The sequence below is a fragment of the Mitsuokella sp. AF21-1AC genome (genome assembly GCF_003458855.1).
In the GTDB taxonomy this organism is placed as follows: domain Bacteria; phylum Bacillota; class Negativicutes; order Selenomonadales; family Selenomonadaceae; genus Mitsuokella.
The window spans coordinates 1-57329 of sequence record NZ_QRVW01000001.1; the positions used below are offsets into that span (position 1 = coordinate 1).

Below are 57329 nucleotides of genomic sequence, written 5' to 3' on the forward strand. Positions count from 1 at the left end.
TTGTCTGGAGACGGACTGGGAGGATAGGAAATTGCCGGTTTCATGGCGGCTTTGGTGAAGCGGTTAACACACTGGATTGTGGCTCCAGCATGCGTGGGTTCGATCCCCACAAGTCGCCCCATTTTTATATTAGGGGTATAGCTCAATTGGTAGAGCAACGGTCTCCAAAACCGTAGGTTGTGAGTTCAAGTCTTACTGCCCCTGCCATTTATGGAGTGGTACTCAAGAGGCTGAAGAGGACGGTTTGCTAAATCGTTAGGCTGGGTAACTGGTGCGGAGGTTCGAATCCTCTCCACTCCGCCACTTCAAAAAGATGCTCTGACATTCGTCAGAGCTTTTTTGTTGTCCAGTCCTTTCTGTCCGTCTGGACTGGATTGACAGTATCTTGTTTTTCTGATATTCTTAGTGCGTTATTTCTTGTATAAGCCCATGGATAAGGTGTGGGCGTTTCTACAGGCAACCGTAAATTGTCACAGGCTACAGGAATGAGGCGTGGAGTCTCCCTTTTACTGTGCCTTGTCTTTTGCGGTGCTATCAAAAGAGGAGGCTTTATTTTTATGCAAGCGCAAACAAGCAAGGAATCCTTCCTGGAACGGTTCTTCGGACTGCGTGAGAAGAATACGACCGTGCGGACAGAAATCCTGGCTGGCTTTACGACGTTCATCGCGTTGGCCTATATCATTTTTGTCAATCCGAATATCCTGTCTGAGGCAGGTATCCCGAAAGAAGCGGCCATTGCTTCGACCATCTGGATCGCGGCACTTTCAACCATGGTCATGGGTGTGGTGGCGAATTATCCGGTGGCCCTGGCTCCGGGCATGGGACTCAATGCCTTTTTTGCTTACTACGTCTGTGGTACGCTGGGGCTCCATTGGACCGTCGCTCTCGGTGCCGTCTTCTTCTCGGGTATCCTTTTCCTTCTGCTGACGGTCAGCCACGTGCGTCAGGCCATCATCAACGCGGTGCCGCAGAATCTGCGCGTGGCCATTGGTGTCGGCATCGGACTCTTCATCGCATTCATCGGCCTCAAGGGAACGGGACTCATCATCCCCGACAAGGCGACCTTTATCGGGCTGGGCCATGTGACGCAGCCGACGACGCTGCTGTCGCTCTTCGGTCTTGTCCTCACGGGCGCACTGATGGCCCGCAAGGTGCAGGGGGCCATCCTCATCGGCATCATCAGCACGACACTGCTCTCCATGATCCTCGGGTATTCTCCGGTACCGCACGGTATTTCTGACATCATCAGCATGAGCCTGCCGCATATGGGCGAGACGTTTGGCAAGCTTGACATCGTCGGTGCCTGGAATTACGGCATCGTCTCGATCATCTTCACCTTTACGGTCGTCGAGCTTTTCGATAACATGGGCACGCTGATCGGCCTGACTTCCAAAGCGAAGCTCGTCAAGCCAAATGGGGAGATTGAGAACCTTGACCGCGCGCTGACGACGGATGCCGTCGGCACGATCTGCTCGTCTATCTTCGGTACGTCCACGGTCACGAGCTATATCGAAAGTGCGGCAGGTATTGCAGCCGGCGGCAAGACGGGACTCACGGCTGTCACAGTTTCCATCTGCTTCTTCATCGCACTGCTTTTCGCGCCGCTCGTCGGACTCGTCCCGGGATTTGCCACGGCTCCGCCGCTCATCCTGGTCGGTGCGCTGATGATGAGCGAGGTCGGCAAGATCAACTTCCAGGATTTTTCAGATGGACTGCCGGCTTTTCTGACCATCATCATGATGCCGCTGACAGGCTCCATCGCCAATGGCTTTGCCTTCGGCTTTGTCAGCTATGCGTTCATGAAGACGGCCGTGGGCAAGTATAAGGAAGTCAGCTGGATCATGTGGCTGGTTTCCCTGGCATTCGTCGTCAATCTCGTCATGCGTTCGTAAAAATCTTTTTTCTTGACATCAGGTTGACGCTATGCTATGATTTTTAACTGTAGACGCTGAAAGTGCGTCTTTCCCCAACCGCACAGTGAGGTTTGTCAAAACGAGCAATCGTACCGTAACTGGCGAGTAATCTTTTAGGGAGGTGTTTTCATGTACGCAATTATCAAAACGGGCGGCAAGCAGTACAAGGTTGCTGAGGGCGATGTCATCACGATCGAGAAGCTGGCTGCCAATGAGGGCGAGGCTGTCGTATTCGACCAGGTCCTGACGGTTGTCAACGATGCAGACGTCAAGGTCGGCAAGCCCCTCGTTGAAGGTGCCAAGGTAACGGGCAAAGTCGAGGCTCAGGGCAAAGATAAGAAGATCCTTGTTTTCAAGTACAAGGCAAAATCCAATTATCGCAAACGTCAGGGTCATCGTCAGCCGTTCACGAAGGTTGTCATCGAGAAGATCGAAGCTTAATTTTCCATGATTAAGGTCAAGATCTTTTATCAGGACGATGGGAAAATCACCGGTTTCGATGTCGCTGGTCACAGCGGCACGGCAGTGGCAGGCGAGGATATTGTCTGCGCCGGTGTCTCATCGCTTACGGATTCGGCATTCCTTGGGATAACAGAGTATCTGCATCGAACAGTCAGCTACGAAGACTCGAGTGGAAAGCTCAAAATGCAGCTCAAGGATCGTCCTGATGACAGGACGGAAGCAATCCTGAACACGATGCTTTTGGGGCTTACGGCAATCGCCGAAGCGTATCCCAAGGCTGTACGGATTCTGAAATAGTGGAGGTGAATTCCATGTTTAAGTTTGAACTTCAGCGTTTCGCACATAAAAAGGGCGTCAGCTCCACGCGTAACGGCCGCGACAGTGAGTCCAAGCGCCTCGGCGTCAAGGAACATGCTGGCACGATCGTAACGGCTGGCAGCATCCTCGTTCGTCAGCGCGGCACGCATTTCCATCCGGGCCACAACGTTGGTATCGGCAAGGATGACACGTTGTTCGCAAAGGTTGCCGGCAAGGTTGCCATTGAGCGCAAAGGCCGCTACAACCGTCAGATCAGCGTATACACAGCTGAAGAAGCTATGTAATCAAAGGATACCTGCGCTTCTCCTTCGGAGAGCGCAGGTATTGTTATATGGAATATAAACGGCGTTAGGTTGCGTTGTGATGGATAAAAAGCCGGTATTGGGTATCACAATGCCGGCTTTTTATGCATTACAACTACGAATGCAGCGCAGAGACACGTTCTGGATATGATGAATAACAGACTGACTATATTTTTTAAAGGAGGCTATCATGCAGTTTATTGACAGGACCCGCGTTATCGTCAAGGCGGGTGACGGCGGCCATGGCAAGTCCGCGTTCCGCCGCGAGAAATTCGTGCCGAACGGCGGCCCCTCTGGCGGCGACGGCGGTCGTGGCGGCGATATCATTTTCGTCGTCGATCAGAATATGAACACACTGCTGGACTTCCGCTATCACCGCAAATTCAAGGCGGAGAATGGTGAAAACGGCGATATCAAGAACCAGTACGGCCACAACGCACCGCCCTGCTACGTCAAGGTGCCGGCCGGTACAATCGTCAAGGACGAGGACACGGGTGCCGTGCTCGCGGACCTCACGGAAATCGGCCAGGAAGCCGTTATCTGCAAGGGCGGACGCGGTGGACGCGGCAATGCCAAATTTGCCAATGCTGCCAACCGTGCCCCGACGTTTGCCGAATTCGGCGAACCGGGCGAGAGCCGCAATCTCGTTCTCGAACTCAAACTGCTTGCGGATGTCGGCCTCGTCGGCTATCCGTCGGTCGGCAAATCGAGCCTGGTGGCCAGCGTCAGCGCTGCGCGCCCGGAGATTGCAGAATACCACTTTACGACCATCACGCCTGTCCTCGGCGTCGTCAAGACGGACTATGAGAAGAGCTTTGTCATGGCGGATATCCCGGGCCTCATTGAAGGCGCAGCGGATGGTGTCGGACTGGGGCATGATTTCCTGCGCCATGTGGAACGCACGAAACTGATCCTGCACATCGTCGACGCTTCGGGTCTTGAGGGACGCGACCCGGTCGAGGATTATTACAAGATCAATGCAGAACTCAAGAAGTACAGCGAAAAGATTGCCCGCCGCACACAGATCCTCGTGGCCAACAAAATCGATCTGCCGAGCGCACAGGAGAATCTGCCGCGTCTGCAGGCACTGGCTGAAAAGGAAGGGCATAAGTTCTTCGCAATCTCGGCCGTCACGCGTCAGGGACTCAAGGAACTCATTTCCTATGTGGGCGAGTGGCTCGACAACTATGTCGAGGAACCCGAGAAAGAGGATGAGGTCAAGGTCTACGATGAGACGGCGGAGGACCCTGAGAAGGTGACAATCAGCCGCAACGATGCCGGTGATTTCATTGTCCACGGCAAGGCCATCGAGAAACTCGTCATAATGACGAATTTCAACAATGATGAAGCAGTGCGCCGTTTCCAGTACATCTGGCGCATCAAGGGCATTGATGAGAAGCTCCGGGAGCGCGGCATCAAGGACGGCCAGACCGTCCGCATCGGCGAGATGGAATTTGAATACCGCGACTGAGTGGTTCGCGGCTACAGCATGGATTTTTTTAGGAGGAATACCGTTGATCCGTAATTCACTTACAGGCAAGCAGAAGAGCGTCCTGCGCTCCATGGGCATGAAGCTCGAGCCCGTCGTGCAGATCGGCAAGGAGGGCGTGACGCCTGCTGTCGTACAGGCGGCCCGAGAGGCCATCAAGAAGCGTGAGCTCATCAAGGTGCGCGTGCTGCAGAACTGCATGGAGCTGCCGGCCGATGCCATCACGATGCTGGCGGAACGTGCCGATGCAAACCTCGTACAGCTCATCGGCCGCAATGGCCTGCTCTTCAAGCGCAATTTCGAGAAACCGAAAATCGAACTGCCATAACTCATCTGCATCTTTGGAGGGATTCCTATGTTAGCACGGGAACGTTTGCGGGAAGCGAAGCGCATCGTCGTCAAGGTCGGGACGAGCACGCTGGCTCACGATACGGGCAAGCTGGATCTGTATCGGATTGACCATCTGATCCGGGAACTGGCGGACCTCATGAATCAGGGAAGAGAGATTGTCCTGGTTTCTTCCGGCGCCATTGCCGCTGGCCTCAGCAAGCTGGGGCTGCCGGAGCGGCCCGCCTCCATTCCGGAAAAGCAGGCCGTGGCGGCCATCGGTCAGGGCGTGCTCATGCATATCTATGAGAAGTTCTTTGCGGAGTATGGCAAGACCATCGGCCAGGTGCTGCTGACGAAGGAGAATGCCGTGCGCCATAACCAGTACCGCCATTCCCGTGATGCCCTTCTGGCCTTGCTGGATATGGGGGTCATTCCCGTCATCAATGAGAACGATGCCGTGGCTGTCGATGAAATCAAGATTGGCGACAACGACAATCTCTCGGCCATGGTGGCGACGCTGGTCGATGCCGATGCCCTGGTCATCCTTTCCGACATCGAGGGGCTTTACACGGCGAACCCGGCGACACATCCCGATGCGCAGCTCATCCATGAGATTCCCGAGATTACGCCGGCTGTCATCGAGATGGCCGGCGGGGCCGGCTCAAAGCTCGGTACGGGTGGCATGGCCACGAAGCTCCAGGCCGCCCAGATTGCGATGAGCACTGGGGTGACCATGGTCATCGCCGCGGGGCAGCAGGAGGGCATCCTGCGCCGCATCCTGTCAGGTGAGACCGTCGGTACCGTATTCCCGGCCCGCGAGTCCCATCTGAAGGTGCGCAAGAGCTGGCTGGCCTTCGGCAAGCGCCTGCAGGGAGAACTCACGGTCGACGCCGGCTGTGTCGAGGCCCTGGAGCATGGTTCCAGCCTGCTGGCGGCCGGCATCGTCGATGCCGATGGGGATTTTACTGCCGGCAGCACGGTGCGCGTGCTCGCAGAGGACAATCGCGAGATTGCCCGCGGCATTGTCAATTACAATGCGCAAGATCTTCGTCAGATCCTTGGTCATCGTACGGAGGATTTTGCAGACCTCGTTCATGGTCCCATCCATGAGGAGGTCATTCATCGGGATAATATGGTCCTGATGGTCTGAGTGTGGGGGAGGAATCCTGGATGGATATTCAAGCAGAAATGAAACAGAAAGCCGAAGCGGCGCGCGCTGCTTCCCGCAAGCTCGCGGTGCTGTCTACAGGGGTTAAGAATGCCGCGCTGATGGCCATGGCTGACGCGCTCGAGAAGCGCAGTGAGCTCATCCTGAAGGCCAACGAACTCGACCTCGAGGAAGCGCGTCAGAAGAAGGTCAGACGTTCTTATCTGGACCGTCTGATGCTCGATGAAGGGCGCATTGCTTCGATGGCGGAAGGCCTGCGCCAGACGGCTTTGCTGCAGGATCCCGTCGGTCAGGGGGATTATTCGACCGTGTGTCCGAACGGCCTTGAGATCCGCCGCGTGCGCGTGCCGCTCGGCGTCATCGGCATTATTTACGAGGCGCGCCCCAATGTGACGGCTGATGCAGCCGGCCTCTGCCTCAAATCGGGCAATGCCGTGATCCTGCGCGGCGGCTCGGAGGCCATCCGCTCGAATACGGCCATCAGCTCTCTTTTGGCCAAGGCGGCCTATGGCGCCGGCATCCCGGAAGGAGCGCTGCAGTTTGTGGACTTCACGGACCGTGAGGCTGTGGATGTCATGATGCATTTGCGCGGCTCCATCGATGTCATCATCCCGCGCGGCGGCGCCGGACTCATCCGTCATGTTACGGAAAACAGCAGCGTACCGGTCATCGAGACCGGCACGGGCGTCTGCCATACCTACGTCGATGCTTCGGCGGACTTTGACATGGCCACGGCTATTGCCGTGAATGCCAAGGTCAGCCGCTGCTCGGTCTGCAATGCGATGGAGACGCTACTCGTCGATGCGGCCATCGCGGAGGAGTTCCTGCCGCAGCTCGCGGCAGCCATGCGGGAGAAGCACGTGGAGCTACGCGGCTGCGAACGCACCCGGGCCATTTGCCCGGATATGGTGCCGGCGACGGAAGAGGACTGGAGCACGGAATACGGCGACCTGATTTTGTCGGTCCGCGTCGTCGATGGCATTGATGCGGCCATCGCACATATCAACCGCTATAACACGGGCCATTCCGAGACAATCGTGACGAATGACCTCGCGCATGCGCACCAATTCCAGCGTGAGGTGGACGCGGCAGCCGTTTACGTCAATGCGTCGACGCGCTTTACGGATGGCTTTGAATTCGGCTTCGGGGCTGAGATTGGCATCAGCACGCAGAAGCTCCATGCCCGCGGTCCCATGGGCCTCCGTGAGCTCACGAGCATGAAGTATCTGATTTACGGCGAGGGGCAGATCCGGAAATGATCGGTTATCTGCGGACCCTGCGTCAGTACCTGAAGACACCGAAGGGGGCCTTCGATGCCAGAGATTATCTGCGGGCCGTGCTGCTCATGCTGCTTTCGATGGCAGCGGCTGCCTGCCTCATGAGCTGGATTCTGGAGGGGTGATTTCTTGATGGAGCATCGGATCGGCATCATGGGCGGCACGTTTGATCCCATTCATCACGGCCATCTGTTGACGGCCGAGTATGTGCGGGATGCCTGCGGCCTCACGAAGATCCTGTTCATTCCGGCTGCCAATTCGCCGTTCAAGCTGGAAAAGAAGGTGGCACCGGCGTCCGACCGGCTGGCCATGACACGCCTGGCCATCGCAGACAATCCGTATTTTGAAGCTTCGGATATCGAGATGTGCCGTCAGGGCGTTTCCTATACATCGGATACGATTGACGAATTGCATCGTCTGCTCGGGCAGCAGGCGGAATTCTTCTTCATCACAGGTGCGGATGCCATCAATGATCTGCCGTCGTGGCATGAAGCAGAGCATCTGCTCGCATCCTGCCACTTCATTGCCGCCACGCGCCAGGGCACGAAGCTCGACATGGCGCATCTGCGGAAGGCATTCGGTGCTCTTTGCGAGTGCCATATCCATCAGCTCACAACGCCGGAGCTTGAGATTTCTTCGACGGAAATCCGTGAGCGCATCCGCTCGGGGCATTCCGTCCGCTATATGCTGCCGGCCGCTGTGGCAGACTATATCAAAAAAGAAGGGCTGTATCGATGAGTTTTGCAATGGATTATGAAACGATGAAACAGGAACTCAAGGGCCGCCTCAAGGCGACCCGGTTCCGCCATTCTCTCGGTGTGTCTGAGACAGCGGTCCGCCTGGCCAGGCGTTTCGGGGTGGATGAACAGCAGGCACGTGTCGCCGGTCTCCTGCACGACTGTGCCCGTGAGTTTCCCAATGAAGCGATGATTGCCGAAGCGGAGAAACGCCATCTCCCCATCGGGACGGTGGAGCGCTCCATGCCGCTCCTGCTGCATGGCCCCATCGGTTCGCGGCGCGTGCGGGAACTCTACGGTGTCGACGATCCGGCCGTGGAGCAGGCCATCGCCCGCCATACGGTGGGCGGAGAGCATATGACACCGCTCGACAAGATCATCTGGTTTGCTGACATGATCGAGCCGAACCGCGACTATCCGGGGGTTGAGAAGCTGCGCAAGCTTGCACGCGAGGCGACGCTCGACGAGATGCTGCTCGAGGGGCTCAGCGATTCCATTGCCTTCGTCCTCGCCAAACGTCACCTGATCCATCCGGATACGGTCCTGGCGCGCAATGAGATCCTGTTGAAGATGAAGAAGGAAGCATGATGGGGAAACGGGAATCGGAGAATATTACCCGCCGCCATATCGAGCAGAAAAAGAAGGCGATGGCGCGGGCCAGGCGCAGGCGTTTCCTGCGATGCATGTTTGCACTCATCATCTGTACGTTCCTGCTCCTGCTGTCAGCCGGCGCCATTTACGGGCTCATGCGCGGCGCACAGTATCTTACACAGGAGTACCATGCGCTCTACGACGGGTATACCCAGCGGCAGCAGGAACGGCGCGGTACGGTGAATCCAAACTTTGACGGATATACGAATGTGCTGGTCCTCGGGCTCGACGATGGTGCCGGCCCGACGAATACGGAGGGCAAAAAGGCTGATACGGTGCTCGTCCTGAGCATCGAGAATGAGACGGGCAGGATGCGCTTTATCACGATTCCGGGCGGTACCTGGGTCAAGGTGCCGGAGCGCGCGCATTCAATGCGGCTGAGCTCGGTCTACACAGAGGGCGGTGCCCCCATGATGGTCCGCCAGGTCAATGCTCTGCTCGGCATATCCATCCACCAGTATGTCGTGGTCGATCTCAAGGCCTTTGCGGAGCTCATCGATGCTTTGGGCGGCATCGACCTTTACGTGGAGAACGATATGGATTATGAGGACCCGGAGTCCGGGCTCAGCATCCACCTCAAGAAAGGCTATCAGCATCTGGATGGCAGCGAGTCCGAACAGTATCTGCGGTACCGCGGTACGGAGCTCGGGGACTTCGGGCGTGCCCAGCGGCAGCAGAAATTTGTCAAGGCGCTCTATCAGCAGGTCATGCGCCTTGAAACCATTCCGAAGCTGCCGTCCGTGGCGAGGATTTTCCAACAGGATGTCGACACGAGTGCCGAATTCTTCGATTCGGCGCATCTCGCAAATGTCCTGCGCCACCTGAGCAGCGACGATCCGGTGAGCATGATCCTGCCGGGATCGCCTGCGCAGAATGACGATACGATCTGGCTGCCGGATTCCTCCGGCATCCAGAAGAAGATGGAAGAACTTTTCCCCGGGGACATGGGCGATCATACGGCACCGTGACCGGCAGGATGAGAACATAGAATGGATCTATCTACATAAAAGGAGTTATCATGACAGAAAAAGAAATCTGCACTGCCATCTGCAAGGCAGCCAGCGACAAGAAAGCCCGTGACATTGTGACGATGGATATGGAAGGCCTGATGATCTCGCCGGATTATTTCGTAATCTGTTCGGCCAATACGGCCACGCAGGTGCGGGCCATTGCCGACAATATTGAAGAGGAGCTGGCAAAGCTCGGCGTGGCGTTCAACCACAAGGAAGGCTACCGCGAGGGCGAGTGGGTGCTGCTCGACTTCGGCGATGTCGTCGCCCACGTCTTTATGCAGGAAGCCCGTGAGTACTATGCACTCGAGCAGCTCTGGGGCGATGCGAAACTGACTGCCTATGAAGATTGAAGATAGGGATGGTAGGATGATGGAGAGAACAGGAGATACGGGCAGGGAGGCAAAGAGAAAGTTCGGCCCCAGCACGGTGGCGCGCCTGCAGGTCGCACGCGTCAGTGAGATGGGCGCTTTCCTCGATGCGCAGACGGGCAATACCTCGGATGATATCCTGCTCCATAAGACCCAGCAGACCCACCCCGTGCAGGTGGGAGATTTCGTCGATGTGTTCCTGTATCTGGACCCGAAACGCCGCCTGACGGCCAGCATGCGAGTTCCAAAAATGAAGGAAGGGCAGATCGCAAGGCTGCGCGTCATCAACGTCAGCCGCGACGGCGCCTTCTTGGATGTCGGCGCAGAGCGCGGCATCTTTATGCCGTATGCCGGCATGCGCGGCCGCCCGCAGGTCGGCGAAGTGGTATGGGCCAAGCTCTACACCGACAAATCCGGCCGCCTGGCCGTGACGATGGAAGTGGAGGACGAGATGCGGCGCGCCTCTGTGCCGGCCACGCATGTCAAGGTGGGCGATATGGTCACGGGCGCCATCTACAACTACACGGACAGCGGCGCCTTCCTGTTCAGCAAAGAACGTTACATCGTCTTCATCGCCAACAAAGAGATGAAGGAACGTCCGCGCGTCGGCGAGGTCGTGACGGCGCGCGTAACCTACGTGCGTCCTGACGGGCGTCTCAACGCCTCGCTGCGGGAGGCCAAAGAAAAGGCCCTGATGACGGACTCACAGCGCATCCTGGAACTCCTGGAGAGCCGCAAGGGGCGCATGCCGTACAGCGATGAGTCTTCACCGGAAGTGATCCGTGACAAGTTCCAGATCAGCAAAGCCGCCTTCAAGCGGGCGCTCGGTCATCTGCTCAAGGAGGGCAGGATCGAGGAGAAGGATGGCTGGACGTATCTGAAGTGAGTATGCCGTTTCGAGAAGGCAGCTGCCGGGAGCAGCTGCCTTTCTGCATTGGCGGCCAGTCTCGTGCACCGGTCTTGTGAAATCGTGTAAAGTCCGATATAATGAAGGGTAAACTAGTTGGTACTTTAAGATAGTGAGGTTAAGAACATGAGGCGGTATACGTCCTTACTGCTTACGGCGTTCGTCCTCTTCCTGATCGTGCTGGCCGGATCCGCGTATCTGGCTGGTGCGGATTACAGCGGCGAACATCGCAGCCGGCATGAGATCACAGTGCTCACGACACTGCCGGCAGAACATGCGGAAATCCTGTCACAGGCTTATGAGGAGACGTCTGGCGTGCACGTCAATTTCGTGACGCTTTCATCGGATGATGCGCTCAAGCGCATGCAGGACCAGGCCTCGTCATCCGGCAGCGGCGATGCCTCCCTGGTACTTGCTGACCGCCAGACCCTGGAAAAGGCAGCGGCCAAAGGGTATCTGGCACCGTATATCTCGGAGCGCAACGATATGATCCCAAATTCCTTCCGCCAGCAGGATGGTTATTGGACCGGCGTCTGGTATGATCCGATTGTCTTCTGTGTCAATCGCGATTACCTGAAGACGCTGCGGGACGACATCCCCGATTCCTGGCAGACACTGGCCGGGCTGGATGCCCGCATCGGCGTGACGGATTTCATGGCGGCGGATGCTTCGGCGGATCTCCTGTACGCGATGACTGCGCAGTTTGGTGAGACGGCGACGATGGATATCTGGCGCCAGCTGCACCCGAAGGTCGTCCAGTACGCAAGGTATCTTTCCAATCCGGTGCGTCAGGCCGGCATGGGCGAGGTCGATCTCTCCATTGCCGTGGAGAGCGAGACGCTGCGCTACATCCACGATGGCTATCCACTGCAGATCATCTATCCATCGGATGGCACGACGGCGCGCGTGACGGGCACCGGCCTGCTCGTGCACGCCAGGAAGCAGGATGGCGTCATGGCGAAGGCGTTTGCCGACTGGCTGCTTTCTGATGAAGTCCAGATTGCGCTGCAGAGCCATAATTATTTCTTTATCCCGACGAATCCGGGCACGATTGCCTACAAGTCCTTTGCAGGCAAGAACCTCGTGCTGTTTACCCAGCCCGTCACGTTCACGGATGCGCAGAAGCATCATTTGCTCGACGAATGGGCCCGGGATATCCGTTTCAAATGAGCCGCGAGGATGCTGCCTGTGCAGCATCCTCTTTTCGGGAGCATTGCGACCATATATTTAGTAGGAGGAGTTTTTCAGTGAAAGCAGGTTTCATCAGTCTTGGCTGTTCCAAGAATCTTGTCGATACAGAGGTCATGCTGGGTATCCTGAAGGAACACGGCATCGAGATCACGGCCAATCCCGCCGAAGCCGATATCCTGATCGTCAACACGTGCGCCTTCATCCAGTCGGCGAAGGAAGAGTCGATCACGACGGTGCTCAACATGGCGGAATACAAGGAAAGCGGGCGCTGCCGCAGCCTGATCGTGGCCGGCTGCCTCGGCCAGCGCTATAAGCAGGAACTCCTGGACGAGATACCGGAAGCCGATGCCATCATCGGCACGGGAGCCTGGGGACGCATCATGGAGGCGGTGGAGGAGACGCTCAAGGGGCACCGCCTCGTCATCGCCGGCAAGGATGAGGCCCTCTACGATGAGCACACGCCGCGCATCACGACGACGCCGGGGTATACGGCGTACGTCAAGATTGCAGAGGGCTGCAACAACCGCTGCGCCTTCTGCGCCATCCCGTATATCCGCGGCGATTACCGCAGCCGGCCCATCGAGGATATCTGTGATGAAGTGCGCAACCTCACGGAAAAGGGCGTGCGCGAAATCGTGCTGATCGCTCAGGATTCGACGGAATACGGCAGGGATCTCTACGGCGAGCCGAAACTTGCGGCGCTGCTCCGGGAAATCGTCAAGGTGCCGAAACTCCGGTGGGTGCGCACTCTCTACAGCTATCCGAAGTACTTCACGGATGAACTCATCGATACGATTGCGAGCGAGCCGAAGATCTGCAATTACGTTGACCTGCCGCTGCAGCACGCGCACGATGCCGTACTGCGCAGCATGCGCCGCCCGGATACGCAGGCGGATATGCGCAGGCTCATTGCGAAGCTCCGCGAACGCATTCCCGGCGTGACGATCCGCTCGACTTTCCTCGTCGGCTTCCCGGGGGAGACGGATGCCCAGTATCAGACGCTGCGCAACTTCATCGAGGAGATGCGTCTCGACAAGGTGGGGGTCTTCACGTATTCGCGCGAGGAAGGGACTCCTGCGTACGACATGCCGAATCAGGTACCGGAAGAGGTCATGCAGGAGCGTTATCACGACCTCATGAGCCTCCAGTGCAAGATTTCCGAAGAGATCAATCAGTCCCTCGAGGGCAAGGATCTTGACGTCCTCATCGAAGGACGCGACGAAGAGCAGCCGAACATTGCCGTCGGCCGCTCGTACCGCGAGGCGCCCGATGTCGATGGCCAGGTCTACGTCGAGAATGATACGGACAGCAAGCCCGGCGACATGGTGCACGTCAGGATCCTGCAGGGGTTCACGTATGATCTCGTCGGAGAACGCCTGGATGACAGGGCGGATGCGGAAGGATGAAATGAGGCGAATGCATGATGAAGATTGAGGAACAGGCCGGAAAACTGCTGCTCGCGCAGGGGATGACAATCGCTTGCGCGGAGTCCTGCACCGGCGGGCTGCTGACGAGCCGCTTGACGGATATCGCGGGCAGTTCGGCTTACGTCATGGGCTCTGTCGTTTCGTATACGAACCGCATCAAGGAGAAGCTCGTCGGTGTCCGCCATGAGACGCTGCTGGCACATGGTGCGGTATCGGAAGAAACGGCCCGTGAGATGGCGGAGGGCATCCGCCGTGCAATCGAGACGGACATGGGGGTCGGCATTACGGGCATTGCCGGCCCCGGGGGCGGAACGGCGACGAAGCCCGTCGGCCTCGTTTTCATTGCCGTTTCAGGTCCCGATGGTACGATAGTCAAAGAAAATCATTTCCGTGGTTCGCGTACGGAAGTCAAGCGTCAGAGCACCGAAACGGCACTGCAGATGCTTTGCTTCTACCTTTCCCGGCGGGATTCTTCGTCCAGCCCATTGAACGCGGATACACGGAAGATAAAGGAGTAATCACGATGAAATTTTATACCTGTCTTGCCGCTGCTGCCATGGGCGCATCCCTTTTGATGGCCCCATCGGTGCCGGCCCTGGCTGCCGAACAGACTGCCGCCAAGGATCCTTCCGTCCATATCCAGCAGCCCATTGAAGCATCGCTGCCGTATACGTATACGAGCAAGCAGTACGGCTTCACGATAAAGTGCCCGCAGAAGCCGGTCGGCGTCATCCCCGCCAATCTGCTTTACGAGGATAAGCAGGGCGAAGTCCTCGTCTTTGACAATGAGGAATACAACATCAAATACGCCTGGGTCATCCTGACGGATGCCTTTGACGACAAGAAGGTGCCGGATCTCAACAAACTGAAGCCCGAGGAGGCCGAAAAGCTGCTCTCGGGCATCATGGGCAGCAATGGCTATGAGGGCATCATGCTCGTCAACCTCACGCCGACCAACAAGGCCATTTATGCCGTGACGGCCAAGGAGGTCGAGATCGATACGGATGGTGACGGCAAGGCCGACGAGGTGGCCAAGGCGGACACGCAGATGGCCGTGGCGTTCTTCCGCACGCCGTCCGGCAAGCGCTATGGCGTTGAGCTCATCGACAATCCGAACCTGCGCGCGTATTCGCTGGCTGCCTTCCAGAAAGGCATTGCGACCCTGACGGATTCGCAGGACAAGGCCGTGACGAACTCGTCGAACGCCAAGAAAAACAAGAAGAGCAAGAAATAAAAGCTGCCCGCTTGTCGGCAGCTTGCAGCAGAAATCCCCGCAACACATGGCGTCTGCCATGCGCTGCGGGGATTTTGTCTTATGCCTGCAAACAAAAAAGCATCGCTTGCGCGATGCTCATTTTCATATGGCAGGGGTAGCTGGACTCGAACCAACGCATGCGGGATTCAGAGACCCGTGCCTTACCAACTTGGCGATACCCCTGTGTCTTTCGACATTTATATATTATATGGACGATGCAGCTATTTGTCAAGAAAAATTTTTCAGGCTGGTTGCGTTGAAGTGCCAAAAGATCAGGCTTGCATTTTTCTGCTGATTTGCTATAATCTAATTAACAAATGAACCGATGTTCATGCGTTTAATGAGACAGGAGTGTGGAAGATGAACCCGAAGCAGAAAAAGAATATGATCCGCATCGTGGCGGCAGCTCTCTTAATGATTGTGCTGGCTTTCCTGCCACTCAGCGGCATGGCCCGCTTTGCCGCGTATCTGGTCCCGTACCTGATCGTGGGCTATGATGTCATCTGGAAGGCAGGCAAAGGTCTCTGGAAGCGGCATCCCTTTGACGAAAGTCTGCTGATGGCTGTTGCGACACTTGGTGCCATGGCGCTGGCCATCTACGAGGATGGTGATTATACGGAAGCGATTGCCGTCATGCTGTTCTATCAGATCGGTGAATGGTTCCAGTCGTACGCTGTGGGACGCAGCCGCCGCAATATCAGCGACCTCATGGATATCCGTCCGGACTATGCCAATATCGAGCAGCAGCCGGGACAGCTGACGCGCGTGGCGCCGGAAACGGTGGCCGTGGGCAGTACGGTCGTGGTTAAGCCCGGTGAGAAAGTGCCGCTCGATGGCGTGATCACCGAAGGAAGTTCCACCCTCGATACGGTTGCTCTGACCGGTGAGAGCCTGCCGCGCCGCGTCGAACCTGGTGATGCGGTCGTCAGCGGCAGCATCAATCAGAGCGGCCTGCTCCATATCCGGACGACTAAGGTCTTTGCCGAATCCACGGCCTCGAAGATCTTGGCTCTCGTAGAGGATGCCGGTTCGCGCAAATCGAAAGCGGAGCATTTCATCGCGAAGTTTGCACGCGTCTACACACCGATTGTCGTTTATGCCGCCGTGGCTCTGGCCCTGCTGCCGCCGCTCGTGAACATGGCGTTCCTCGGGCTGCCGCCGGCTTGGGAAACGTGGATTTACCGCGCGCTGATCTTCCTTGTCATCAGCTGTCCGTGCGCGCTCGTCATCAGCATCCCGCTGTCGTTCTTCGCCGGCATCGGCGGCATCAGCCGCCAGGGCGTACTCGTCAAGGGTGCCAATTACCTTGAGACGCTCTCGAAAGTCGATACGGTGGTTTTCGATAAGACCGGCACGCTGACGAAGGGCGTCTTTGAGGTCACGGCCATCCATCCAGAAGTCATCAATCCACAGGAGCTTTTGCATCTGGCCGCGCATGTGGAGCGTTTCTCCACGCATCCGATTGCCGTCTCGCTGCGCAATGCGTATCGACAGGAAGCCGATGCCTGTACGGTGGAGGACGTGGAGGAAATTTCCGGCCATGGCGTCCGCGCCCGGGTCAATGGCTCTGTCGTCTGCGTCGGCAATGCGAAGATGATGGAAGCCGTCGGCGCCAAATGGCGTCCGTGTGAGCAGACCGGCACAATCGTGCATGTGGCCATCGACGGCACGTACGCCGGCCATATCGTCATCGCCGATGTCATCAAGGATCATGCCGGCGCCGCTGTCGAGGCCCTGCACAAGAACGGCGTGAAGCGTGCCATCATGCTGACGGGCGATGGCCGTGCGGCAGCAGACCATGTGGCTTCGGTCCTGGGGCTCGATGCGGCCTACAGCGAGCTCCTGCCGCAGGACAAGGTCAGCAAGGTTGAATCCTTCCTGCAGGAGGAACAGGGGGATGGCAGGCTGGCATTCGTCGGTGACGGCATCAATGATGCGCCCGTGCTCTCACGCGCCGATGTCGGCATCGCGATGGGCGCGATGGGCTCCGATGCCGCCATCGAGGCGGCGGATGTCGTGCTCATGGACGATGATCCGCTGAAGATCGCCCTGGCTCAGCGCACGGCCCGCAAGACGATGTGCATCGTCTATGAGAATATCGTGTTCTCCATCGGCGTCAAGGCTGTCGTTCTCGTGCTCGGCGCCCTGGGCCTGGCCAACATGTGGGCGGCTATCTTTGCCGATGTCGGCGTCATGATCCTGGCGGTCTGCAATGCGACGCGTGCGCTCTTCGTGCCGAAAGACCTGCGTGGTTATGGCAGACTGCAGCGGCAGGATGAAGAGACGGCACGGCCGGTTCCGTCAACGCAGCAGTCCGTCATCAGCTCTGGCCCGCGTGCCTATAAGATCGAGGTGGATTGTCCCAACTGCGCCGGTCTCATGGAAGAGGCTGCCCGCAAAACGAAGGGCGTGCGCTCGGCAACCGTGAATTTCATGGCGCAGGAGATGAAAGTGGAACTCGAGGACGGCGAGAACTGGGATCAGGTGATGACAGCCGTGCGCGACAACTGCAAGAAAGTAGAGGACGACTGCGAAGTTTATCTTTGAGCCTTCTCAACGCGTCTTCCGGTGATGATACGGGAAAACGGCCAGCCTCCGCCAATCGTGCGGCAGGCTGACCGTTTTTTTCGCATCCAGCTGTCTGACTGCCACGGTTACGGCACCATCTCGAGCAGCGGCGTGCTCTCGAGATAGATCTCGAAGGTGCGCGGCCAGGGGAAGCTCATATCGGCCCTGAGGTCTTTGATGCGGAGATGACGAATCCCCTCTGGCGTCTGCACGGGGAAGGGGGCCTCGAGAGACGGCGTGTGCTTGTAGGCCTGGATCTGGCGCATCATCAGGCTCTGGAGCATGCGGTTGGCCCAGCGGTAATTGTGCTCGAGGTCGAGATCTGCGGTATTGAAATAGCCGGCTTTCTTCAAGCTGCCGTTTATGAGGTCGATATCTTCCTTCAAGTAGAAGTAATCTTCGAGGATGCGGTTCTGCAAGAAGGTGACCTGGCTGGCGGCCCGTGCCAGGGCTTCCTCCGTGCTGAAGGCTTCCTTCTGGGCAGACTGGTACAGGCAGGCTTCGGCAAGTGCCGTGCCGACAGCGTTGCTCGTCGTGTTCCAGCCGGCGTAGGCGAGCAGGCAGTTCAGCGGGAAATCGCCGGCGATGAGCTGCGGCAGCACGGTTTCCGTGGCGGTGAAGTGCTTGCTGAGATCGACGAGCCCGATGGGATGACCGGCCTCGAGCGAGTCCGTAAGGAACTGCACGGTTTCCTGGCGGCTGCTCATCGTATTCTTGTCGGCATCATTCGTCGAGATCAGCAAGGTGAAATCGGCCTCCTCCGGCGTCGCGGCGAGACGGCCGCCGAGGAGCCGGACCTTCTCCTCGGCACAGACGCCGGTCGAAACAGCCATATAGGGCATGACGCGATCCCGCGCCTCAGGCGTGTTGTAGCGCAGGCAGATGCGGGGCTGGATGCCAGATTTCTCGTTCTGCCAGGCAGCGAGCAGCGTCAGGGCGATTTCATCGGCGCCGTGTGTCAGGAAGACCTGCCGTTTCGTAAGACCATAGCTGCCGATATAGTCCTGCAGGGCGTATTTCTCGATGTTCGGGATGCCGTATTCTTCGCCGTCATCCTGTCCGAGGACGAGGCGCGCGATGACGCCTTCACGCGTGAGATCGATGAGTTTTTCGTTGAGGACGGCATTCTCTTTGAAGTGGGACAGATAACGCGCGAGGCTGTCCGCCGGGATCCTGTCGTGCAGTTCCTGGAGCTTTGCTTCATCGATCGTGAGGCCTGCGGCCTTGCGGCCGGCCAGGCGGGAATACGCCATGATGTCACGCCGTTCCTCGTAGCCGTCAATCGTATCCTGGGGGGTCAGACGCGGCAGGATGCTGAAGGCGTAGATGGGGACGCCCGGATGCTTTTCGTGCAGGTTTCTGAGGAAGGAGAGCAGCGTTTCCATCTGGGCTTCATCGGCCTGGTGTTCGCGCGCTGCCAGCAGGCCGCCGTAGAGCAGCTGGTCAACGGACAGGATGATGGCGTCAGCCGGCTGCTCCGCCGTGACCTCTTGGAGCCAGGCCATCATGGCACGCGTATCGCCGGGCTGCGAATAATAGTCCTGGATCTCATGCGGCGGCGTCACGACCTCCGTGCCGCTGATGCGGCCCGCATCGATGACGAACTGGCGGCAGGGCGGGCGTCCGTCGAGCGGGATGAGGATGACGCGCTGGTGCATCGTCTGCTGCGGGTAGACGAGTGAGGCCTGCGGGTCCTGCGGATGGCGCAGGAACCAGACGGCCAGTGAAAGCAGCGGCAGGGCGAGCAGCACGACGAGCAGGCGTTTGTCAAGTTTTTGGAATAATGCATGCATATCCGATAAATTCTCCTGATTTTTCTATAATCTCCCCGCTATTATATCATAGGCAGGTTCACGAACGCGGGAAAATATGTTAGAATGAATTTGTTTATGATAAAATATCCGGGCACGAATGATTGAGGTGGAGTAGAAACGATGAGAATCATCACGGGATCGGCGCGCGGCTGCCGCCTGAAGACGCCGAAGGGGCAGGACACGCGTCCGACGGCTGACCGGGTCAAGGAGTCCCTGTTCAACATACTCGGCTCCCTGGTCGCAGGCCGCCATGTCCTCGACATCTTTGCCGGCACGGGCAACCTCGGGCTCGAGGCCCTGTCACGCGGCGCGTCAAAGGCCGTCTTTGTCGATCAGGCTACGGCGCCGCTCATCCGGGAGAACGCCATCCATACGAAGTTCCTGCCTGCCTCAGAAATCCATGGCGGCGACGTCTTCGCGAGCCTTGCAAGGCTCGCGGCGGCGCATCGAAGCTTCGACCTCGTCTTCTGTGACCCGCCTTATCATAAAGGCCTGTGGCAGCGGGCCCTCCAGGTCTTTGATACCACGGAGCTGCTTGCACACGACGGCATCCTCGTCGTGGAGCATGGAGCTGATGAATCGGAACTGCCGCCGCTGTCGGGCCTTGTCTGCGTGGAGAACCGCCGCTACGGTCATACGACGCAGCTGAGCTTTTTTCAATGGCGTTCTTACGTAGAGGAGGATGACGCATGAGGCGTGCCGTATGCTCGGGCAGCTTTGACCCCGTGACGAATGGCCACATCGATATTTTTGAGCGGGCCAGTGCCATGTTCGATGAAGTCATCATCTGCGTATTCCACAATGTGAAAAAACAGGCGTTCTTCCCCGTGGAAGAGCGCGTGCGCTTCCTGCGGGAGGCGACGAGGCATCTTTCCAATGTGCGCGTCGCTTCGTTTTCCGGACTGATTACGGATTACATGAAGGAGGCCGATGCCCATATCATCGTGCGGGGCGTGCGCTCCGTCAAGGACCTGGAATACGAACAGAATGAAGCATACATGATCCGTCACCTGGAACCCGATATCGATACGATTTTCCTGCTGACCCGTCCGGAGTACTCCTTCGTGAGCTCTTCGGGCATCCGGGAGCTCATACGGTTTCATGGTGATGTGCATGGCTTGGTGCCGGCCTGTGTAGCGCAGGCGATAGAGAATCTGGAACAAGAAAGGAAGTAAGCGGCATGGGAGTACGCGATACCTTGGAAAAAATCGAAAGCATGGTGGCTGGTGCCAAGAATGTGCCTTTTACGGGACGCATCATGATCAACGACAATGATCTGGTGCATTACGTCGAGGAACTGCGCCGCGATCTGCCGAAGGAACTCGAAAAAGCAGAGGTCATCATGAAGCAGCGCGATGAGATCATTGCCGATGCACAGCGCGAGGCGGAGAGGATCCGCAAGCGTGCACGCGAGTACGCCACCCAGATTACGGATGAGAATGAGATTGTCGTGCAGGCCAAGGAAAAGGCCAAAGTCATCCTGCAGCAGACGCAGCAGCGGGAAAATGAGATCATTGCGCGCACGCAGGCGAATGCCACGCAGCTGCAGGACGATGCGGATGCCTATGCCAATCAGGTATTCGATCAGCTCATCGCACACGTCAGCAGCACGTTCCAGGGCGTACAGCAGGCAGAGGGCGGCCTGCAGCAGGCGCTGTCGGTTCTGCAGCAGGCAAAGGCGCAGATGAGCCAGCAGCGTCCCAAGCAGGCGGCAGCGCCGCAGCAGCCGGAGGGGCAGGCACCGGCAGAGCCGCAGGAGTAAGCCGGCCACCGGGATGATACCAGGGTCTATGATGCAGCTTGTGTCATGGGCCTTTTTTGTCTATCCTGCATCATCGTTGTAAAGGAAAGCGAGGGACTTTTTTGACGGAACAGGAAATCGCCGCACTCCTGCGGCAGTACAAGGCAGGGCAGCTGTCAGAATCACAGGCCGTCGCCCGTGTGCAGCAGGCCGGCGTCGAGGATATGGGATTTGCCGAGGTCGATCAGGCCAGGGAGCGCCGTCAGGGTTTCCCCGAGGTCATCTATGCGGCAGGCAAGACAAAGGAGCAGGTGGCAGCCATCATGGCTTCGCTGCTGGCGGGCAGCCACAAGAGCGTCATGGCCACGCGGGCGGACCGCGAGATGTATGAATTTGTCAGGGAGAAGATCCCTGCGGCAGAGTATGAGGAAGCGGCTCGCATCATTTTCGTCAGGCGCCCGCGGCAGGATGTCAATCCCGATAAGAAGATCCTGATCCTGACGGCCGGGACCAGCGATATCCCCGTGGCCGAGGAGGCTCGCCTGACGGCGGAGCTCTGGGGCAATGCGGTCGTGACGCATTACGACTGCGGCGTGGCAGGTATCCACCGGCTGTTTGCCCACATGCATGACATCGAGGAAGCGAGGGTCATCATCGTTGTCGCCGGCATGGAAGGGGCGCTCGCGAGCGTCGTGGGCGGGCTCACGGACAAGCCGGTCATCGCCGTGCCGACGAGCGTGGGCTACGGCGCTTCCTTCCACGGGCTGACGGCTCTTCTGGCCATGCTCAACAGCTGCGCTGCGGGCGTATCCGTCGTCAACATCGACAACGGCTTTGGCGCCGGCGTGCTGGCCAGCAAGATCAACCGGCTGAGCTGACGAATCCTTTGACCGCTGCGAGCAGACGAAGGCGGAGCGGCGGCATGTATGAGAGGAATACCATCATGAAAGCAATTTACCTGGACTGTTTTTCCGGCATCAGCGGCAACATGCTGCTCGGTGCTTTCCTGCAGGCGGGTGTGCCGCTTGCGTTCCTTGCTTCCGAGCTGCGGAAACTGCCCTGGGGCAGGGAATTTGAGATCGTGGCCGAGCCCGTGAAGAAACAGGGCATCGCCGCTTCCTATGTGCGCGTGCTGCCCGTGGAAGAGGCGCATGAACATCATGACCACCATGACGACCATGAACACGGTGCTCATCACCATGTGCACCGTACGATGGCGGATATCCGCCGTATGATTGACGCATCGTCGCTGTCATCCGCCGTGAAGGCGCGAAGCCTCTCAATCTTCGGCGTGCTGGCCGAGGCCGAGGGCAGGGTTCACGGCAAGCCGGCGGAGGAGGTGGCCTTCCATGAAGTCGGTGCCGTGGACTCCATTGTCGATATCGTGGGCACGGCCATCTGCCTCGATTATCTCGGTGTTGAGAAAGTCTTTGCGTCCCGCGTCAACACGGGCAGCGGCTTCGTGCACTGTGCGCACGGCGTCATGCCGGTGCCGGCGCCGGCTGTGGCGGAGCTCCTGCGCGCCTGGCCCTCGTATCATGCCGGCGCGGAAAAGGAGCTCACGACGCCGACGGGCGCAGCCGTCCTGCGCAGTCAGGCCGACTTTGCCGCGAGCCTGCCGGATTCGTTCACGGCTGATTGCATTGCCTACGGGGCCGGCACCTGGGATACCGAGATCCCCAATGTCCTGCGCCTCTATCTCGGCGATTATGCAGAGCGTGAAGCAGCGCGGCCCGCTTCGGATATCCTGCTGCTTCAGACGAATATCGACGATATGGAGCCGCAGATCTTTGGATATCTCTATGAACGCCTCTTTTCAGCGGGTGCGCTAGATGTCTGGACGACGCCAATCGTCATGAAGAAGACGCGTCCGGCGCATGAGCTCTCAGTCCTTTGCCGGGCACAGGCGAAGGAGGTCTGCGCGGACATCATCCTGTGCGAGACGACGAGCATCGGCCTGCGCGTCTTCCGCGCGGAGGAACGCCTGGAGGCCGCGCGCAGGCTCGTCAAGGCGCATACGCCGTATGGGGATGTGACCTGCAAACTCTCGAGCTGGCGGGGGCAGGTCATTAGCTGCAAGCCCGAATACGAGGACTGCTGCCGCCTGGCGCGCGAGCATCATGTACCGCTCAAACGGGTGGAGGAACTCGCACGAAGAGATTGTGGAAACGATTGCATATGATAGGGAAGAAAGGAAAAACGAAAAAAGTGCTTTACATCACGAGAGGGTTCGTGTATAATACGTCTTGTTAAAACAGGAATATGTTGTAACGAGATCGCGTGTTACTGGTCATGCAGGCATCAGCGAAAAGCAATGGATTTCCCGTTTTCTGCAGAGAAAGCGGAAGGAGTCTGTCGTGCTTTTTGTTGATGCCTTTTTTGCGTGTCCCGTGACGCAGCAAGAGAAAGGAAGGTCTTTATGAAAGACGAAATCTTCAGCGTATTGCAACGCGTCGGCCGCAGCTTCATGCTGCCGGTTGCAGTACTGCCGATTGCAGGTATCCTGCTCGGCATCGGTGCTTCGTTCACGAACCCGACAACCATCAAGACGTATGGTCTTGAGGCGATTTTCGGTGATGGCACCATTCTCGGCGGCCTGCTGACCATCATGGCCAGTGCGGGCAGCACCATCTTCGGCAACCTGCCGATTATCTTCGCTGTCGGCGTTGCCATCGGCATGGCCAAGGCGGAACGCGAGGTTGCAGCCCTCGCCGCTATGATTGCTTTCTTTGTCATGCACAGTGCCTGCAACGCCATGCTCAAGCTCAACGGCCAGATTCTGCCGGACGGCTCGATCGCGCCGGGCGTGCTCGAGGGCACAATCGCGAGCTCCTGCGGCATCATGTCGTATCAGATGGGCGTTTTCGGCGGTATCATCGTCGGTATCGGCGTTGCGTACCTCCACAATAAGTTCCACAAGATCGTGCTTCCCAATGCGCTTTCCTTCTTCGGCGGTTCGCGCTTTATCCCGATCATCTCGACCGTTGTTTACCTCTTCGTCGGCATTGCGCTTTACTTCATCTGGCCGATTGCTCAGGACGGCATCTTTGCGCTCGGCAGCCTCGTCACGGGCACGGGCTACATCGGCACGCTGATCTTCGGTATCATCAAGCGCGCCCTCATTCCGTTCGGTCTGCATCACGTCTTCTACCTTCCGTTCTGGCAGACGGGCGTCGGCGGCTCGATGATGATCGACGGCCAGCTCGTACAGGGCGGCCAGAACATCTTCTTCGCGCAGCTCGCTTCGCCGAATGTCACGCACTTCAGTGCAGACGCAACGCGTTACTTCTCCGGTGAGTTCATCTTCATGATCTTCGGCCTGCCGGGCGCGGCACTCGCCATGTACCGCTGCGCGAAGCCGTCGAAGAAGACGGCGGCCAAGGGCCTGCTGCTTTCCGCAGCCCTGACCTCGATGCTCACGGGTATCACGGAGCCGATTGAGTTCTCCTTCCTCTTCGTGGCACCGGCTCTCTTCGGTGTCCAGGTTGTCCTCGCCGGTGCGGCCTACATGATCGCACACATGCTCAACATCGCCGTCGGCCTGACGTTCTCGGGCGGCCTGCTCGACCTCTTCATCTTCGGTATCCTGCAGGGTGAGGCCAAGACGAACTGGATGTACATCATCCCGGTCGGCATCATCTACTTCTTCCTTTACTACTTCATCTTTACGTGGATGATCAAGAAATTCGACTTCAAGACGCCGGGCCGCGAGGACGACGACGAGGAGACGAAGCTCTACACGAAAGCAGATTACCAGGCCAAGAAGGGCGCTGGCGCAAACGGCGGCTCGCAGCAGAGCGTCGAGGATGCCAAGAGCTCGATGATCGCGCGCGGCCTCGGCAGCAAGAAGAACATCACGTCGGTCGACTGCTGTGCAACGCGCCTGCGCTGCTCGGTGGCGGATTCCTCGCTCGTCAACGAGAAGATCCTCAAGGCCACGGGCGCAGTCGGCGTCATCGTCAAGGGCACGGGCGTCCAGGTCATCTACGGCCCGCAGGTCGCCGTCATCAAGGCCAACCTCGAGACGTATCTTGAGACGGCTCCGGAAGTCGAGCCGGAACTCGATGCCCCGGCAGCAGAGCCGGCCAAAGAGGAAACGGCTCCGGCAGCTCCTGCTGAAGCGGCTGCACCAAAAGCGGCCAGCCATGCGCTTTACGCGCCGGTAGCAGGCTCCGTCCATCCGATCACGGAAGCACCGGATGAAGCATTCGCCAGCAAGATGATGGGTGACGGTTTCTTCGTCTACCCGTCGGAGGAAACGGTCTACGCACCGGAAGACGGCGAAGTCGTATTCGTCTTCGACACGAAGCATGCCATCGGCATGAAGGCTGCGGACGGCACGGAGTATCTGCTGCACATCGGCGTCGATACGGTCGCACTCGGCGGCAAGGGCTTTGAGGTCTTTGTCGAAGCGGGCCAGAAAGTCAAGAAGGGCGACAAGCTCATGCACTTTGATGATGCGTACATCAAGGAGCATGCGAAGTCGGATGCCTGCCTCGTCATCTACACGGGCCTGCAGGAAGGCCAGTCCGTCACGATGGAAACGACGGGCGATGTCAAGGCTCTGGCTGAAGTTGCCAAGTTCTGATTACTTGTCCTCCAGGACTTGCACGGGAAATGGTCATAACCATTTGTTCCAGTAAAAAATAGTTTCTTTCACGAATAAAAAACTTCCTTGTATGGCGCATGACCTCCCAGATAGGTTATAATAGTAGCATCATATAAGGAGGTTTTTTATGTTTCGGGTCGTCAAGCCATTGAATAACAACGGCCTGCTGGCGCTGACCAGCGAAGGCCGCGAGGTCATCCTGCTCGGCAAGGGCATCGGCTTCGGCAGGAAGAACGGGGAGCGCGTCGAAAGATTTCCCGGGGCCAAGGTCTACACCCTCGTGCCCGATGGGAAGCGCAGTGCCCTGCAGGCCGTCAACGGCATCAATCCGCAGGCTGTGGAACTCGCCGCGCGCATCCTCGAAGAAGCGAAGATCGTCTTCCCGGACATCGCCGATGATATCCTGCTGCCGATGGCCGATCATATCGCCATGGCGCTCGAGCGCAAGCGCCGCGGCATCCGTCTGCCCAATCCGCTGCAGCATGACATCATGGCGATGTTCCCCGATGAATACCGTGTGGCAGAACAGGGCCTTGCGGCCATACGTGAGGAGAGCGGCGCCGAGCTCCCACCGGAAGAGGCCGGGTACCTTTCGCTGCACATCCATGCGGGCGTCAGCGAGCAGAATGCCGGCGACAGCCTGACGAATATCCGGCTGGCCTCTGAATGCATTGCCATGCTGGAACGGGAACTCGGCATCTCCTTCAAGCGCACGGAGCTCAAGTACACGCGGCTCATCAGCCATGTCTGCTACATGATCCTGCGCATCCGCGCGCATGAGGATGTGCCGATCCAGATGGATGAATACGTGCAGAATATGTATCCGGATGCCTGTGCGCTCGCCAGGAAGATCTGTATCTTCTTGGAAAAACAACTGAAGCTGCCGGTGGCATCTGCTGAAGTCACGCTGTTGGCCATCCATATCCAGCGCGTACTATGAGAGACAAGTACTTTCCCTTGACACTTGACAAAGGAATGGGCACATCGCTATAATGAATTGAGGTTGATGCTGATGAAAGTGAATATTGCTGAATCGAATGCGGATTTCACACAGGAAATCCCGTTTGCGTTCACGGTCCAGCCGTCGGATATCGGTGCTGTGGCCGATGATTACACCTTCGAGGGTCCTCTGACCATCGAGGGGAAGGTCATCCACACGGGCTCGTGCTGGCGGGCGGAAGGCGTGATTCGCTGCGAGAAGTCCTTTGTCTGTGACCGCTGCCTGAAACCGTGCCGCGAGGCGCAGGAACATCATTTTTCCGAGGAGTTTCGCCGTACGGGTGATGAGATGGCCGATGAGGATACCAATCTTTTTGAGGGGGATCTCATCGATCTCACGGAACTCGTCCGTGATACCGTCCTGGCGGCTCAGCCGCTCAGCAAGCTCTGCAGGCCCGACTGCAAGGGACTCTGCCCCGTCTGCGGTGCAGATCTCAACGAAGGGGACTGCGGCTGCGACCGGTTTGTACCGGATCCGCGCATGGCCGCCCTGCAGGAACTATTAGCGAAAAAATAATCTGAGAAGATCCCGTTAAGGAGGTGTATCCGAACATGGCAGTACCAAAGCGTAAAACGTCCAAGGCACGTCGCGACCAGCGCCGCGCAAATTGGAAGCTCACTGCTCCTGGCTACGTAGCATGCCCGCAGTGCCACGAGCCGAAGATGCCTCATCATGTATGCCCGGAATGCGGCTATTATGATGGCAAAGAGGTTGTCAAGGCAGCTGAATAAGGAAGAAAGATCGTAAGCAGGACATCTGTCCTGCTTATTCTTTTTTGGAGAACGGTCCAAAGCAGGACACACAGGCTTGCTTTTTTGTCAGCCAGAACGTATAATAAAATGATATAAGGTTGTAATAGCAGGTACTAATTTCAGAGGGGAGATGAATGAATGGCACGAGTCAAGAAGAAGGTGCGCCAGGAGATGCTCTTGCAGCAGGTCAAGGAAAAGCCGTTTCTGACGGATGAAGAGCTGGCACATAAATTATCGGTCAGCGTCCAGACCATCCGCCTGGACCGCCTGGAGCTCGGCATCCCCGAACTCCGCGGGCGCATCCGCAAGATGGCGGAGAGTGCTCAGAACAAGGTGAAATCCATCAAGAGCGGCGAGGTGGTCGGTGAACTCATCGATCTTGAACTGGGCCACTCCGGCATTTCCCTCCTGCGCGTGACCGATGACATGGTCTTTGCCAAGACGAAAATCGCCAAGGGCTACTACATGTTCTCGCAGGCGAATTCTCTGGCTCTGGCCATCATCGATGCACCGATGGCCGTCACGGGCATTGCCAATGTCAAGTACAAGGTGCCGGTCCATGTCGGTGAGAAACTGATTGCAAAAGCAGAAATCGTCCGCGTCCGCGGCAATAAATACTTTGTCTGGGTCAAGACGCGCAATGATACACAAGAGGTCTTCCGTGCGAAATTCATCATGGTTTCGTGGGGAGAGGAGTGAGGGGGAAGTTAGCAATGAAGATTGCAGTTGATGCCATGGGAGGCGATTACGCGCCGCTTGAAGTTGTATTCGGAGCGGTGCGTGCTGCGCGCAAATATCACTGCGAGATCGTGCTCGTGGGGGATGAGCCGAAGATTCGCGAGATCCTGGCAAAAGAACCCGGCTGGGAGAAGCTCGGCATCACGATCCATCATACGACGCAGGTCATCGAGATGGGTGAGCATCCGGCCGATGCCGTGCGCACGAAGAAGGATTCTTCCATCGTCGTGGCGACACGTCTCGTCAAGGACGGCGAATGCGATGCCGTGCTCTCTGCCGGCAGCACGGGCGCAGCCGTCACGGCGGCACAGCTTATCCTGCGGCGCATCAAGGGTATCGGGCGTCCGACCATCGCGACGCCGATGCCGACGCCGAAGGGCGTGACGCTCCTGCTTGATTCCGGCGCGAACGTCGACAGCAAGCCGGAGCACCTCGTCCAGAGCGGCATCATGGGGTCCCTTTATGCGGAATACGTCTTCGGCGTCAAGAATCCGCGTGTCGGGCTCCTCAACATCGGTGAGGAGGAAACAAAGGGCAACGAGCAGGCAAAGGCGACGTATGCCCTGCTCAAGCAGATGCACACCATCAATTTCTGCGGCAACGCCGAAGGCCGCGATGTGCCGAAGGGCAACTTCGATGTCGTAATTTGTGATGGATTTGTAGGCAATGTTGTGCTAAAATTTGCAGAGGGACTTGCAAAGACCATTCTGAAACTGCTTAAGGAAGCAGTGCGCGAAGGCGGTATCCTCGCAAAACTCGGCGCTCTGCTGCTGATGCCGGCGATGAAGAAGCTGGGCAAACGCCTTGATGTCACGGAGTACGGCGGTGCGCCGCTCCTGGGCGTCAACGGCTGCTGCATCATCAGCCACGGGTCTTCCAACGCCAAGTCCATATGCAGCGCCATCGGTGTGGCGAACGATTATGTCCGGGGGGATGTCCTCGCTCACATCCGTGATACGCTGGCAAAGGAGGAGATACTGACGAATGACGCAGAAAAGAACTAGTGCAGGCATTCTGGGCACCGGCTGGTGCATACCGGAAAAGACTGTAACGAATTCCGATCTTGAGAAAATGGTAGATACGAGCGATGCATGGATTGTCGAACGCACCGGCATCCGTGAGCGCCACGTGGCAGCCGAGGGCCAGCCGGTATCGGACCTGGCGGAGCGCGCCGCACGCATGGCGCTTGAGGATGCCGGTGTCGCGGCCGAAGACCTCGACCTCATCATCGTGGCGACCCTGACCTCGGATCGCATCATTCCCTCTACGGCCTGCATCCTGCAGGACCGTCTCGGTGCCAAGAAGGCTGCTGCCTTTGATCTGTCCGCTGCCTGTTCCGGCTTTGCCTATGGGGCGGCCGTGGCCAGCCAGTTTATCGCGGGCGGCGTCTACCGCCACGTGCTCGTCATTGGCGCCGAAACGCTCTCGAAGGTTGTCGACTGGACAGACCGCAATACCTGCATCCTCTTCGGTGATGGAGCAGGCGCTGCTGTCTTCGGCCCGGTTGAGGACGGATATGGCCTTCTGGGGTTCGACCTCGGCAGCGACGGTTCGGGCGGCGACGTGTTGGATATCCCGGCAAGCGGCAGCCTGCATCCCGTGACGAAAGAGGCCCTTGAGGCTCATCAGCAGTACATCCATATGGATGGCAAGGCCGTCTTCCGCTTCGCGGTCAAGATTATGGGGCATACCGTGGAAGAAGCCTTGAAGAAAAGCAATCATACGAAAGAAGAGCTCGATTGGCTCGTCCCGCATCAGGCGAATATCCGCATCATCGATTCGGCCGCTAAACGGCTTGAATTGCCGATGGAAAAAGTCATCATCAATATCGAGAAATACGGTAATATGTCAGCGGCGTCCATACCGGTTGCCCTGGCGGAAGCGGCACATGCACACCGCTTCAAGAAAGGCGATCTCATTGCCCTGGCTGGCTTCGGCGCCGGCCTTACGTGGGCATCCTGCATCGTGAAATGGGCTAAGGAGGACTAATCTGATGTTTGAAAACAATGCAATCTGTAAATTACTCAATATAAAGTATCCGATTTTCCAGGGAGGCATGGCCTGGATTGGCACGGCCGAGCTCGCTTCGGCCGTCTCAAATGCCGGCGGCCTCGGCATCATCGGTGCCGGCCACATGCCGCCTGAGGTTCTGCGCGCAGAGATCAAGAAGTGCAAGGGCTGGACGGATAAACCCTTTGGCGTAAACGTCATGCTCATGAGCCCGTACGTCAAGGAAGTCATGCAGGTCGTGCTCGAGGAACGCGTGCCTGTCGTGACGACAGGTGCCGGCAATCCGGGTGAATACGTGCCGGAACTCAAGGAAATCGGCACGAAGGTCATCCCGGTCGTCGCCTCGGTCGCACTGGCGAAACGCCTCGTGCGCAGCGGTGCCGATGCCGTCATCGCGGAAGGCACGGAGTCGGGCGGCCATATCGGCGAGATCACGACGATGGCACTCGTGCCGCAGGTCGTTGATGCCGTTGACGTGCCGGTCATCGGTGCGGGCGGCATTGCCGATTCCCGCGGCATGGCCGCAGCCTTTGCGCTCGGCGCACAGGCCGTGCAGATGGGCTCCCGCTTTGTCATGAGTGAGGAGTGCATCGCTCACCCGAATTACAAGAAAATGGTCCTCAAGGCCAAAGACCGCTCTACGGTGGTCACGGGCCGCACGCTCGGTCATCCGGCCCGCGTGCTCCACAACAAGCTCACGCGCAAATATGAGGAACTCGAGGCAGCTGGTGCTCCGGCCGAAGAGCTCGAGAAGCTCGGTGTGGGCTCCCTGCATCGTGCGACGCACGAAGGCGATGTGGAGAACGGTTCCGTCATGATTGGTGAGATTTCCGGCATGCTCAAGGATATCAAGCCAGTCAGGACGATCATCGAGGATATCGTGGCAGGTCTTCCGGGCGTCATCCAGACGATCCAGGACGACTGCAAATAAGATATAGATTCCAGTATCCGGGACCGGATGGTCCTGGCAGGAAACGAAACAGGAGGTAGTGCAACGTGAATAAGCTCGCATTTGTATTCCCGGGTCAGGGAGCCCAGACGGTAGGGATGGGCAAGGATTTCTTCGCCGAGTATGACGTAGCCAAGAAACTGTTCCAGGAGGCCGATGAGGCCCTTGGGTATTCCATCAAGGATATGTGCTTTGAAGGCCCGGCCGAAGACCTCAAGCTGACGGCCAATACGCAGCCGGCAATCCTGACAGTAAGCGTTATCGTCAACGAGATCCTCAAGGAGCATGGCATCCAGCCGGACATCGCCGGCGGCCACAGCCTCGGTGAGTACTCTGCACTCGTGGCAGCTGGTGTACTTTCCTTCCAGGATGCTGTCTTGCTCGTCCACAAGCGCGGCCAGTACATGCAGGAAGCCGTCCCGGTCGGCGAGGGCGGCATGGCAGCCATCATCGGCCTTGGCGACGAAGTCATCGCGGATGCCTGCGAGAAGGCAACGGCTTCTGCCGGCGAAGTGCAGCCGGTTAACTTCAACTGCCCGGGCCAGACGGTCATCGCCGGCACGACGAAAGGCGTTGAAGCAGCCGTTGAGACGCTCAAGGCCGCCGGTGCCAAGAAAGCCGTCATCCTGCCGGTTTCGGCACCGTTCCATTCCACGCTCATGAAGCCGGCTGCGGAGAAACTGGCTGCTGAGCTCGAGAAGGTCGAGATTCACGACGCAGCATTCCCGGTTGTCTCGAACTTCACGGGCAAGCTGGAGACGAAGGCCGATGAAATCAAGGCCAACCTCGTCGCACAGGCCGATCATCCGGTCAAGTGGATTGCCTGCGTCAACACGATGAAGGAGTTTGGCGCCGATACGTTTGTCGAAGCCGGCCCGGGCAAGACGCTCTGCGGTTTCAACCGCCGCATCGACCGTGCGCTCAAGAGCGTGAACGTTGAAAATCTTGAAACTTTACAAAAAACGCTTGACTATTTCAAGGAGGTTCGCTAATATGCTTTTAGACGGAAAGGTTGCTCTCGTAACGGGAGCTTCGCGCGGTATCGGCCGTGCCATCGCCCTCCGCCTGGCCTCGGAAGGTGCCAAGGTTGCCATCAATTATGCGGGCAATCAGCAGGCAGCGGAAGAAGTCAAACATGAGATTGAGAGCGCCGGCGGCGAAGCCCTGCTCGTCAAGGCCAATGTAGCCGATGCGCAGGCTGTTGAAGCGATGGTCGCGAGCGTCGTCGAGGCGTTCGGCACGATTGATATCCTCGTCAACAATGCCGGCATCACGCGCGACGGTCTACTGATGCGCATGAAGGATGAGGATTTCGATGCCGTCATCGACACGAATCTCAAAGGTGTGTTCTACTGCACGAAGGCAGTGGCCAAGCTCATGATGAAGAAACGCACGGGACGCATCGTCAACATGAGCTCGGTTGTCGGGCTCATCGGCAATGCCGGCCAGACGAACTACGCTGCGGCAAAAGCCGGCGTGCTCGGCTTCTCGAAGTCGGCAGCCAAGGAGCTGGCCGCGCGCGGCATCACGGTCAACATGGTTGCGCCGGGCTTCATCGATACTGACATGACGTCAGTGCTTCCCGATAAGGTCAAGGACGCCATGGTACAGGAAATCCCGCTGAAGCGCATGGGCCGTCCGGAAGAGGTGGCAAATGCCGTGCTCTTCCTCGTATCGGATTGTGCATCCTATATCACCGGCCAGGTCGTTCATGTAGACGGCGGCATGGTTATGTGATATAACTATATGATATAACTATATATGGATATTAATTTAAGGAGGTGAAACTTCATGTCGACTTTTGAAAAAGTAAGAGATATCGTTGTTGAGCAGCTTGGCGTTGAGCCGGACGAGGTCGCAATCGATTCTACTTTTATCGATGATCTGGGCGCTGATTCGCTGGACATCGTTGAGCTGATCATGGCTTTTGAAGAGGAATTCAACATTGAGATCCCGGACGAGGCTGCTGAGAAGATCAAGACGGTTCAGGATGTAGTTACCTACATTGACCAGCACAAATAAGATTGAGCGTCTTACCTTTTGAGAATCCCGTGAAGTTGCTTCGCGGGATTTTCTTAAGAGGTGAGATCGATTGGAGGAGTAACATTGAAACTTCCAGAGCTGAAGATTGGCAACAAGATTGCACGTGTACCGATCCAGCAGGGTGGTATGGCGATCCGCTTGTCAACGGCCCGTCTGGCGGCAGCTGTAGCGAACGAGGGCGGTATCGGCCTCATTGCCGCATCTGGTATGAGCCACGACGAACTGCGTTATGAAATCCGGCTCGCACGTTCGCTCACATCTGGTATCATCGGCATCAATATCATGGTAGCAGCCAGCGATTTTGCCGGCGTTGTCAAAACGGCAATCGATGAAGGCATCGATCTTGTCGTAGCAGGTGCAGGTTTCTCTCGTGATATGTTCGGACTCGGCAAGGAATCGGGAACGCCAATCGTTCCGATTGTTTCTTCCGTTAAATTAGCTAAAATCTCAGAGCGTCTTGGCGCCGCGGCTATCGTGCTTGAGGGCAAGGAAGCCGGCGGACACCTGGGGACGAATACGTCCGTGCGCGACCTCATTCCTTCGGTCAGCGCTGCGGTCAAGATTCCGGTCATCGCGGCCGGCGGCGTTCTCCATGGCCAGGACATCGTTGATATGATAAAGATGGGCGCTGCTGGCGTCCAGATGGGCTCACGCTTTGCTGCTTCGGTCGAATCGAATGCGGCGCCGGCCCTCAAGGAATATTATCTGAAATCCAAACCGGAGGACATCGTCGTCATCCACAGCCCTGTGGGCCTGCCCGGCCGTGCCGTGCGCACGCCGTTCTCAGCCCGGGTCATGGAAGGCCCCGTACCTCCGAAGACTTGTGACGCATGCCTCAAGGCCTGCCGGCACAACTTCTGCATCATCCGCTCGCTCATCCGCGCACAGCAGGGTGATGTCGAGACGGGCCTTGTCTTTACCGGCGAATACATGCCGCGTATTGACAAGATCCTGTCCGTTCATGAGATTTTTGAACAGCTCTTGTCTGAGGCAGCAGCTGCGAAGTGACCGCTCTTGAAGAAAGCATCAGGAACGGATTTTGAGAGGAGTATTTGTTTTGAGTAATCGTGTAGTAATCACAGGCCTTGGCGCCATCACCCCAATCGGTACTGGTAAGGACGCATTCTGGCAGGGCCTCATGGAAGGCAAGAATGGTATCGGCAAGATCACCCGCTTCGATGCATCGGAATATCATGCCCAGATTGCCGGTGAAGTCAAGGATTTTGATCCTACCGCTTATATCGACAAAAAAGAAGCAAAGCGTATGGATCGTTATGCCCAGTTTGCTGTAGCTGCAGCCAAGCTCGCGATCGACGATGCCAAGCTCGACCTCGAGAATGAGAACCGTGACCGCATCGGCACGTACATCGGTGCCGGCATCGGCGGCATCGAGACGATGCATGCCCAGTACAAGAAGCTTTTCGACAAGGGACCGAGCCGCATCTCGCCGTTCTTCATCCCGATGATGATCGCGAATCTTGCCGCCGGCCAGGTTGCCATCACGTACAAGCTCCATGGTCCTTCCTCCTGCATCGTCACGGCCTGCGCAACGGGCACGAACTGCATCGGTGATGCCTTCCGCGTCATCCAGGAAGGCAAGGCGGACGTCATGGTCGCAGGCGGCACGGAAGCTGCCATCAGCGAGGCTGCTGTCGCCGGCTTTGCTGCCATGAAGGCACTCTGCATGGATCACAACGATGATCCAGAGCATGCATCGCGTCCGTTCGACAAGAACCGCAGCGGCTTCGTCATGGGCGAAGGTGCCGGTCTCGTCATCCTCGAGAGCCTCGAGCATGCCAAGGCACGCGGCGCGCATATCTATGCGGAGCTCGTCGGCTACGGCGCCAACTCCGATGCATACCATGTCACGAGCCCGGCTCCGGGCGGCGAGTACCAGGCAAAATGCATGCAGCTCGCACTCGATGATGCCGGCCTCAAGGCGGATGAAGTCGATTATATCAACGCACACGGCACGTCCACGCACCTCAACGATGAGGGTGAGACGATGGCTATCAAGTCGGTATGGGGCGAGGCCGCCAAGGATGTCTCCGTTTCCTCGATCAAGTCAATGACGGGTCATCTGCTCGGCGCTGCTGGTGGTGTCGAAGCCATTGCCACGGCTCTGGCTGTTGAGAACGACATGCTGCCGCCGACGATCAACTACGAGACGCCAGATGAGGGCCTCGACCTCGATTACGTCCCGAACAAGGCCAAGGCGAAGAAGGTACGCGCAGCCATCTCCAACAACTTCGGCTTTGGCGGCCACAATGCCTGCATCGTCATGAAGAAATACGCGGAGTAATTCGCCATGGGAACTGTTCGGAAGGAAAGCCGCCGCCAGGAACTCCTGACGCTCTCTGAGCGCCTCGGGGTCACGTTCCGTGACCTCGGGCTCCTGGATCAGGCACTGACGCATACCTCTTATGCGAATGAATCCAAACGGAACACCGCCCATAATGAACGCCTCGAGTTTCTCGGGGATGCTGTGCTGGAGCTTGCCTCCAGCACTTATCTTTATGAGCATTTCCCCGAGATGCCGGAAGGCGAGCTCACGCGCACGCGGGCGAGCATTGTCTGTTCGACGACGCTCGCCGGTCTGGCTGCGGGGCTGGGGCTCGGCGATTATCTGCTGCTGGGACACGGCGAGGAGATGGGCGGCGGCCGCACGCGCCAGACGAATCTCGAGGATGTCTTCGAGGCTGTCATCGGTGCGGTCTACCTTGACCAGGGCTGGGCTGCCGCCAAAGATTACGTCGTGCGCCAGCTCCGGGGGGAATTCCAGAAGGCGGAGCGGGGTGCCATCCTCAAGGACTACAAGACCATCCTGCAGGAGCGTGTCTTCCGCCGGGAAGGGCAGAGCATCGTCTACCGCCTCGTGCGCGAGGCGGGCCCGGACCACGACAAGTCCTTCACCTTCGAGGTCGTCGTGACCGGCAAGGTCATGGGCGAGGGCACCGGCCGCAGCAAGAAGGAGGCCGAGCAGCATGCAGCGCGCATGGCGCTCGAGCGGCTGGAAGCGAAGAAGTATACAAAATGAAATCCGGCAAGGTGCTGACAAGTGTCAGCACCTTGTTTTATAATAAAAAGAGTTAGCCAGAATGGAGGGCGATTTCATGCGAAAACTTACGATGCTCGGTACGGGCAATGCCATGGTGACGAAATGCTATAATACGTGCTTTTATCTGGAACTGGATAATGGCGGCCTGTTCCTGACGGACGCTGGCGGCGGCAACGGCATCCTGCGCCAGCTGGAACTGGCGGGCTTTGACTACCAGAAGTGTCATCACATGTTCGTGACGCATGGTCACACAGACCATGTGCTCGGCGTCATTTGGGTCATGCGCAAAGTGGCAGACCTCATGAACAAGGGCAAGTATCAGGGAGAATTCCACATCTACTGCCACGACGTCGTCATGGACATGCTGCTGACGATGACAAAGATGACGCTCAAGAAGAAGGATTTCGCGCGTGTCGGCACGAGCATCTTCCTGCATGAAGTCACGGATGGGGAGACGGTCACCTTCGAGGATGTGACGCTCACGGCCTTCGATATCCTTTCAACGAAAGCCAAGCAGTTCGGCTACGAGCTGCGCTTCAAGGACGGCATGCGCTTCACGTGCCTCGGCGACGAGCCGTATAACGAACACGACAGGCAGTATGCGGAGGGGGCAGACTGGCTGCTCGCCGAGGCATTCTGCAAGTACGGCGACCGCGACAAATTCAAGCCGTATGAGAAGAATCACAGTACGGTAAAGGAAGCCAGCGAGCTGGCAGAGGAACTCGGCGTCAAGAATCTCGTGCTCTATCATACGGAAGACAAGAGCATTGATACGCGCAAACAGGCTTACACGGCGGAGTCAAGGGAATATTATCACGGCAATGTCTTTGTGCCGGATGATCTCGATGTGATTCCGCTTGCCTGAGGCATCAGAAAAGGGACTGCAAGGCAAAGCAGTCCCTTTTCTGATGAAAAGCCGCCACGAAGGGCGGCTTTTTCAGGAAAACATTTTTTCAACGGATTCATTGAGGATCTGCATGCTGGTGTCGAGTGCATCTATCTGCTGCGGAGACAGCCGTGCGAGACGCTGGTCGAAGCGTTCGCGCACGCAGTCATCCTGTAACTCGAGCAGCTGCCGACCGGACGTCGTGATGCTCAGCAGGCTGCGCCGGCGGTCGTCGGGGTCGCTGTGACGTTCGATATAGCCGATCGTCGTGAGTTTTTCGACGATCGTCGTCATCTGCTGCTTGGACAGATGCAGCGTGGAGCAGAGCTCGGAGATGCAGGCTGTATCGCGGCTCTGCAGCATGACGAGCACGCAGAACTGATTGAGCGGTATGGGAATCTGTCCCTGCCGGTAAAAGTAATTGTGGATCAGGAGCACCATTTCCGTAAAACGCCTGGACAATAACGAATGGGGCTGCTTTTCTTTCTCTTCCATAGTAAATAACTCTCCCTCATGATCTGTTTCTTTTATCTCTTTTTTATCTTTATCATTTACCATAAAAAAGTCAGTGAAATACAGGATATCACTGGTCGAATATTGACTTTTGTTCAAATATAATATACTATAGATTCTATCGATAGTAAACATTTATTTACTATTCTAGAACAAGACAGATGGGAAATAACCGCAACGGAATGCAGGCGACGGGTGACCGGACCTCGTTCCAATATCAGAAAAGGAGGTCATCTGTTTGTTTTTTACGAAAAACAAAAAACTCAAGGCCCTGCTGCTGGCGGCGGCACTCGCCACCTCACCGGTGTTCATTGCCGGCTGCGGCGGCAGTCAGCAGGCCGCACAGTCCAAGGCCACCCAGGTCAAGGCCATGCAGGTCCTGCAGACCGATGCACCGATTTCCAGCGAGTATGCTGGCCAGGTCGTCGGCAAGGACGAGGTAAAGGTTCAGTCCAAGGTATCGGGCAAGATTGTCGAGAAGTATTTCCACGGCGGCGATCATGTCGATGCCGGACAGCCGCTCTATCGCCTCGATTCCCGCCAGTACGAGTCGGCCGTGCTCCAGGCTCAGGCCAATCTCGCGCAGTCGCAGGCAACGCTCTCGAATGCCGAGACCGATCTCTACCGCGATCAGTCCCTCCTGGCCGCTGATGCCATCTCGGAGCAGACGGTGACGACGCAGCAGGCGAACGTCAACGCCTATGCCGCCGCAGCCGCCGCCAATCAGGCACTCGTACAGAAGGCCCAGCAGGACCTCGATGATACGGTTGTCTATGCACCGATGTCCGGCCAGGTTTCCGTCGATGATGTCGCTGTCGGTACCTTTGCCACGGCCGGCAACACGAATCTCGTGACCATCGGTACGGTGGATCCCGTTTTCGTCCAGTTCAGCATTTCGGAAGCGGAGTATCTCAAATTCCGCAATATCCAGGTCATGCAGAGCGGTTCCGGCGACGCGATTAACGTCTCCGTCAAACTCTCGGATGGCACGACGTATCCGCTCGACGGACGCATCGTGCAGGCAGACCGTGCCCTCGCACAGAACACGGGTACACTGACCATCAAGGCCCTGTTCCCGAATCCGAACGGCCTGCTGCTGCCGGGAATGTTTGCCCGTGTTAAACTCACGGGCGAGACGATTCCGAATGCCATCCTCGTGCCGCAGCGCGCCGTGCAGCAGCTGCTCGACAAGACGTTTGTCATGGTCGTCGGCGAGGACGGCAAATCGGAGGCACGCAGCATCGAACTCGGCCAGCAGATTGGCAGCTACTATGTCGTCAAGAGCGGTTTGTCCGCCAGCGATAAGGTCGTGGTCGAAGGTCTTTCGAGCCTGACCGAGGGCAAGGAGCTTGCCGTCACGATGGTAACACCGGAGGAGATGGGATTCTCCTTCGATGAAGATACGACGCCGTACGATACGATGACGAACAGCGACAGCAGCAGTAACTAAGGAGGCGGCATCGTGTCTAAATTCTTTATTCACCGCCCGATATTCGCCATCGTCATCTCGCTGATCATCGTCATCGCCGGTTCCATTGCGGCCACGCAGCTGCCAATCGCGCAGTACCCGCAGATCTCGCCGCCAACGGTCAGCGTCAGCACGACGTATACGGGCGCCAGTGCCTCGGTCGTCAACCAGACGGTCGCGCAGATTGTCGAGGATCAGGTCAATGGCACGCAGGGCATGGATTACATGTCCTCGAGCTCCGATGATACGGGCCGCTACAGCCTGTCCGTTACCTTTACCGTCGGCACGGACGGCGATATGGACTCTGTCAAGGTGCAGAACAATGTTGCTTCGGCGACGAGTCAGCTGCCTTCCGAGGTCCAGCAGGTCGGCCTGACGACCAAGAAATCGACAAATGATATGGCCTACATGATGGCCTTCTATTCGCCGGACGGCATGTATGACCGTGCGTTCATGAAGAACTACGCGACGATTTACCTTCTCGATAAACTTAAGCGCATCGATGGTGTCGGTAATGTCCAGGTCTTTGGTTCCGACTATGCGATGCGCGTTTGGCTCAACCCGGACCGCCTCGCGGAACTCGGTCTGACCGTGGCGGATGTCACGGCAGCCATCAAGGAGCAGAATGTCCAGGCCCCGGCCGGTACGGTCGGCGCCATGCCAGTCAACAACGGGCAGGAAAAGCAGATGTCCGGCAAGATTGAAGGCCGTCTGACGACGCCGGAAGAATTCGGCAATGTCATCATCAAGTCGAATGGTGATGGACAGTTTGTCCGCCTCAAGGATGTCGCGAAAATAGAAACCGGTTCGCAGTCAGAAGCCATCATTTCGAAATTCAAAGGCTATCCGGCCGTTGGTTTCGGTATCAATCTGACAAGTGATGCCAATGCCATGAAGACCATCAGCGAAGTCCGCAAGGTCTTTGATGAAGCAAAGGGAACTTTGCCGCCAGGCATGGAGATGTCGACAATCTTTGATTCGACGAACTACATCAGTACATCGATTGAAGAAGTCCTCATGACATTCTTCGAAGCACTGCTGCTCGTCGTCTTCGTCATCTTCATCTTCCTGCAGAACTGGCGCGCTACGATCATCCCGCTGCTCGCCGTCCCGGTTTCCCTGGTCGGTACGCTCGGTGCCTTCATTGTGCTCGACTTCACGATCAACACACTGACGCTCTTTGCCATGGTTCTTGCCATCGGCCTCGTCGTCGACGATGCCATCGTCGTCATCGAGAACGTCGAGAAGCACATGGAGGAGGGCTTGATGCCGGTTGATGCGACGGAACGCGCCATGGACGAGGTCCAGGGCCCGGTCATCGCCATTGCCGTCGTCCTCTCGGCCGTCTTCGTGCCGGTCGCGTTCCTCGGCGGCATGACAGGCGTTCTCTACAAGCAGTTTGCCCTGACCATCGCCGTGTCCGTCTGCCTTTCGGCCTTCGTGGCCCTGACGCTGACGCCGGCACTCTGTGCGATGATGCTCAAGAAGCATACGGAAAAAGACGATGAAGGTGTTCTCGGACGTTTCTTCGTCAAGTTCAACAACTGGTTTGAACGCATGAAACGCGGATACGTTGGTGTCGTGGCCAAATTCATTCGCCATACACGCCTGGCGCTGATTTTCCTGCTGATCGTGGCAGGCTGCGCGGGCATCATTTTCCAGAAATTGCCATCCACCTTTGTGCCAAACGAAGACCAGGGCTATATGTTTGCCGCTGTTGAGATGCCGGATGGCACCTCAGCCAACCGCACGCAGGAGGTCATCGACCGCCTCAATACGGCGCTGATGGGCAGCATCAAGGGCCTCGACAGTACGATGGCCATCACGGGCTTCTCGCCGCTTTCTGGTGGTTCCTCGTCGAGTGCCGGCATGATTGTTGTCGGCATGAAAGACTGGTCACAGCGTGAGAATGCGGATGAATCCATTGATGCTGCTGTGCGCACGGCCTTTGGCATTGGCGCCAAGGTCGCGCCGGAGGCCACGGTCATCGCCATGAATCCGCCGGCTCTGCCGGGCCTCGGCATGACGGGCGGCTGGACCCTCCAGCTGCAGGATATGACGGGCCACAGCGAGACGGAACTCAACGACATCACGAAGAAGATTGTCGCTGCGGCCAACCAGCGTCCGGAACTCGCCGGCGTGCGTTCGACGTATTCGGCAGGCTCGCCGGTCGTCCAGTACGAGGTTGACCGTGAGAAGGTCAAGAACCTCGGCATCACGCTTTCCGATGTATTCACAGCCATGCAGGTCAACTACGGCGGCTATCAGGTTAATGACTTCAACCGCTTCGGCCGCAGCTACAAGGTCATGCTGCAGGCAGACAATGATTATCGCAGTTCGACCGATGCGATGAAGTTCATTTTTGTCAAGTCGAACTCGGGCACGATGGTACCGCTCGATACGCTGCTGAAACCAAGACTCACGTCGGGCCCGTCGACGATTTCCCGCTTCAACGGCACGCGTTCCATTCAGATCACGGGCCAGACGGGCAACGGCTATTCCTCTGGCCAGGCCATGAATGCCATCAAGGAAGTCGTCCAGCAGAATGCCGGCACGGGCTTTAACATCGAGTGGTCCGGCCAGAGCCGTGAGGAGGCCAAGGCCTCGAGCTCGACGCTGCAGGTCCTCGTGCTCTCGCTCGTCTTCGTCTTCCTCTGCCTCGCAGCCCTCTACGAGAGCTGGAGTGTCCCGTTTGCCGTCCTCTTAACGGTGCCGACGGGTATCTTCGGTGCCCTCGTTTCGGAGTATGGTCTTTCCATTCTTGAAGCGATGTTCGGTCATCAGAACGCCGGCCTTCAGGACAGTGTTTACATGCAGATCGGTATCATCGCGATCATCGGTCTGGCTGCCAAGAACGCCATCCTGATCGTCGAGTTCGCGAAGGTCCGTGTTGACCGCGGCATGGAGCCTGTGAAGGCAGCACTTGAGGCTGCCGGACTCCGACTGCGTCCAATCCTCATGACTTCGTTCGCCTTCATCATCGGCTGTATCCCGCTGGCTGTTGCCACGGGCGCCGGTGCAGCCGCGCGTAACGGCATGGGTGTCGCCGTCGTCGGCGGTATGCTCTTTGCGACGGCCATGGGTATCTTCCTGATTCCCGTCTTCTTCGTCGCCATGGAGTGGATTGCCGCCAAGCTTGGCCTCGTCAAGCAGGAGCGCAAGAAATCCACGGCCGATTATATGTAAGAACCATCCCGTTCATGCCGCTGGCATGACGGTCCTCTGGAACAGCCTTCCTTGTCAGGAAGGCTGTTCATTGTTATAATGGATATACTCAGCTGATTACAGTTCGTGAAAGGAGCGATACGATTGGCAGCAGATAAAACGGAAAAGAAAGATTTAAACAGCCGCCAGGAAGCCCTGGAGAATGCCTTGAAGAAAATCGAGAAGGATTTCGGCAAGGGCTCGATCATGCGTCTCGGCGATGCCAAGGCCAACATGGACATCGAGGTCATCCCGACGGGGATCCTGCCGCTCGATATTGCACTCGGCGTGGGCGGTGTGCCGCGCGGCCGCATCATCGAGGTCTATGGCCCGGAATCTTCCGGTAAGACGACGGTCACGCTGCACATGATTGCCGAAGCACAGAAGAATGGCGGCATCGCGGCCTTCATCGATGCCGAGCATGCACTCGACCCGGTCTATGCCGCCAAGCTCGGTGTCAATATTGACGATCTCCTGATCTCGCAGCCGGATACGGGCGAACAGGCGCTTGACATTGTCGATGCGCTCGTGCGCAGCGGTGCCATCGACATCATCGTCGTCGACTCGGTCGCTGCACTCGTGCCGAAGGCCGAGATCGAAGGCGATATGGGCGACAGCCACGTTGGCCTGCAGGCCCGCCTCATGAGCCAGGCCATGCGCAAGCTCACGGGTATCATCGCCAAGTCCCGCACGGTCGCGATCTTCATCAACCAGATCCGCGAGAAGGTGGGCGTCATGTTCGGCAACCCTGAGACGACGACGGGCGGCCGCGCACTGAAATTCTATTCGTCCGTGCGCCTCGATGTCCGCAAGATCGATACAATCAAGCAGGGACAGGATGTCATTGGCAACCGCACGCGCATCAAGGTCGTCAAGAACAAGGTCGCGCCGCCGTTCCGCACGGCAGAGTTCGACATCATGTACGGTGAAGGCGTCTCGAAGCTTTCGAGCATCATCGATATGGGCGTTGACCTCGACATTGTCGACAAGAGCGGCGCCTGGTTCTCGTACGAGGGTACGCGCCTCGGTCAGGGCAAGGAGAACGCCAAGCAGTCGCTGCGTGAACAGCCGGAGGTATGTGCAGAAATCGAGGAGAAGATCCGCGCGAAGCTGCTTGACAATCCAGAAGCCGGCGACTCCCTGAAGCAGGCGGAAGCGGAAGTCCTGCAGGAACAGGAAGAGCATGCAGGCGCGGATGACGAAGCATGATGTACCGCAGCTATCATGCGGGCTCGTCTTCCAGGCAGGAACCGGAGATGGGGAAAAGCCGGCGCACGCGGCGCTCGCGCCGCGCAGAGTCAGAGGACGGTAAGCGGTCAGGGCGCCCGCAGAAGACGGCGCTCGTAGCGGCCGTCGATATCCTCGCGCGCCAGGAGCAGAGTGAGCAAAAGCTGCGCGAAAAGCTTTTGCGCAAGGGCTACGCAGAGGCGGATATCCAGGCTGCCATCGAGCGGCTCAAGGAACGCCACTACATTAACGATGCAGATGCCTGCGCACGCCAGTTCCAGTTCCTCTACGAGGAGAGCCGGAGCTCCGTGCGGCAGATCTGCCTGAAGCTCGTGCAGCGCGGCTTTGACCGGGAACTCGTGAAGAGCTGCGTGCCGCGCGATACGTACGCGCGCGAAAAGGCCGCGGCTCTGCGCGTGCTGGCACTGAAATCCCGCACCGAGGACCGGCAGAAGCTCATGGCCAGCCTGTTCCGCAAGGGCTTCGATGTCCGCGCCAGCCGCGCGGCGGTGGAGGCCTATCTGATGGATTCCCACGAAGATGCATGAATGGAAAGAGGGATTTGGTTTGAAAATCGCGAATAGTTACTTGGATGCGCAGGCGCTGCGCGAGAAATTCTTCAGCTGTGAGGGGCGGTTGAACCGCAAACCCTTCATCATGCGGCTCTTCGGGGTCATCATCGTTTCAACCATTGTGGCGCTGCTCCTGTATTCCCTGTTTTTCAAGGGATTCGGCAGTCAGACGGCTGCCGAGGCCGCGACGACGATCGTTTCGATCATCGAGGTCATCTCCATTTACACGCTCGTCGCGCGCCGCCTGCACGACATCGGTTTCGGCAGGCCGCTGGCCGTATTCTATCTCGTGGTCGGCATCCTGCAGCCGTTCTTCTTCCGTGCTATTGCGGGCCTGCCGCAGGACAGCATGGAGGCCGAGCTCGTGCAGGGCATCAATCTCTTCATGATGCTGCTCGTGGTCTGCCTGATGATGATCCGCGGCAACCGCGGACCCAATCCGTATGGCGAGGACCCGCTGGGACATTGAATGATATACACGATACATGGCGCTGCCGGGATGTCCGGCGGCGCTTTTCTATGCCGTTCGTTGGAGCGGACGCGACGCTGAGATGTGCCGCGCGGCACAGGAGGCGTTTCTTTTTTTTCGCGGCTATGATATAATTTGGAAAAAGATAAGGTTTTTTGATTGGGAGGAACAAAATTGAGCAAGCCTGCAAATGAAATGATTCTCGTGCTGGACTTCGGTGGCCAGTACAATCAGCTCATCGCGCGCCGCGTGCGTGAAAACCATGTTTACTGCGAAGTCCATCCGCAGTCGCTGTCCATCGAGAAAATCCGCGAGATGGCCCCAAAGGGCATCATCCTGACGGGCGGTCCGAACAGTGTTTACACGGAAGACGCCGTGACGTGCAGCCCGGAACTCTTCGAGCTCGGCATCCCGGTGCTCGGCATCTGCTACGGCTCGCAGCTCATGGCCCATCTTCTGGGCGGCAAGGTCGAGACGGCGCCGACGAGCGAGTACGGCAAGACGGAGGTCACGCTCAATGCGGCTGGCAAGAGCTCGAAGCTCTTCGCGGGTGTCCGGGAAAAGAGCATCTGCTGGATGAGCCATACGGACTACATCGCCGAGGCTCCTGAAGGGTTCACGGTCACGGCTTTCACGCCAGTCTGCCCGGTCGCTGCAATGGAGAATGAGAAACGCCGTCTCTATGCCACGCAGTTCCATCCGGAAGTCATGCACACGGAGCAGGGCAAGGAAATGCTCCATAACTTCGTCTACAGCGTCTGCGCCTGCAAGGGCGACTGGAAGATGGATTCGTTCGTCAAGACGACGATTGCAGAACTCAAGGCAAAAATCGGCACGGGCAAGGCACTCTGTGCCCTGTCCGGCGGTGTCGATTCTTCCGTGGCCGCTGTCCTGCTCTCGAAAGCCATCGGCAAGCAGCTGACGTGTGTCTTCGTCGACCACGGCCTGCTGCGCAAGGATGAGGGCGACCAGGTGGAGTCGGTCTTCGGCCCTGAGGGTCCGTATGACCTCAACTTCATCCGCGTCAATGCCAAGGACCGTTTCTACGAGAAGCTCAAGGGCGTGACGGAGCCGGAGAAGAAGCGCAAGATCATCGGCGAGGAGTTCATCCGCGTCTTTGAGGAAGAGGCCAAGAAGATCGGCGCCGTGGATTTCCTCGTACAGGGCACGATTTATCCGGATGTCATCGAAAGCGGCCTCGGCAAATCGGCTGTGATCAAGAGCCATCATAATGTCGGCGGCCTGCCGGATTTTGTCGATTTCAAAGAGATCGTCGAGCCGCTGCGCCTGCTCTTTAAGGATGAGGTCCGCGCTGCCGGCCGTGAACTCGGCCTGCCGGAATACCTTGTCAACCGTCAGCCGTTCCCGGGCCCGGGCCTCGGCATCCGCATCATCGGCGAAGTTACGGCTGAGAAAGTCAAGATCGTTCAGGAAGCCGATGCGATTTACCGCGAGGAAGTGGCCAAAGCCGGCGTCAAGGGGCTGGGCCAGTATTTTGCCGCTTTGACGAATATGCGCAGTGTCGGCGTCATGGGTGATGGCCGTACGTATGATTACGCCATTGCCTTGCGTGCTGTCATGACGAGCGATTTCATGACGGCCGAGAGTGCGCAGCTTCCGTGGGAAGTCCTGCAGAAGACGACGAGCCGCATTGTCAACGAAGTCAAAGGCGTCAACCGCGTGCTTTATGACTGCACGGGCAAGCCGCCGGCTACGATTGAATTTGAATAAGAGCCTGCTTCATCTGAAGCCGGGCTGGTAAATAGTGCTGCCTGCTTTCGGAAACGGAAACGGGCAGTACTATTTTTGTTTGCAGAGGTGAAAAAAATGGGAAAATTTATTGCTGATTTACATACACATACGTTAGTCAGCGGCCATGCCTATGGCACGATCCGCGAGATGGCACAGGCCGCAGCAGAAAAAAATCTGGAGGTCCTTGGCATCACAGAACATGCACCAGGGATTCCGGGAACTGTGGACCCCTTTTATTACGGCAATCTCAAGGCTGTGCCGCGTTACCTGTACGGCGTGGAGGTCCTTCATGGCTCGGAGGTCAATGTCCTCAATGACGGAACGCTTTCGCTTTCTGAGCATTATCTCGAGCGGCTCGACTATGCCATTGCCGGCATTCACTGCCAGTGCTATGAAGATGCCGGACGCGCCAAAAATACGGAAAACCTCATTTCCTGCATGCAAAATCCGCATATTTATATCGTCTCGCATCCCGATGATGATCACACACCATTGGATTATGAGGCACTTGTCAAAGCTGCCCGGGATTATCATGTGGCTCTCGAAGTCAACAACAGTTCCCTGCGCAAACCGGACAAGCGCCTCAACTGCGTCGAAAATTACCGGCAGATGCTCGCCCTCTGCCAGCAGTACCGCGTCATGGTCGTCGTGGATTCCGATGCGCATGACCCGAGTGCTGTGGGCGACCAGTCCCTGGCTGCGGATTTGCTGGAGCAATTTTCTTTTGATTTTTCCCTGGTACTCAATGCGGAACGTTCGCGGCTGTTTTCCTTTTTGCCGCCTCTTAAACCGCATTATGAGGCGCCCTGATTTCTAAATAGGATTGATAAAATCTCTCTTTCGGCAATTGATGCAAGACCGGGGAGAGATTTTTTTATATTTCTAAAAAAACATATTGACATATCGATAAAAATAGATATAATAAAAGCATGAACGAAATAAACATCTTCAAAGCACTCGCGAATGAGACGCGGCTGAACATCCTGAAATGGCTGAAGGATCCGGAAAAATATTTTCCTCCGCAGGGAATCCACATACCGGAAGGGGAGACATTTGAAAACTGTGCCTGTGTAGGATCCATCTGTGACAAGGCAGGAGTTTCTCAGTCGACGATATCCAGTTATCTGGATATGCTGCAGCGGGCGAATCTTCTGGAATCCAAGCGCTGCGGCAAGTGGACCTACTACCGGCGCAACGAAGAGACGATTCAGAAGCTTGCAGAATTCATCCGCACCGAATTATAACAGTTTTATGTCAAAGCAAAAAACGGCAGGTTCGCCTGCCATTTTCTTGGAGATTACATATCTATAATCAGCGAATTGTAAATATAAAGGAGATCATCATCATGCATTTTCATGGACCAATCATCAGACCGCAGACGGACGCCGACAGCCTTTTCATTGAAGTAACGGCCGGCTGCTCGCATAACGCCTGCACGTTCTGTAATTTCTACAAGGATACGCCGTTCATGGTCGCACCGCTCGAGCAGATTGAGGCCGACCTGCAGGAAGCAAAGCGCGAATGGCCGGATGCAAAAAATATCTGGGCTTCGGGCGGCAATCCGTTTGTTCTTTCCACGAACAAGCAGATTGAAGTCTGGGACCTCATGAAAAAGTATTATCCTGATGCTCGTATTTCAACCTATGCCACGATTTCTGACTTCAGACAGAAATCCGTCGAGGACATCAAACGGATCAAGGAACACGGCCTCGACGAGATCATGATCGGCATCGAGACGGGCGATGATGAGGTGCTGGCTTTTGTCAACAAGGGCTATACGGCCCAAGATATCCTTGATGCTGGCAAAAAGATGGATGAAGCCGGCATCACGTACCGCATGATTTATCTCGGCGGCCTGGCCGGCAAGGGCAAGCTTGTCGAGAGTGCGAAGAAGTCAGCGAAAATTTTCAATCAGATTCATCCGTATTATATGATGCTGACAAATGTCGCTGTACTGCCGGGCACGAAGCTTTACCAGCAGATGATGGCCGGCGAGTGGACGGAAGCTTCCGAAAAGGAACGCCTCGAAGAAATCCGCACGCTCATCGCTGAGCTGCAGATTCCTATCACGATCAATTCGGGCACGTCGACGAGTACGGTCCGCTTTGAGGTCACTCTGCCGCAGGAAAAAGAGCAGATTCTCAGAGAACTCGATAAGGTTATCGACCGCTTTGATGAAAAGACGGAGCAGGCCCTGCACCGCTGGCGCCACAGCATGCAGTCGGTCTGACCGCTGGAAAAAGCCTGCAGCAGAAATTACGTTACGATAACATATCATATCAATGGGAGAGATTTATCATGCATTTTGCCAGTAATGTTGTCCGTCCGCCCTATGAGGCACGGAGTGCTTATTTGCAGGTCACGAGCGGCTGCAGCCACAACGCCTGCCGCTTCTGTACCTATTATAAAGATGCACCGTTTGGTGTTTCGCCGGAACATGAAATCATTGAAGACCTGCAGGAACTTGCAAGCTATGGCATCCCGTTCCCGCGCATCTGGCTGCAGGGCGCGGATCCTTTCCTGCTGAGTTTTGACCGGCTCAAGCGGATTGCCGAACTCATTCATGAATATCTGCCGTTTGTCCAGACGATCGGCGGTTATGGCCGCGTCAACAGCCTCAAAAATAAAACCGTTGAGCAGCTCCGTCAGCTCAGGGAACTCGGCTATGCGGGCATCGTCTTTGGTGTGGAATCTGGCGACGAGCATGTTCTGACTTATATGAACAAAGGCTACCATGCCGATGAAATCGTGCCGCAGCTTTCGAAGCTCGACAAGGCAGATCTGCCGTTCGAAGTCATCTTCCTCAGCGGCCTCGGCGGCAGAGGTTATGGCCTTGATCATGCGAAAAAGACGGCAGAGGTTTTCAATCAGATTCATCCGGACCGCATCATTATCGCCGGTCTCACGATTTTCCCCGATACGCCGCTCATGCAGAATGTGCGTTCTGGTGATTTCGAGGAAGCCACGGAAGGCGAGCGCATTCTTGAACTCAAGGAATTCCTCAAGGATCTCAAGAATCCGACGCTCATTGATGCGACGAATGCTTCAATCATCACGTCCATCTACGGCCGGATTCCGGAACAGAAGCAGGATATGATCGACCGTCTCGATGCCGTTTATCAGCGATATGGCGAACAAGGACTGCGCGATATGCGCGATTCACTCAATGCTATTTAACATACGGTGACCGGCCGGAATGGCTGCTGAAAACAGAAGGTGATATTTCATGGGAAAAAATGTTCTGATCATAGGTACCAGTCCCAGGATACATGGAAATTCCAATGCGCTGGCTGAGGCTTTTGCGAAAGGAGCGGCAGAAGCTGGCAATCGGGTGGAATTTATTCCTCTGGCTGGTAAAAAAATCGGTTTCTGTGTTGGCTGCTGGGGCTGCTTGCGCACGAAAAGCTGTGTGGTCAATCACGATGATGTCGAAACCGTTGTGCAGAAAATCCGCACGGCAGACGTCGTCGTTTTCGCCACGCCGATCTATTACTATGAAATGTCGGGGCAGATGAAAACCCTGCTGGACCGGACAAACTGCCTGTACACTGCGGATTATAAATTCCGCGAGGTTTACCTGCTCACAGCTGCTGAGGCGACGTCACCGGATACACCGGAGCATGCCATCGGCGGGCTGCAGGGCTGGCTCAAGGTATTCCATCAGGCAAAGCTCAAAGGCACGATCTTTGCCGGCGGCACGACGTCGGATGGCACGATCGCCGGGCATCCCGAACTTCAGCAGGCGGAAGAAATGGGCAGGAGCGTATAAAACGTGTAAAATATGAAGGAAGTGACAGAAATGATCTTACAAAAGCCTTTGGTACATGGCCGTCTGCAGCTCAAAAGCCGGCTGGTCATTCCGCCAATGGCTACACAAAGCTCGGAACATGATCTGCCGGGCCGCGCAACCATCGCGCATTATCAGAAAATGGCCGGCAATCCGCTTGCCGGGCTGCTTTTTACCGAACATCATTATATTGACATGCAGGGCAAGGCCAATCCGTATCAGCTGTCTTTTGCCAGTGACAAGGTGATTCCGTATCAGCAGAAACTGACGGCTGCTGTGCGTGCCGTCAATCCAGAGCTTCGCTTTTTTGCGCAGATCAATCATGCCGGCATCAATACATCCTCGTATATCACGGGCGAAAAAATGGTATCAGCCAGTGCGCTTTCGACGGGCAGCGGCACCAGCCGGGCCTTGCCAGCAGAAGAAATTCTGCAGCTTGAAGAAAAGTTTGCTGCTGCCGCACGCCGTGTAAAAGAAGCTGGCTATGACGGCGTGGAAATCCATGCCGCACATGGCTATCTCCTGAATCAGTTTTATTCACCTCTGACCAATTACCGCACCGATGCTTACGGTCCACAGAATATCGAAACCCGGCTGCGTTTCCTGACGGAAACGATTGCAGCTGTACGCCGGGCCGTTGGTGCTGATTTTCCCGTTGCCGTCCGGCTCGGCGGCTGCGATTACATGGAGAGCGGCAGTACGATCGAAGATGCGGTCAGAGCAGCGAAAATTCTTTCCTCTCTTGATATCGACCTGCTGGATCTTTCTGGCGGTCTTCATATATATACGCGTCCGGGTCATAGCGAAGCCGGCTGGTTTGCCGATATGACAACGGCCGTCAAGGCAGCGACCAGCCTGCCTGTCATTCTGACGGGCGGCGTGCGGACGCCTCAGCAGGCGGAAGAGCTGCTGCAGAGAAAAGCGGCAGACCTCATCGGCGTCGGCCGTGCCATGCTGCGCAATCCCGCCTGGGGCGTGGATGCCTGAAAAATAAAATATAAGTGCTGAAATATCCGCCGTATCGGTTTCCTTCTCCTCAGAAATCGATGCGGCGGATATTTTTATCTGGTGCGTTTTTTTACTGTCTGTTACAAAATCCTTACTTTCGGTTTTTCAGGAAGCGTGCGTAAAGGATTTTTTATTTTGACAAAAATTAAGAATATTGGATATCTTTTAACTTTTATCGGATAGACAAAAATTTGTGATCTGATACAATAGAATTAACAGATATCCACAAGCTGCCTGGCAGATTTAGTGCAGGAGAACGGAAATATTTTTGCCAGGTCATTGGAAAGGAGCGAAAAAAATGCGGATGAAAAAGAAATGGATGATGCTTCTTCTGGCCGCGGTTACTGCTGTATCCGTTGCCGGCTGTGGTGGCAGCAGCAAGCAGAGTGCCTCATCATCGAGTGGTGAAGAAAATGTTTTGACCGTGTATACGGCGCGCAGTGAAAGTCTCAATAATCTGGTGATCCCAAATTTTGAAAAAGACACTGGCATCAAGGTTAATGTTGTCGTAGCCGGTACGGGACCGCTGATCAAGCGCGTTTCTTCGGAAAAAGGAAATCCGCAGGGAGATGTTCTCTGGGCTGCTGACCAGACCATGCTGGAATCACAGAAAGATTTGTTTATGGAATATGTCTCTTCTGAAGATGAGAACATGATGGATGCTTTCCGTAATAAGACAGGCTATTTCACACCGGCTTTTGCGGATCCTACGGTTCTTATTGTCAATACAAATCTGGCAGGAGATACGAAAATTGCGACATTTGATGATTTGCTGAATCCGGATCTTAAAGGAAAGATTGCCTTCGGCGATCCGGCAAACTCCAGTTCTGCTTTCCAGTCCCTGATGGCCATGCTTTATGCCAAAGGCAAGGATGGCGATCCGATGTCCCCGGAAGCATGGGCCTATGTTGATAAATTCATCAAGAATCTCGATGGCAAGATGCTTAATAGTTCTGGTGCGGTTCACAAAGGAGTAGCCGATGGAGAATACACGGTGGGCCTGACCTGGGAAGATCCGGCTGCGACATACGTGAGAAACAGTGCGCCGGTTAAAGTCGTTTTCCCGCAGGAAGGGGCAATTTTCCCGGGTGAGTCTGTACAGATCATCAAAGGATGCAAGCATCCTGAAAATGCCAAGAAATTCGTAGACTACATGATTTCACAGAAAATCCAGGAAATGGCAGGCAAGGAGCTTACAGTTCGTCCCCTGCGGAAAAATATAACTTTGGCTTCTTATATGACACCGATGGATCAGATCCATTTATTCCCGAATTATGATGAAGGCTGGGTTTCGGACCACAAACCAGATATTGTGTCGCTCTGGAACAAGCATCTTGAGGACAATCGCTGAAACATTCCTCACTTATTCGTTTATCCGGTACAACGCAGCAGTTTTTGCGGCAGGATACAGCGTGCAGAAGCAGCGCAGATCCTGCCGCTTTTTTTCGGAGGTAAGAAAAATGAGTGTATCCATTGATATTGACCATGTCGTCAAGCGTTATGGAGATAATACAGTTGTCAAAGGTTTGTCCGCAAAGATCCTGCCGGGCGAATTTTTTACACTGCTGGGGCCTTCTGGCTGCGGCAAAACGACGCTTCTGCGCATGATCATTGGTTTTAATTCCATTGAGGAAGGAGAAATCCGCTTAAATGGCAAGCGGATCAACGAGGTGCCGACGGATCACCGCAATATGGGCATGGTCTTCCAAAACTATGCGATATTCCCGCATATGTCAGTAAAGGATAATGTTGCGTTTGGCCTGCGCATGCGCAAAGTGCCTGAGAAAGAAATCTGGCCGAAGGTAGAGAAGATCCTGCAGGTGGTCAAGATTGACCATCTGCAGAATCGCATGCCAACCGAACTGTCTGGCGGCCAGCAACAGCGCGTCGCTCTGGCGCGGGCCATCGTGATTCAGCCGGAAGTCCTGCTGATGGATGAACCGCTTTCAAATCTTGACGCGAAGCTGCGCGTGGAGATGCGCAATGCAATCAAGAATATTCAGCGTCAGATTCACATTACGACTGTTTATGTCACGCATGATCAGGAGGAAGCTCTGGCTGTATCGGATCGTATTGCTGTCATGAATAATGGTGTCATTCAGCAGATTGGCACGCCGCAGCATATTTATAAACGACCGGCTAATGTATTTGTCGCCGGTTTTATCGGTCTTTCCAATTTTCTGCAGGCAAAACTGGCACGTGGTGAAAAATCTTTTGATCTGATTTTTCAGGATGGCTGGCGTCTGCCCATTCACACAGTGCGCAAAGACTCATCGGAAGAAGATGTAATTGTATCCGTACGTCCAGAAGAATTTGACATTATGCCTTCCGAGCAGCCCGGTATTCCGGCTATCGTCGTCAGCAGTGTCTTTCTGGGTATTGCCACCCATTATTTTATGAAAACGGATAAAGGGCATGATCTTGAAGTCATTCAGTATCAGGGGGAAGGGAGACATCTTCCCGATGGTACTGCGGTCACATTGCAGATGAAGGCGGACCGCATCAATGTTTTTCACGCTCAGAGTCAGGAATCAATGATAGAAGGTGAAGATGATGGAAAGAAAGAATAAAACCTTGACTCTCTGGAATGTCCTGAGTTTCTGGATTTTTGCCTTTTTTGCACTGTTTGTGCTGTATCCTCTGGTATTAGTTCTCTATAAGAGTATTATGGATCCTGCCTCCGGTTCCATCACACTGGAGTATTTTACGCGATTCTTCACGAAACGGTTTTATTGGGAAACAATGGTACACAGCATGGAAGTGACTGTGGTTTCCACATTGTTCGCTGCGATGCTTGGACTGCCCATGGCCTATCTGATGCGCAGCATCAAGATACGCGGCAGCAGTTTTCTTAACATTCTCATCGTTATTTCCTATCTGTCTCCGCCTTTTATCGGCGCCTATGCCTGGATTCAGCTGCTGGGGCGCAGCGGCGTGGTCACGAATTTCTTCAATGAACTCCTGCATACAACATTTGACGGCGTTTATGGTTTTGCAGGTATTGTGCTGGTCTTTACTCTGCAGTCCTTCCCTTTGATTTATATTTTTGTTTCCGGCGCTTTGAAAAACTTTGACAATTCTTTGAATGAAGCAGCAGAAAGCCTTGGCTGCTCTCGTTTTGACCGTATGCGCCGGATTCTGGTGCCGCTGGTACTGCCTACCCTCCTTGCAAGTTCCATGCTGGTATTTATGCGCGTGTTTGCCGATTTCGGTACGCCGATGCTTATTGGTGAAGGCTTCAAAACAATGCCAGTACTCGTTTACACTTCCTTTATGGGAGAGGTAGGCGGTGATGATGGTTTTGCGGCGGCTATCTGTGTTATTATGATTGTCCTGACAGTTATGATGTTTTTTGCGCAGCGTTATCTTGCCAATCGCAATACATACACGATGACGGCACTTAAGCCGATTATCCAGGAAAAAGCAACCGGTTTGCGAAATTTCCTGGCTCATGGTATTGTGTATCTTGTAACAGGTCTTGCTGTCTTGCCACAGGCTGTTGTCATTTACACTTCATTTCTTGCCAGTAATGGCGGCCAGGTATTTACGGGCGGCTATGCGCTTCAGAGTTATGAAGCTACGCTGTTTGCCAAGGATAATACCGTAATATGGAACACGTATTATCTCGGTATCGTGGCAATTGCCATCGTTCTGGTTCTCGGTGTCTTGATCGCATATCTGAGCGTACGCAAGAAAAATGTCATCAATAACATTCTCGATACTTTAACGATGTTTCCGTTTATCGTTCCCGGCTCTGTCCTGGGTATTTCCTTCCTCTTTGCGTTTAACAGTCCGCCTATTGTTTTGAGCGGCACGGCATTGATTATGATCATTGCCTTTGCTATTCGCCGTATGCCATACACAGTCCGTTCGAGTGTCACAGCCTTGGGGCAGATCAGCCCGAGCATTGAGGAAGCGGCGATTTCTCTCGGAGCTTCGGATTTCACTACTTTTCGCAAGATCACACTGCCCATGATGATGCCGGGTGTATTGGCTGGGGCGATTATGAGCTGGGTAACCATCATCAGTGAGCTGAGTTCCTCAATTATTCTCTATACGACAGCTAATCAGACATTGACGGTTTCCATTTATACCGAGGTTATTCGCGGTAATTATGGCAATGCTTCGGCATATGCGACGATTTTGACCTTAACATCTATTATTTCGCTGCTGATATTCTTTAAACTGACCGGCCGGAGGGATATCAGCATCTGAGTGCTGGCAGCAGGAAAGGAGATAGTATCATGCGAGAGCCAAGTACATTTCGTGCTTATCTGCAGAAGGTTTTCACGAAAGAAGCGGCTATGCTTATCGTTTTCCTGCTCCTGCTGTTCCAGGTATTTATTGTTTACTTCTATCATGTTTATTTTGAGGCAGAAACAAAATCGGCTGGAATTTTTGCTGAACAGCAGATTGAATCAGAACTTTCCCGCTGCCAGAACGGGCTCGATGATTTTGCCAAAGATCCCTTGATTATACAGGCCTTGCAAGGCCATATGAATAAGACTGCCATCAGTGAGAGATTGTACGCATTTTCGCAGAGCAGTATGATGCGAGAGGATTTCCTGCTGCTTACGGCGGATGGCAAGCCGCTGGTTTCAAGTCTTTATCAGGATAATGTCGAATTTGCCTTAAAAAATGAAGACTTTATAACCATTTTGCATAAGACAGAACGTCCTTCTGATTCCCTGCTGTCAGCGGCCGTTGACCTGCCGTTCCAGCATGGCCAGCAAACGGGGTATGCATTTTTCCGCTCTGTTTTTGTGGATGGCCATATTGCCGGTTATCTGGTCTTTTTTCTGCGTCAGGATGGTTTCCGCGTTCTGACGGATCAGTGGACGGCCGAGCATATGATTATTTATGACGCGTTTGATCACGTGATTTATTCAACTAATCCTGCTTTTGTTGATCCGCTCGGCAAAATGCGTGTCCCTGCAACAGCTGCTGGCGAGATCAATGTTGAGGGCCGTGCTTATTATGCAAGCCGGGCTGACGATGAAAAAGGCAAGCTGCATGTGATGGCTCTTACTTCTGTGCCGCATCGCCAGGTCTTGATTCAAGCTGTGCTGCTGTTCGTGGCCCTGGCCGGATTAGCGGCCTTCGTCCTCTTGTATTTTGCGGTTGGCAAGCTTACGAATCAAGTCTTGCGCCCGGTAGAGGAACTTCTGGCGGCTGTACGTGAAATCCGTTCCGGCAATCTTGGCTATCAGCTGGAGACCCGATCCGGACTGCAGGAATTCCAGATTCTTTATGAAGAACTCAATCATATGGTGCAGGAGATTAACAGGCTCATGCAGAGCAATGCCGAATTAGCGGAGCGCAAGCGTCTCATGGAAGTCCGCCAGCTGGAGGGCCAGCTCAACCCGCATTTTGCCTTCAATGTTCTCGAAGCCCTGCGATATGAAATCCTTTTCAACCCGCAGCGGGCGTCTGAACTGGCCGTATCTTTTGCGCGTCTGATGCGTTACAGCATTCACCGCGATGAGGGCTTGGTGCCTTTGCGTATTGATCTTCAATATATCAAAGATTACTTGATGTTGCAGAAAATGAGATTGGGCTCGCGCTTATCTTATACCGTGCAGATTCCGGAAGAACTTCTTGCCTGCGAGGTGCCAAAGCTTCTGCTTCAGCCTGTGGTGGAAAACAGTATTGTCCACGGTCTGGAGCGGGCGCGTTATATTCATATTTCCTTAAAGGGCTGGCAGCAAAATGACGATATGATTCTGCTGGTTGAAGACGATGGTACAGGCATGACGTTGGAACGACTGGCCGAGGTTCAAGCCTTACTGAAAAAAGACCATGCATCGCCAGAGCATATTGGTCTTTACAATGTGCATCGTATGCTGCGAGTCCTGTTCGGAGACGCTTATGGCCTGACGATTGAAGGCGATACGAACGGTGTAAGGGTCGTTATGAGATTGCCTGTAAGGAAGAAGGTGGATATCGATGTCGATGTATAAAGTCCTGCTTGTTGAAGATGAGGAAATCATTCGCCGGGGATTAATGTATATTGTTGATTGGAGCCGGGAAGGGTGTGTAGTGGTCGGTGAAGCAGGAGACGGGGAAGAAGGTATTACCAAGATTTCTGAACTTGCTCCGGACATTGTCATTACAGACGTTAGGATGCCGTTTATGGACGGTTTGTCCATGCTGGAAAAGACGCGTTCAGTTCCCTATGAAACAATCATTATTTCCGGATACGATGAATTTGACTATGCCAAGCGGGCAATTTCCTTGGATGTTACGGAATATCTCTTAAAACCGGTAGATTTTTCTGATCTTCATCAGGCTCTGGAACGCGTCAAGGAAAAGATACACGAACGGCGTCAATATCGGAAGGGAAACAGCACAGA

At 56.0% G+C, this 57329-nt stretch carries 58 protein-coding genes, 4 tRNA genes and 1 riboswitch (1 of these 63 running past the window's edge); of the genes, 59 read left to right on the forward strand and 3 right to left on the reverse strand.

Features of this window, described 5'->3' with window-relative positions; all coding sequences use genetic code 11:
• Positions 1-45: 45 nt before the first annotated feature.
• The 21 genes from DWX75_RS00005 to DWX75_RS00100 all read left to right on the forward strand — a co-directional run bounded on the left by DWX75_RS00005 (position 46) and on the right by DWX75_RS00100 (position 14787).
• Positions 46-121 (forward strand) — tRNA-His (locus DWX75_RS00005).
• 10 nt (positions 122-131) lie between these two features.
• Positions 132-207 (forward strand) — tRNA-Trp (locus tag DWX75_RS00010).
• Between the two features lie 5 nt (positions 208-212).
• Positions 213-303, forward strand: a tRNA-Ser gene (locus DWX75_RS00015).
• 94 nt (positions 304-397) lie between these two features.
• Positions 398-500, forward strand: a riboswitch (purine riboswitch).
• A gap of 57 nt (positions 501-557) precedes the next feature.
• Positions 558-1892, forward strand: a complete 1335-nt coding sequence (locus DWX75_RS00020; protein ID WP_118013682.1) for an NCS2 family permease — start codon at positions 558-560, stop codon at positions 1890-1892.
• Between the two features lie 150 nt (positions 1893-2042).
• Positions 2043-2354: a 50S ribosomal protein L21 gene (gene rplU, locus DWX75_RS00025; protein WP_118013684.1), complete on the forward strand. Its 312-nt coding sequence runs from the start codon at positions 2043-2045 to the stop codon at positions 2352-2354.
• A gap of 6 nt (positions 2355-2360) precedes the next feature.
• Complete coding sequence (locus DWX75_RS00030; protein ID WP_118013686.1) at positions 2361-2672, forward strand: ribosomal-processing cysteine protease Prp; 312 nt, start codon at positions 2361-2363, stop codon at positions 2670-2672.
• 14 nt (positions 2673-2686) lie between these two features.
• On the forward strand, positions 2687-2977 hold the full coding sequence (gene rpmA / locus DWX75_RS00035) for a 50S ribosomal protein L27 (RefSeq protein WP_036375921.1): 291 nt from the start codon (positions 2687-2689) through the stop codon (positions 2975-2977).
• 208 nt (positions 2978-3185) lie between these two features.
• Positions 3186-4466: a GTPase ObgE gene (obgE, locus tag DWX75_RS00040; RefSeq protein WP_118013688.1), complete on the forward strand. Its 1281-nt coding sequence runs from the start codon at positions 3186-3188 to the stop codon at positions 4464-4466.
• A gap of 43 nt (positions 4467-4509) precedes the next feature.
• Positions 4510-4812 carry a ribosome assembly RNA-binding protein YhbY gene (yhbY, locus tag DWX75_RS00045; RefSeq protein ID WP_118013690.1) on the forward strand — a complete coding sequence of 101 codons (303 nt, stop codon included), beginning with the start codon at positions 4510-4512 and terminating at the stop codon, positions 4810-4812.
• Positions 4813-4839: 27 nt separating this feature from the next.
• Positions 4840-5964: a glutamate 5-kinase gene (gene proB / locus DWX75_RS00050; protein ID WP_118013692.1), complete on the forward strand. Its 1125-nt coding sequence runs from the start codon at positions 4840-4842 to the stop codon at positions 5962-5964.
• Between the two features lie 20 nt (positions 5965-5984).
• Positions 5985-7241, forward strand: a complete 1257-nt coding sequence (locus tag DWX75_RS00055; protein ID WP_118013694.1) for a glutamate-5-semialdehyde dehydrogenase — start codon at positions 5985-5987, stop codon at positions 7239-7241.
• Positions 7238-7384, forward strand: a complete 147-nt coding sequence (locus DWX75_RS12070) for a hypothetical protein (protein ID WP_199497474.1) — start codon at positions 7238-7240, stop codon at positions 7382-7384. The genes DWX75_RS00055 and DWX75_RS12070 overlap by 4 nt, the downstream gene beginning before the upstream one ends.
• A 7-nt stretch (positions 7385-7391) precedes the next feature.
• Positions 7392-7997 (forward strand): nicotinate-nucleotide adenylyltransferase, encoded by a 606-nt coding sequence (gene nadD / locus DWX75_RS00060; RefSeq protein ID WP_118013696.1) that lies wholly within the window; start codon positions 7392-7394, stop codon positions 7995-7997.
• Positions 7994-8584 (forward strand): bis(5'-nucleosyl)-tetraphosphatase (symmetrical) YqeK, encoded by a 591-nt coding sequence (yqeK, locus tag DWX75_RS00065; protein ID WP_233519408.1) that lies wholly within the window; start codon positions 7994-7996, stop codon positions 8582-8584. The genes nadD and yqeK overlap by 4 nt, the downstream gene beginning before the upstream one ends.
• The gene (locus DWX75_RS00070) at positions 8581-9615 is read left to right on the forward strand and encodes an LCP family protein (protein ID WP_233519409.1); all 1035 of its coding nucleotides are present in this window, start codon (positions 8581-8583) and stop codon (positions 9613-9615) included. Before yqeK ends, DWX75_RS00070 begins: the two co-directional genes overlap by 4 nt.
• 50 nt (positions 9616-9665) lie before the next feature.
• Positions 9666-10010, forward strand: coding sequence for a ribosome silencing factor (gene rsfS, locus DWX75_RS00075; protein ID WP_118013701.1), 345 nt, complete (start codon positions 9666-9668; stop codon positions 10008-10010).
• 16 nt (positions 10011-10026) lie between these two features.
• Positions 10027-10914 carry a S1 RNA-binding domain-containing protein gene (locus DWX75_RS00080; protein WP_118013703.1) on the forward strand — a complete coding sequence of 296 codons (888 nt, stop codon included), beginning with the start codon at positions 10027-10029 and terminating at the stop codon, positions 10912-10914.
• Positions 10915-11061: 147 nt separating this feature from the next.
• Positions 11062-12105, forward strand: coding sequence for an ABC transporter substrate-binding protein (locus DWX75_RS00085; RefSeq protein WP_118013705.1), 1044 nt, complete (start codon positions 11062-11064; stop codon positions 12103-12105).
• 77 nt (positions 12106-12182) lie between these two features.
• Entirely contained in the window at positions 12183-13532 is a 1350-nt protein-coding gene (gene rimO, locus DWX75_RS00090) for a 30S ribosomal protein S12 methylthiotransferase RimO (RefSeq protein ID WP_118013708.1), read from the forward strand.
• A 14-nt stretch (positions 13533-13546) separates the two neighbouring features.
• On the forward strand, positions 13547-14071 hold the full coding sequence (locus tag DWX75_RS00095) for a CinA family protein (RefSeq protein ID WP_118013710.1): 525 nt from the start codon (positions 13547-13549) through the stop codon (positions 14069-14071).
• 5 nt (positions 14072-14076) lie between these two features.
• Entirely contained in the window at positions 14077-14787 is a 711-nt protein-coding gene (locus tag DWX75_RS00100; RefSeq protein WP_118013712.1) for a hypothetical protein, read from the forward strand.
• A 128-nt stretch (positions 14788-14915) separates the two neighbouring features.
• On the opposite strand, the gene DWX75_RS00105 is transcribed toward DWX75_RS00100, so the two are convergent.
• Positions 14916-14991: transfer RNA gene (locus tag DWX75_RS00105), tRNA-Gln, on the reverse strand.
• Positions 14992-15168: 177 nt separating this feature from the next.
• On the opposite strand from DWX75_RS00105, the gene DWX75_RS00110 reads away from it, so the two are divergent.
• The gene (locus DWX75_RS00110; RefSeq protein WP_118013713.1) at positions 15169-17355 is read left to right on the forward strand and encodes a heavy metal translocating P-type ATPase; all 2187 of its coding nucleotides are present in this window, start codon (positions 15169-15171) and stop codon (positions 17353-17355) included.
• Between the two features lie 107 nt (positions 17356-17462).
• Here the strand turns inward: DWX75_RS00110 and DWX75_RS00115 are convergent, their stop codons facing one another.
• Positions 17463-19169: a DUF4127 family protein gene (locus DWX75_RS00115; protein ID WP_118013715.1), complete on the reverse strand. Its 1707-nt coding sequence runs from the start codon at positions 19167-19169 to the stop codon at positions 17463-17465.
• Between the two features lie 141 nt (positions 19170-19310).
• Between DWX75_RS00115 and rsmD the strand changes: the two genes are divergently transcribed.
• The 20 genes from rsmD (at position 19311) to DWX75_RS00215 (ending at position 36955) form a co-directional block, all read left to right on the forward strand.
• Positions 19311-19883, forward strand: coding sequence for a 16S rRNA (guanine(966)-N(2))-methyltransferase RsmD (rsmD, locus tag DWX75_RS00120; RefSeq protein WP_118013717.1), 573 nt, complete (start codon positions 19311-19313; stop codon positions 19881-19883).
• Positions 19880-20365 carry a pantetheine-phosphate adenylyltransferase gene (coaD, locus tag DWX75_RS00125; protein WP_118013719.1) on the forward strand — a complete coding sequence of 162 codons (486 nt, stop codon included), beginning with the start codon at positions 19880-19882 and terminating at the stop codon, positions 20363-20365. The genes rsmD and coaD overlap by 4 nt, the downstream gene beginning before the upstream one ends.
• A gap of 5 nt (positions 20366-20370) precedes the next feature.
• On the forward strand, positions 20371-20952 hold the full coding sequence (locus tag DWX75_RS00130; RefSeq protein WP_118013721.1) for an ATPase: 582 nt from the start codon (positions 20371-20373) through the stop codon (positions 20950-20952).
• Between the two features lie 101 nt (positions 20953-21053).
• Complete coding sequence (gene larB, locus DWX75_RS00135; protein ID WP_118013723.1) at positions 21054-21809, forward strand: nickel pincer cofactor biosynthesis protein LarB; 756 nt, start codon at positions 21054-21056, stop codon at positions 21807-21809.
• Positions 21810-21874: 65 nt separating this feature from the next.
• Positions 21875-23113, forward strand: a complete 1239-nt coding sequence (gene larC, locus DWX75_RS00140) for a nickel pincer cofactor biosynthesis protein LarC (RefSeq protein WP_118014007.1) — start codon at positions 21875-21877, stop codon at positions 23111-23113.
• 237 nt (positions 23114-23350) lie between these two features.
• The gene (locus DWX75_RS00145) at positions 23351-25519 is read left to right on the forward strand and encodes a PTS transporter subunit IIABC (protein WP_118013725.1); all 2169 of its coding nucleotides are present in this window, start codon (positions 23351-23353) and stop codon (positions 25517-25519) included.
• Positions 25520-25667: 148 nt separating this feature from the next.
• Positions 25668-26480: a PRD domain-containing protein gene (locus tag DWX75_RS00150; RefSeq protein ID WP_118013727.1), complete on the forward strand. Its 813-nt coding sequence runs from the start codon at positions 25668-25670 to the stop codon at positions 26478-26480.
• 72 nt (positions 26481-26552) lie between these two features.
• On the forward strand, positions 26553-27056 hold the full coding sequence (locus DWX75_RS00155) for a DUF177 domain-containing protein (RefSeq protein ID WP_118014009.1): 504 nt from the start codon (positions 26553-26555) through the stop codon (positions 27054-27056).
• 35 nt (positions 27057-27091) lie between these two features.
• A complete protein-coding gene (gene rpmF, locus DWX75_RS00160) occupies positions 27092-27271 on the forward strand; it encodes a 50S ribosomal protein L32 (protein WP_036374320.1) in 180 nt (59 codons plus the stop codon).
• Between the two features lie 159 nt (positions 27272-27430).
• Positions 27431-27991 carry a transcription factor FapR gene (gene fapR / locus DWX75_RS00165; RefSeq protein ID WP_118013729.1) on the forward strand — a complete coding sequence of 187 codons (561 nt, stop codon included), beginning with the start codon at positions 27431-27433 and terminating at the stop codon, positions 27989-27991.
• Between the two features lie 14 nt (positions 27992-28005).
• A complete protein-coding gene (plsX, locus tag DWX75_RS00170; RefSeq protein WP_118013731.1) occupies positions 28006-29034 on the forward strand; it encodes a phosphate acyltransferase PlsX in 1029 nt (342 codons plus the stop codon).
• On the forward strand, positions 29015-30019 hold the full coding sequence (locus DWX75_RS00175) for a beta-ketoacyl-ACP synthase III (RefSeq protein ID WP_118013733.1): 1005 nt from the start codon (positions 29015-29017) through the stop codon (positions 30017-30019). Before plsX ends, DWX75_RS00175 begins: the two co-directional genes overlap by 20 nt.
• A gap of 4 nt (positions 30020-30023) precedes the next feature.
• A complete protein-coding gene (fabK, locus tag DWX75_RS00180) occupies positions 30024-30971 on the forward strand; it encodes an enoyl-[acyl-carrier-protein] reductase FabK (RefSeq protein ID WP_118013735.1) in 948 nt (315 codons plus the stop codon).
• A 65-nt stretch (positions 30972-31036) separates the two neighbouring features.
• Positions 31037-31981 carry an ACP S-malonyltransferase gene (gene fabD / locus DWX75_RS00185; RefSeq protein ID WP_118013737.1) on the forward strand — a complete coding sequence of 315 codons (945 nt, stop codon included), beginning with the start codon at positions 31037-31039 and terminating at the stop codon, positions 31979-31981.
• Between the two features lies 1 nt (position 31982).
• On the forward strand, positions 31983-32726 hold the full coding sequence (gene fabG, locus DWX75_RS00190) for a 3-oxoacyl-[acyl-carrier-protein] reductase (RefSeq protein WP_118013739.1): 744 nt from the start codon (positions 31983-31985) through the stop codon (positions 32724-32726).
• A gap of 54 nt (positions 32727-32780) precedes the next feature.
• The gene (locus DWX75_RS00195; protein WP_118013741.1) at positions 32781-33011 is read left to right on the forward strand and encodes an acyl carrier protein; all 231 of its coding nucleotides are present in this window, start codon (positions 32781-32783) and stop codon (positions 33009-33011) included.
• Positions 33012-33095: 84 nt separating this feature from the next.
• On the forward strand, positions 33096-34040 hold the full coding sequence (locus DWX75_RS00200) for a nitronate monooxygenase family protein (protein ID WP_118013743.1): 945 nt from the start codon (positions 33096-33098) through the stop codon (positions 34038-34040).
• Positions 34041-34089: 49 nt separating this feature from the next.
• On the forward strand, positions 34090-35334 hold the full coding sequence (gene fabF, locus DWX75_RS00205) for a beta-ketoacyl-ACP synthase II (RefSeq protein ID WP_118013745.1): 1245 nt from the start codon (positions 34090-34092) through the stop codon (positions 35332-35334).
• A gap of 6 nt (positions 35335-35340) precedes the next feature.
• Positions 35341-36069: a ribonuclease III gene (gene rnc / locus DWX75_RS00210; RefSeq protein WP_118013748.1), complete on the forward strand. Its 729-nt coding sequence runs from the start codon at positions 35341-35343 to the stop codon at positions 36067-36069.
• Positions 36070-36145: 76 nt separating this feature from the next.
• Complete coding sequence (locus DWX75_RS00215; RefSeq protein WP_118014011.1) at positions 36146-36955, forward strand: MBL fold metallo-hydrolase; 810 nt, start codon at positions 36146-36148, stop codon at positions 36953-36955.
• A 72-nt stretch (positions 36956-37027) separates the two neighbouring features.
• Here the strand turns inward: DWX75_RS00215 and DWX75_RS00220 are convergent, their stop codons facing one another.
• Positions 37028-37471: a MarR family winged helix-turn-helix transcriptional regulator gene (locus DWX75_RS00220; RefSeq protein ID WP_158558737.1), complete on the reverse strand. Its 444-nt coding sequence runs from the start codon at positions 37469-37471 to the stop codon at positions 37028-37030.
• Positions 37472-37727: 256 nt separating this feature from the next.
• Between DWX75_RS00220 and DWX75_RS00225 the strand changes: the two genes are divergently transcribed.
• The 17 genes from DWX75_RS00225 to DWX75_RS00305 all read left to right on the forward strand — a co-directional run.
• Positions 37728-38939, forward strand: coding sequence for an efflux RND transporter periplasmic adaptor subunit (locus DWX75_RS00225; RefSeq protein ID WP_118013752.1), 1212 nt, complete (start codon positions 37728-37730; stop codon positions 38937-38939).
• A 12-nt stretch (positions 38940-38951) separates the two neighbouring features.
• On the forward strand, positions 38952-42143 hold the full coding sequence (locus tag DWX75_RS00230; protein WP_118013754.1) for an efflux RND transporter permease subunit: 3192 nt from the start codon (positions 38952-38954) through the stop codon (positions 42141-42143).
• A gap of 123 nt (positions 42144-42266) precedes the next feature.
• The gene (recA, locus tag DWX75_RS00235; RefSeq protein ID WP_118013756.1) at positions 42267-43370 is read left to right on the forward strand and encodes a recombinase RecA; all 1104 of its coding nucleotides are present in this window, start codon (positions 42267-42269) and stop codon (positions 43368-43370) included.
• 47 nt (positions 43371-43417) lie between these two features.
• Complete coding sequence (locus tag DWX75_RS00240) at positions 43418-43936, forward strand: regulatory protein RecX (RefSeq protein ID WP_369974322.1); 519 nt, start codon at positions 43418-43420, stop codon at positions 43934-43936.
• Between the two features lie 19 nt (positions 43937-43955).
• Positions 43956-44429, forward strand: a complete 474-nt coding sequence (locus DWX75_RS00245; RefSeq protein WP_158558738.1) for a DUF805 domain-containing protein — start codon at positions 43956-43958, stop codon at positions 44427-44429.
• 195 nt (positions 44430-44624) lie between these two features.
• Entirely contained in the window at positions 44625-46160 is a 1536-nt protein-coding gene (gene guaA / locus DWX75_RS00250) for a glutamine-hydrolyzing GMP synthase (protein WP_118014013.1), read from the forward strand.
• 96 nt (positions 46161-46256) lie between these two features.
• Complete coding sequence (locus DWX75_RS00255; protein WP_118013762.1) at positions 46257-46991, forward strand: phosphatase; 735 nt, start codon at positions 46257-46259, stop codon at positions 46989-46991.
• Between the two features lie 119 nt (positions 46992-47110).
• The gene (locus DWX75_RS00260) at positions 47111-47425 is read left to right on the forward strand and encodes a helix-turn-helix transcriptional regulator (protein WP_118013764.1); all 315 of its coding nucleotides are present in this window, start codon (positions 47111-47113) and stop codon (positions 47423-47425) included.
• Positions 47426-47526: 101 nt separating this feature from the next.
• Positions 47527-48411: a radical SAM protein gene (locus tag DWX75_RS00265; RefSeq protein ID WP_118013766.1), complete on the forward strand. Its 885-nt coding sequence runs from the start codon at positions 47527-47529 to the stop codon at positions 48409-48411.
• A gap of 68 nt (positions 48412-48479) precedes the next feature.
• On the forward strand, positions 48480-49358 hold the full coding sequence (locus DWX75_RS00270; RefSeq protein WP_118013768.1) for a radical SAM protein: 879 nt from the start codon (positions 48480-48482) through the stop codon (positions 49356-49358).
• A gap of 49 nt (positions 49359-49407) precedes the next feature.
• Entirely contained in the window at positions 49408-49950 is a 543-nt protein-coding gene (locus DWX75_RS00275; protein WP_118013770.1) for a flavodoxin family protein, read from the forward strand.
• Positions 49951-49980: 30 nt separating this feature from the next.
• Positions 49981-50955, forward strand: coding sequence for an NADH:flavin oxidoreductase (locus tag DWX75_RS00280; RefSeq protein WP_118013772.1), 975 nt, complete (start codon positions 49981-49983; stop codon positions 50953-50955).
• A gap of 319 nt (positions 50956-51274) precedes the next feature.
• Positions 51275-52327 (forward strand): extracellular solute-binding protein, encoded by a 1053-nt coding sequence (locus DWX75_RS00285; protein WP_118013774.1) that lies wholly within the window; start codon positions 51275-51277, stop codon positions 52325-52327.
• A 109-nt stretch (positions 52328-52436) separates the two neighbouring features.
• Positions 52437-53546: an ABC transporter ATP-binding protein gene (locus DWX75_RS00290; RefSeq protein ID WP_118013776.1), complete on the forward strand. Its 1110-nt coding sequence runs from the start codon at positions 52437-52439 to the stop codon at positions 53544-53546.
• Positions 53527-55191 carry an iron ABC transporter permease gene (locus DWX75_RS00295; RefSeq protein WP_118013778.1) on the forward strand — a complete coding sequence of 555 codons (1665 nt, stop codon included), beginning with the start codon at positions 53527-53529 and terminating at the stop codon, positions 55189-55191. Before DWX75_RS00290 ends, DWX75_RS00295 begins: the two co-directional genes overlap by 20 nt.
• A 29-nt stretch (positions 55192-55220) precedes the next feature.
• Positions 55221-56936 carry a sensor histidine kinase gene (locus tag DWX75_RS00300; protein ID WP_118013780.1) on the forward strand — a complete coding sequence of 572 codons (1716 nt, stop codon included), beginning with the start codon at positions 55221-55223 and terminating at the stop codon, positions 56934-56936.
• A protein-coding gene (locus DWX75_RS00305; RefSeq protein WP_233519410.1) for a response regulator crosses the window boundary here: on the forward strand, positions 56923-57329 show its 5' portion. Its footprint extends 373 nt past the window's final position; the window shows 407 of its 780 coding nt (coding positions 1-407); its start codon is at positions 56923-56925; its stop codon lies beyond the right edge, outside the window. The genes DWX75_RS00300 and DWX75_RS00305 overlap by 14 nt, the downstream gene beginning before the upstream one ends.

Bases quoted from the DNA above. Each gene is read 5' to 3' on its own strand.
- fabK (WP_118013735.1), top strand. From the start codon at position 30,024: ATGTTTGAAAACAATGCAATCTGTAAATTACTCAATATAAAGTATCCG.
- yqeK (WP_233519408.1), top strand. From the start codon at position 7,994: ATGAGTTTTGCAATGGATTATGAAACGATGAAACAGGAACTCAAGGGC.
- DWX75_RS00150 (WP_118013727.1), top strand. From the start codon at position 25,668: ATGTTTCGGGTCGTCAAGCCATTGAATAACAACGGCCTGCTGGCGCTG.
- DWX75_RS00215 (WP_118014011.1), top strand. From the start codon at position 36,146: ATGCGAAAACTTACGATGCTCGGTACGGGCAATGCCATGGTGACGAAA.
- DWX75_RS00300 (WP_118013780.1), top strand. From the start codon at position 55,221: ATGCGAGAGCCAAGTACATTTCGTGCTTATCTGCAGAAGGTTTTCACG.
- DWX75_RS12070 (WP_199497474.1), top strand. From the start codon at position 7,238: ATGATCGGTTATCTGCGGACCCTGCGTCAGTACCTGAAGACACCGAAG.
- DWX75_RS00085 (WP_118013705.1), top strand. From the start codon at position 11,062: ATGAGGCGGTATACGTCCTTACTGCTTACGGCGTTCGTCCTCTTCCTG.
- DWX75_RS00275 (WP_118013770.1), top strand. From the start codon at position 49,408: ATGGGAAAAAATGTTCTGATCATAGGTACCAGTCCCAGGATACATGGA.
- DWX75_RS00070 (WP_233519409.1), top strand. From the start codon at position 8,581: ATGATGGGGAAACGGGAATCGGAGAATATTACCCGCCGCCATATCGAG.
- DWX75_RS00260 (WP_118013764.1), top strand. From the start codon at position 47,111: ATGAACGAAATAAACATCTTCAAAGCACTCGCGAATGAGACGCGGCTG.
- DWX75_RS00270 (WP_118013768.1), top strand. From the start codon at position 48,480: ATGCATTTTGCCAGTAATGTTGTCCGTCCGCCCTATGAGGCACGGAGT.
- rpmF (WP_036374320.1), top strand. From the start codon at position 27,092: ATGGCAGTACCAAAGCGTAAAACGTCCAAGGCACGTCGCGACCAGCGC.
- plsX (WP_118013731.1), top strand. From the start codon at position 28,006: ATGAAGATTGCAGTTGATGCCATGGGAGGCGATTACGCGCCGCTTGAA.
- fapR (WP_118013729.1), top strand. From the start codon at position 27,431: ATGGCACGAGTCAAGAAGAAGGTGCGCCAGGAGATGCTCTTGCAGCAG.
- DWX75_RS00080 (WP_118013703.1), top strand. From the start codon at position 10,027: ATGATGGAGAGAACAGGAGATACGGGCAGGGAGGCAAAGAGAAAGTTC.
- DWX75_RS00220 (WP_158558737.1), bottom strand. From the start codon at position 37,471: ATGGAAGAGAAAGAAAAGCAGCCCCATTCGTTATTGTCCAGGCGTTTT.
- nadD (WP_118013696.1), top strand. From the start codon at position 7,392: ATGGAGCATCGGATCGGCATCATGGGCGGCACGTTTGATCCCATTCAT.
- DWX75_RS00100 (WP_118013712.1), top strand. From the start codon at position 14,077: ATGAAATTTTATACCTGTCTTGCCGCTGCTGCCATGGGCGCATCCCTT.
- DWX75_RS00255 (WP_118013762.1), top strand. From the start codon at position 46,257: ATGGGAAAATTTATTGCTGATTTACATACACATACGTTAGTCAGCGGC.
- DWX75_RS00175 (WP_118013733.1), top strand. From the start codon at position 29,015: ATGACGCAGAAAAGAACTAGTGCAGGCATTCTGGGCACCGGCTGGTGC.
- DWX75_RS00265 (WP_118013766.1), top strand. From the start codon at position 47,527: ATGCATTTTCATGGACCAATCATCAGACCGCAGACGGACGCCGACAGC.
- DWX75_RS00055 (WP_118013694.1), top strand. From the start codon at position 5,985: ATGGATATTCAAGCAGAAATGAAACAGAAAGCCGAAGCGGCGCGCGCT.
- DWX75_RS00290 (WP_118013776.1), top strand. From the start codon at position 52,437: ATGAGTGTATCCATTGATATTGACCATGTCGTCAAGCGTTATGGAGAT.
- rnc (WP_118013748.1), top strand. From the start codon at position 35,341: ATGGGAACTGTTCGGAAGGAAAGCCGCCGCCAGGAACTCCTGACGCTC.
- DWX75_RS00115 (WP_118013715.1), bottom strand. From the start codon at position 19,169: ATGCATGCATTATTCCAAAAACTTGACAAACGCCTGCTCGTCGTGCTG.
- DWX75_RS00110 (WP_118013713.1), top strand. From the start codon at position 15,169: ATGAACCCGAAGCAGAAAAAGAATATGATCCGCATCGTGGCGGCAGCT.
- DWX75_RS00195 (WP_118013741.1), top strand. From the start codon at position 32,781: ATGTCGACTTTTGAAAAAGTAAGAGATATCGTTGTTGAGCAGCTTGGC.
- DWX75_RS00095 (WP_118013710.1), top strand. From the start codon at position 13,547: ATGATGAAGATTGAGGAACAGGCCGGAAAACTGCTGCTCGCGCAGGGG.
- DWX75_RS00285 (WP_118013774.1), top strand. From the start codon at position 51,275: ATGCGGATGAAAAAGAAATGGATGATGCTTCTTCTGGCCGCGGTTACT.
- rpmA (WP_036375921.1), top strand. From the start codon at position 2,687: ATGTTTAAGTTTGAACTTCAGCGTTTCGCACATAAAAAGGGCGTCAGC.
- rsfS (WP_118013701.1), top strand. From the start codon at position 9,666: ATGACAGAAAAAGAAATCTGCACTGCCATCTGCAAGGCAGCCAGCGAC.
- DWX75_RS00130 (WP_118013721.1), top strand. From the start codon at position 20,371: ATGGGAGTACGCGATACCTTGGAAAAAATCGAAAGCATGGTGGCTGGT.
- obgE (WP_118013688.1), top strand. From the start codon at position 3,186: ATGCAGTTTATTGACAGGACCCGCGTTATCGTCAAGGCGGGTGACGGC.
- DWX75_RS00155 (WP_118014009.1), top strand. From the start codon at position 26,553: ATGAAAGTGAATATTGCTGAATCGAATGCGGATTTCACACAGGAAATC.
- proB (WP_118013692.1), top strand. From the start codon at position 4,840: ATGTTAGCACGGGAACGTTTGCGGGAAGCGAAGCGCATCGTCGTCAAG.
- DWX75_RS00240 (WP_369974322.1), top strand. From the start codon at position 43,418: ATGGGGAAAAGCCGGCGCACGCGGCGCTCGCGCCGCGCAGAGTCAGAG.
- coaD (WP_118013719.1), top strand. From the start codon at position 19,880: ATGAGGCGTGCCGTATGCTCGGGCAGCTTTGACCCCGTGACGAATGGC.
- DWX75_RS00295 (WP_118013778.1), top strand. From the start codon at position 53,527: ATGATGGAAAGAAAGAATAAAACCTTGACTCTCTGGAATGTCCTGAGT.
- larC (WP_118014007.1), top strand. From the start codon at position 21,875: ATGAAAGCAATTTACCTGGACTGTTTTTCCGGCATCAGCGGCAACATG.
- guaA (WP_118014013.1), top strand. From the start codon at position 44,625: ATGATTCTCGTGCTGGACTTCGGTGGCCAGTACAATCAGCTCATCGCG.
- DWX75_RS00145 (WP_118013725.1), top strand. From the start codon at position 23,351: ATGAAAGACGAAATCTTCAGCGTATTGCAACGCGTCGGCCGCAGCTTC.
- DWX75_RS00280 (WP_118013772.1), top strand. From the start codon at position 49,981: ATGATCTTACAAAAGCCTTTGGTACATGGCCGTCTGCAGCTCAAAAGC.
- DWX75_RS00030 (WP_118013686.1), top strand. From the start codon at position 2,361: ATGATTAAGGTCAAGATCTTTTATCAGGACGATGGGAAAATCACCGGT.
- fabG (WP_118013739.1), top strand. From the start codon at position 31,983: ATGCTTTTAGACGGAAAGGTTGCTCTCGTAACGGGAGCTTCGCGCGGT.
- rplU (WP_118013684.1), top strand. From the start codon at position 2,043: ATGTACGCAATTATCAAAACGGGCGGCAAGCAGTACAAGGTTGCTGAG.
- DWX75_RS00020 (WP_118013682.1), top strand. From the start codon at position 558: ATGCAAGCGCAAACAAGCAAGGAATCCTTCCTGGAACGGTTCTTCGGA.
- rsmD (WP_118013717.1), top strand. From the start codon at position 19,311: ATGAGAATCATCACGGGATCGGCGCGCGGCTGCCGCCTGAAGACGCCG.